The 46,173-nt window shown below is 42.7% G+C and carries 42 protein-coding genes (1 of these 42 only partly in view); 26 read left to right on the forward strand and 16 right to left on the reverse strand.

Going from position 1 to position 46,173, the window contains the following annotated elements; translation table 11 throughout:
* The 4 genes from AC2A4J_RS15310 to AC2A4J_RS15325 form a co-directional block, all read left to right on the forward strand.
* A protein-coding gene (locus AC2A4J_RS15310) for an O-methyltransferase (protein ID WP_255824805.1) crosses the window boundary here: on the forward strand, positions 1–187 show its end. It extends 524 nt beyond the left edge of the window; the window shows 187 of its 711 coding nt (coding positions 525–711); its start codon lies beyond the left edge, outside the window; it ends in the stop codon at positions 185–187.
* A 206-nt stretch (positions 188–393) separates the two neighbouring features.
* Positions 394–2,322, forward strand: coding sequence for a molecular chaperone HtpG (htpG, locus tag AC2A4J_RS15315; protein ID WP_255824803.1), 1,929 nt, complete (start codon positions 394–396; stop codon positions 2,320–2,322).
* A 174-nt stretch (positions 2,323–2,496) separates the two neighbouring features.
* On the forward strand, positions 2,497–3,336 hold the full coding sequence (locus AC2A4J_RS15320; protein WP_255824801.1) for a DNA ligase: 840 nt from the start codon (positions 2,497–2,499) through the stop codon (positions 3,334–3,336).
* Between the two features lie 23 nt (positions 3,337–3,359).
* On the forward strand, positions 3,360–4,052 hold the full coding sequence (locus tag AC2A4J_RS15325) for an alpha/beta fold hydrolase (protein ID WP_484176643.1): 693 nt from the start codon (positions 3,360–3,362) through the stop codon (positions 4,050–4,052).
* Between the two features lie 13 nt (positions 4,053–4,065).
* On the opposite strand, the gene AC2A4J_RS15330 is transcribed toward AC2A4J_RS15325, so the two are convergent.
* The 3 genes from AC2A4J_RS15330 to AC2A4J_RS15340 all read right to left on the reverse strand — a co-directional run bounded on the left by AC2A4J_RS15330 (position 4,066) and on the right by AC2A4J_RS15340 (position 6,164).
* Positions 4,066–4,380 carry an ArsR/SmtB family transcription factor gene (locus AC2A4J_RS15330; protein ID WP_484176668.1) on the reverse strand — a complete coding sequence of 105 codons (315 nt, stop codon included), beginning with the start codon at positions 4,378–4,380 and terminating at the stop codon, positions 4,066–4,068.
* Positions 4,381–4,558: 178 nt separating this feature from the next.
* Entirely contained in the window at positions 4,559–5,374 is an 816-nt protein-coding gene (xthA, locus tag AC2A4J_RS15335; RefSeq protein ID WP_484176669.1) for an exodeoxyribonuclease III, read from the reverse strand.
* A 139-nt stretch (positions 5,375–5,513) separates the two neighbouring features.
* Positions 5,514–6,164 (reverse strand): hypothetical protein, encoded by a 651-nt coding sequence (locus AC2A4J_RS15340; protein ID WP_484176644.1) that lies wholly within the window; start codon positions 6,162–6,164, stop codon positions 5,514–5,516.
* 226 nt (positions 6,165–6,390) lie between these two features.
* On the opposite strand from AC2A4J_RS15340, the gene gorA reads away from it, so the two are divergent.
* The 3 genes from gorA (at position 6,391) to AC2A4J_RS15355 (ending at position 10,158) form a co-directional block, all read left to right on the forward strand.
* Positions 6,391–7,764: a glutathione-disulfide reductase gene (gene gorA / locus AC2A4J_RS15345; protein ID WP_484176645.1), complete on the forward strand. Its 1,374-nt coding sequence runs from the start codon at positions 6,391–6,393 to the stop codon at positions 7,762–7,764.
* 193 nt (positions 7,765–7,957) lie between these two features.
* Positions 7,958–9,430 carry an aminoacyl-histidine dipeptidase gene (locus tag AC2A4J_RS15350; protein ID WP_484176646.1) on the forward strand — a complete coding sequence of 491 codons (1,473 nt, stop codon included), beginning with the start codon at positions 7,958–7,960 and terminating at the stop codon, positions 9,428–9,430.
* Positions 9,431–9,837: 407 nt separating this feature from the next.
* Positions 9,838–10,158 carry a cupin domain-containing protein gene (locus AC2A4J_RS15355; protein WP_205114861.1) on the forward strand — a complete coding sequence of 107 codons (321 nt, stop codon included), beginning with the start codon at positions 9,838–9,840 and terminating at the stop codon, positions 10,156–10,158.
* A 773-nt stretch (positions 10,159–10,931) separates the two neighbouring features.
* Here AC2A4J_RS15355 and AC2A4J_RS15360 read toward each other — a convergent pair.
* Positions 10,932–11,564, reverse strand: a complete 633-nt coding sequence (locus tag AC2A4J_RS15360) for a hypothetical protein (protein WP_484176647.1) — start codon at positions 11,562–11,564, stop codon at positions 10,932–10,934.
* Between the two features lie 334 nt (positions 11,565–11,898).
* Here AC2A4J_RS15360 and AC2A4J_RS15365 point away from each other — a divergent pair, with 334 nt between their 5' ends.
* The 5 genes from AC2A4J_RS15365 to AC2A4J_RS15385 all read left to right on the forward strand — a co-directional run bounded on the left by AC2A4J_RS15365 (position 11,899) and on the right by AC2A4J_RS15385 (position 14,606).
* On the forward strand, positions 11,899–12,417 hold the full coding sequence (locus AC2A4J_RS15365; RefSeq protein ID WP_484176648.1) for a hypothetical protein: 519 nt from the start codon (positions 11,899–11,901) through the stop codon (positions 12,415–12,417).
* A gap of 87 nt (positions 12,418–12,504) precedes the next feature.
* Positions 12,505–12,960, forward strand: a complete 456-nt coding sequence (locus AC2A4J_RS15370; protein WP_484176649.1) for a hypothetical protein — start codon at positions 12,505–12,507, stop codon at positions 12,958–12,960.
* 89 nt (positions 12,961–13,049) lie between these two features.
* Positions 13,050–13,436, forward strand: coding sequence for a tautomerase family protein (locus AC2A4J_RS15375; RefSeq protein WP_255824783.1), 387 nt, complete (start codon positions 13,050–13,052; stop codon positions 13,434–13,436).
* An 86-nt stretch (positions 13,437–13,522) separates the two neighbouring features.
* The gene (locus AC2A4J_RS15380) at positions 13,523–13,891 is read left to right on the forward strand and encodes a hypothetical protein (RefSeq protein WP_484176650.1); all 369 of its coding nucleotides are present in this window, start codon (positions 13,523–13,525) and stop codon (positions 13,889–13,891) included.
* 139 nt (positions 13,892–14,030) lie between these two features.
* Positions 14,031–14,606, forward strand: coding sequence for a YdeI/OmpD-associated family protein (locus AC2A4J_RS15385; protein WP_484176651.1), 576 nt, complete (start codon positions 14,031–14,033; stop codon positions 14,604–14,606).
* A gap of 134 nt (positions 14,607–14,740) precedes the next feature.
* Here AC2A4J_RS15385 and AC2A4J_RS15390 read toward each other — a convergent pair whose 3' ends face one another.
* Positions 14,741–14,917 carry a DUF1328 domain-containing protein gene (locus tag AC2A4J_RS15390; RefSeq protein ID WP_113917703.1) on the reverse strand — a complete coding sequence of 59 codons (177 nt, stop codon included), beginning with the start codon at positions 14,915–14,917 and terminating at the stop codon, positions 14,741–14,743.
* A 402-nt stretch (positions 14,918–15,319) separates the two neighbouring features.
* Here AC2A4J_RS15390 and AC2A4J_RS15395 point away from each other — a divergent pair, with 402 nt between their 5' ends.
* The 9 genes from AC2A4J_RS15395 (at position 15,320) to AC2A4J_RS15435 (ending at position 27,609) form a co-directional block, all read left to right on the forward strand.
* Complete coding sequence (locus AC2A4J_RS15395) at positions 15,320–16,189, forward strand: 2Fe-2S iron-sulfur cluster-binding protein (RefSeq protein WP_484176652.1); 870 nt, start codon at positions 15,320–15,322, stop codon at positions 16,187–16,189.
* 50 nt (positions 16,190–16,239) lie between these two features.
* Complete coding sequence (sbcD, locus tag AC2A4J_RS15400) at positions 16,240–17,517, forward strand: exonuclease subunit SbcD (RefSeq protein ID WP_484176653.1); 1,278 nt, start codon at positions 16,240–16,242, stop codon at positions 17,515–17,517.
* Complete coding sequence (locus AC2A4J_RS15405; protein WP_484176654.1) at positions 17,514–21,242, forward strand: SbcC/MukB-like Walker B domain-containing protein; 3,729 nt, start codon at positions 17,514–17,516, stop codon at positions 21,240–21,242. Before sbcD ends, AC2A4J_RS15405 begins: the two co-directional genes overlap by 4 nt.
* 316 nt (positions 21,243–21,558) lie before the next feature.
* Positions 21,559–22,284 carry a septum site-determining protein MinC gene (gene minC, locus AC2A4J_RS15410; RefSeq protein WP_255824772.1) on the forward strand — a complete coding sequence of 242 codons (726 nt, stop codon included), beginning with the start codon at positions 21,559–21,561 and terminating at the stop codon, positions 22,282–22,284.
* Between the two features lie 61 nt (positions 22,285–22,345).
* Entirely contained in the window at positions 22,346–23,155 is an 810-nt protein-coding gene (minD, locus tag AC2A4J_RS15415; protein WP_255824770.1) for a septum site-determining protein MinD, read from the forward strand.
* Between the two features lies 1 nt (position 23,156).
* Positions 23,157–23,414: a cell division topological specificity factor MinE gene (minE, locus tag AC2A4J_RS15420; RefSeq protein WP_110572897.1), complete on the forward strand. Its 258-nt coding sequence runs from the start codon at positions 23,157–23,159 to the stop codon at positions 23,412–23,414.
* Between the two features lie 189 nt (positions 23,415–23,603).
* Complete coding sequence (locus AC2A4J_RS15425; protein WP_484176655.1) at positions 23,604–24,782, forward strand: cytochrome-c peroxidase; 1,179 nt, start codon at positions 23,604–23,606, stop codon at positions 24,780–24,782.
* 176 nt (positions 24,783–24,958) lie between these two features.
* Positions 24,959–26,431 (forward strand): transporter substrate-binding domain-containing diguanylate cyclase, encoded by a 1,473-nt coding sequence (locus tag AC2A4J_RS15430; RefSeq protein WP_484176656.1) that lies wholly within the window; start codon positions 24,959–24,961, stop codon positions 26,429–26,431.
* A gap of 125 nt (positions 26,432–26,556) precedes the next feature.
* Positions 26,557–27,609 (forward strand): aldo/keto reductase, encoded by a 1,053-nt coding sequence (locus tag AC2A4J_RS15435; protein ID WP_484176657.1) that lies wholly within the window; start codon positions 26,557–26,559, stop codon positions 27,607–27,609.
* A gap of 162 nt (positions 27,610–27,771) precedes the next feature.
* Here AC2A4J_RS15435 and fusA read toward each other — a convergent pair whose 3' ends face one another.
* The 5 genes from fusA to AC2A4J_RS15460 all read right to left on the reverse strand — a co-directional run bounded on the left by fusA (position 27,772) and on the right by AC2A4J_RS15460 (position 34,179).
* The gene (gene fusA, locus AC2A4J_RS15440; protein WP_484176658.1) at positions 27,772–29,862 is read right to left on the reverse strand and encodes an elongation factor G; all 2,091 of its coding nucleotides are present in this window, start codon (positions 29,860–29,862) and stop codon (positions 27,772–27,774) included.
* 184 nt (positions 29,863–30,046) lie between these two features.
* Complete coding sequence (locus AC2A4J_RS15445; protein WP_484176659.1) at positions 30,047–31,216, reverse strand: cation:proton antiporter domain-containing protein; 1,170 nt, start codon at positions 31,214–31,216, stop codon at positions 30,047–30,049.
* Positions 31,217–31,265: 49 nt separating this feature from the next.
* A complete protein-coding gene (locus AC2A4J_RS15450) occupies positions 31,266–31,934 on the reverse strand; it encodes a TIGR04211 family SH3 domain-containing protein (protein WP_484176660.1) in 669 nt (222 codons plus the stop codon).
* Positions 31,935–32,057: 123 nt separating this feature from the next.
* Positions 32,058–32,534 (reverse strand): DUF934 domain-containing protein, encoded by a 477-nt coding sequence (locus AC2A4J_RS15455; protein ID WP_484176661.1) that lies wholly within the window; start codon positions 32,532–32,534, stop codon positions 32,058–32,060.
* Positions 32,518–34,179: a nitrite/sulfite reductase gene (locus AC2A4J_RS15460; protein ID WP_484176662.1), complete on the reverse strand. Its 1,662-nt coding sequence runs from the start codon at positions 34,177–34,179 to the stop codon at positions 32,518–32,520. Before AC2A4J_RS15460 ends, AC2A4J_RS15455 begins: the two co-directional genes overlap by 17 nt.
* 250 nt (positions 34,180–34,429) lie before the next feature.
* Between AC2A4J_RS15460 and nfuA the strand changes: the two genes are divergently transcribed.
* Complete coding sequence (gene nfuA / locus AC2A4J_RS15465) at positions 34,430–35,011, forward strand: Fe-S biogenesis protein NfuA (RefSeq protein ID WP_255824750.1); 582 nt, start codon at positions 34,430–34,432, stop codon at positions 35,009–35,011.
* Positions 35,012–35,108: 97 nt separating this feature from the next.
* On the opposite strand, the gene AC2A4J_RS15470 is transcribed toward nfuA, so the two are convergent.
* Positions 35,109–36,185, reverse strand: coding sequence for a 3-deoxy-7-phosphoheptulonate synthase (locus tag AC2A4J_RS15470; protein WP_484176663.1), 1,077 nt, complete (start codon positions 36,183–36,185; stop codon positions 35,109–35,111).
* Between the two features lie 96 nt (positions 36,186–36,281).
* Positions 36,282–37,043, reverse strand: coding sequence for a sulfite exporter TauE/SafE family protein (locus AC2A4J_RS15475; protein ID WP_255824746.1), 762 nt, complete (start codon positions 37,041–37,043; stop codon positions 36,282–36,284).
* 108 nt (positions 37,044–37,151) lie between these two features.
* Here AC2A4J_RS15475 and cysB point away from each other — a divergent pair, with 108 nt between their 5' ends.
* Entirely contained in the window at positions 37,152–38,126 is a 975-nt protein-coding gene (gene cysB / locus AC2A4J_RS15480) for an HTH-type transcriptional regulator CysB (protein ID WP_255824744.1), read from the forward strand.
* Between the two features lie 137 nt (positions 38,127–38,263).
* Here cysB and wrbA read toward each other — a convergent pair whose 3' ends face one another.
* From wrbA to AC2A4J_RS15500, 4 genes are all read right to left on the reverse strand, one after another.
* Positions 38,264–38,866, reverse strand: coding sequence for an NAD(P)H:quinone oxidoreductase (wrbA, locus tag AC2A4J_RS15485; RefSeq protein WP_484176664.1), 603 nt, complete (start codon positions 38,864–38,866; stop codon positions 38,264–38,266).
* Positions 38,867–38,894: 28 nt separating this feature from the next.
* Positions 38,895–39,239, reverse strand: a complete 345-nt coding sequence (arsC, locus tag AC2A4J_RS15490; RefSeq protein ID WP_255824740.1) for an arsenate reductase (glutaredoxin) — start codon at positions 39,237–39,239, stop codon at positions 38,895–38,897.
* A gap of 72 nt (positions 39,240–39,311) precedes the next feature.
* Complete coding sequence (locus tag AC2A4J_RS15495) at positions 39,312–41,036, reverse strand: proline--tRNA ligase (RefSeq protein ID WP_484176665.1); 1,725 nt, start codon at positions 41,034–41,036, stop codon at positions 39,312–39,314.
* A gap of 70 nt (positions 41,037–41,106) precedes the next feature.
* Positions 41,107–41,976 (reverse strand): SMP-30/gluconolactonase/LRE family protein, encoded by an 870-nt coding sequence (locus AC2A4J_RS15500; RefSeq protein WP_255824737.1) that lies wholly within the window; start codon positions 41,974–41,976, stop codon positions 41,107–41,109.
* Between the two features lie 84 nt (positions 41,977–42,060).
* On the opposite strand from AC2A4J_RS15500, the gene AC2A4J_RS15505 reads away from it, so the two are divergent.
* From AC2A4J_RS15505 to AC2A4J_RS15515, 3 genes are all read left to right on the forward strand, one after another.
* Positions 42,061–42,507: an HIT domain-containing protein gene (locus AC2A4J_RS15505; RefSeq protein ID WP_484176666.1), complete on the forward strand. Its 447-nt coding sequence runs from the start codon at positions 42,061–42,063 to the stop codon at positions 42,505–42,507.
* Between the two features lie 63 nt (positions 42,508–42,570).
* Complete coding sequence (locus AC2A4J_RS15510; protein ID WP_484176667.1) at positions 42,571–44,271, forward strand: DUF2786 domain-containing protein; 1,701 nt, start codon at positions 42,571–42,573, stop codon at positions 44,269–44,271.
* Positions 44,272–44,436: 165 nt separating this feature from the next.
* Positions 44,437–45,954: a fumarate hydratase gene (locus AC2A4J_RS15515; RefSeq protein WP_255824732.1), complete on the forward strand. Its 1,518-nt coding sequence runs from the start codon at positions 44,437–44,439 to the stop codon at positions 45,952–45,954.
* Positions 45,955–46,173 lie beyond the last annotated feature (219 nt).

The raw sequence follows: 46,173 nt of genomic DNA on the forward strand, positions 1-46,173 counted from the left end.
AGGTGGCTGCTTGTTGATTGATAATACCTTGTGGTGGGGGAACGTCGCGGATGAAGCCTTTACCGATAAAGACACTAGAATAGTGCGTGAGTTAAATAAAACCATTCACGAAGATACGGAAGTTGAGCTATCGCTCATTCCCATAGGTGATGGTTTAACCCTAGTTCGAAAAGTAACTAAAGCCTGATCGTAAATTGATCAGGCGTCTTCGCTATTTCTTCCTGAATACCTTTAGCTTGTTTATATCCATAAACTTATTGTGACTTTTTTACTTCTTTTAGTGAGTTAGCCTCTTGAAATTGCTCCAAGAGCCTTTATCTATGAGGCACAAGTGAAACGAAATACGCCTTTGGCTTTGTCCGAAGGTTCATTCAAATAGGAGCAAGTTACAACATGGCAACTGATACTCAAAAAGAAACGTTAGGGTTTCAAACGGAAGTTAAACAACTACTTCATTTGATGATCCACTCTTTGTACTCCAACAAAGAGATCTTTCTACGAGAGCTTATTTCGAACGCATCCGATGCGGTAGATAAGCTTCGCTTTGAGTCTGTCGCTAACGCAGACCTTCTAGCAGAAGACCCAAACCTACGTGTTCGTATTGAATTTGATAAAGAGACGAATACGGTTGTTATCGATGATAACGGCGTAGGTATGTCTCGTGAAGAGGCGATTGCCAATCTTGGTACGATTGCAAAATCCGGTACGTCTTCTTTCCTAGAGCAATTGAGCGGCGACCAGAAAAAAGACAGCCAACTTATTGGTCAGTTTGGTGTGGGCTTTTATTCAGCCTTCATCGTTGCTGATAAAGTAACAGTTGAAACTCGCCGTGCCGGTGTTGCAGCGGATGATGCTGTACGTTGGGTATCTGATGGTTCTGGTGAATTTACTATCGAGAACATCGAAAAAGACACTCGCGGTACTCGCATCATTCTTCATCTTAAAGCAGATGAAAACGAGTTCGCAGATAACCATCGTCTTCGTCACTTGGTTACTAAATACTCTGACCATATTTCTATCCCTGTTGAAATGGAAAAGCCGGTTTATCCAGAAATGGACGAAGAGGGCAATCCTAAGCCAGTGGAAGAAAACAAAGCGCCAGAATATGAAGCAGTTAACTCTGCAAAAGCACTTTGGACTCGTCCTCGCAACGAAGTAACTGATGAAGAATACCAAGAATTCTACAAGCACATTTCTCACGATTACCAAGAGCCTTTGAAGTGGTCTCACAACAAAGTTGAAGGTAAGTTGGAATACTCAAGCTTGTTGTACATTCCATCCAAAGCACCTTACGATCTTTGGAATCGCGACATGCAACGCGGCCTGAAATTATACGTTCAGCGCGTATTTATCATGGATGAAGCAGAAGCATTTCTACCTCCTTACATGCGTTTTGTGAAAGGTGTAGTGGACTCAAATGATTTGTCATTGAACGTATCTCGTGAAATTTTGCAAAACGACCATGCGGTTGATTCTATGCGTTCAGCGTTGACTAAACGTGTATTGGACATGTTAGGCAAAATGGCGAAGAACGAGCCAGAAGATTACCAAAAATTCTGGGACGAGTTCGGTAGCGTTATCAAAGAAGGCCCTGCAGATGACATGGGCAATAAAGATAAAATTGCTGGTTTGTTGCGTTTCAGCTCTACAAACACGGATGCCCCAGCGCAAACTGTGTCTTTAGCTGAGTACATCGAACGCATGAGTGAAGGTCAGGATAAGATCTACTACATTTATGCTGAGAGCCACAATACTGCGAAAAACAGCCCGCACTTAGAAATTTTGCGTAAGAAAGGTTTCGAAGTCTTGTTGTTGAGTGATCGTATTGATGAATGGATGATGTCGTCTCTGCAAGAGTTTGAAGGTAAGCAATTCCAAGATGTCACTAAAGGCAAACTGGATCTAGCGGATTCTGAAAACGAAGAAGAGAAAAAAGAAAAAGAAGAAAAGGCTGAACAAATCAAGCCGCTTCTTGATCGCATGAAGTCTGTTCTTGAGTCTAAAGTCACAGCGGTTAACAGCACAGACCGTCTGACTAACTCACCAGCTTGCCTAGTTGTTGGTGAGTATGACATGGGTCTACAAATGCGCCGCTTGCTTGAGCAGGCAGGTCAGCAGCTGCCAGAGTCTAAGCCTAGCCTTGAGGTGAACCCAGATCACCCTATCGTGGCAAAAATGGACGCTGAAACGGACGAAGAACGTTTTGCAGATATGGCGTGGTTGTTGTTTGAACAAGCTACTTTGTCTGAAGGTGGTCAGTTGGAAGATCCAGCAACTTTCGTTAGCCGCATGAACAAACTAATCGTGCAGCTTAGCAAATAATTAAATGACGCTATATTGTAAGTAGGTCAGTAAAAGCCCATATTTGGTGACAAGTATGGGCTTTTTTGTAGCTTATCGTAGAGTAGAAGCGCTTACGGTTTGATTCCAGAAACAAAATCGTTTAGCGTAAACAGGTGCTATGGAAAGGCACTTTTAATATCAAAGGAGTGAATCATGTCTAAACTAAAATGTTTGGCCGTCTGGCTATTCTTATCCCCCTTATTTCTTTTTGCACAGCCTGATGTGCAGCTTGCCACCGTGTTTCCTGAAGGTGCTCATGTAGAAGAGTATCTTGTTAGTGAGAAATACGATGGAATTCGTGCTATTTGGACGGGAGAAAAGCTCATCACGCGGCAGGGGAATCCTATTTTTGCCCCTAAATGGTTTACCGATACGCTGCCAAATGTTTGGTTGGATGGGGAGCTATGGTCTAAGCATAATGATTTTCAGTTTATTATGTCGACGGTTAGAAAACAGACTCCGGTCAACAGTGAGTGGCGTAAGATATATTATATGGTGTTTGATGCACCCGACAGAGAAAGAAATATGACGTTTGAAGAAAGATACAAACGTTATATGCGCCTTCTTACTATCTTGGATTTGCCACATGTAAAGCCAGTTGAGCAGTTCTCTGTGAGCAGTAATGAGGCGCTGCATAGCATTTTGACTGCCTATGTGGAGAAAGGCGCAGAGGGTCTTATGCTGCACCGTAGGCTTGCACGTTTTTCGAATGGCCGATCAGATAACTTACTAAAGCTAAAACCCTACATGGAAGCAGATGCTAAGGTCATAGATATCTTAAATGGCACAGGAAAATATGATGGCATGATGGGGTCCGTTCTGGTGGAAATGCCATCTGGCTTACGTTTTAAAATTGGCAGTGGCTTTTCGGACAATGAACGCAGCACACCTCCCAATATTGGTGACTATGTTATTTATAAATATCACGGTTTCACTGAGCGTGGTATTCCACGGTTTGCTAGCTTCGTACGTTTACGCAATACTCAGTTTTAATTTTTAGATTCAGAGGCCATGTTTTGTTAACAAAAGTGTACTGCTTGCCCGGCACTATGTGTGATGAGCGTCTTTGGGAGCTTACCCAGCAAGAGTTGGGAGGATCGCTCAGCTTGCAGCATGTTGCCATTCCAATGAAAGATACCATTGAATCGATCGTTGATGCTTTGGCAGTCGTCTTGCCTGCTGAGCCAATGAATCTACTTGGTTTTTCAATGGGTGGGTATTTGGCTTGCGCCTTTGCCGTAAAATATCCTGAGCGCGTCAAGCGACTGATGGTCTTATCTAATACAGCAAGTGGTTTGCTAGACACAGAACGCCAACAGCGTGAGGTCGCACTTAACTGGGTGACAAAGCAGGGCTATAACGGCATACCAAAGAAAAAGGCCATCGCTATGCTAGGGCCGTCGAATAAAGACAGAGCTGACCTGCTTGATGTTATTGTTGCAATGGATAGAGCGTTGGGGGAAGTGGTCTTCATTCAACAATTGAAGAGTAGTTTAGTTCGTCCAGATCTTTTATTAATGCTTAAAAAAGCAGGCCTTTCCCTGTGTTTCGTGGTGGGAGAAGAGGATGCGTTATTGTCGAAAGCGGTGTTAGAAGATATGCAAAACGTCAAGCAATTGAAGGTTAAAACGCTCAATGATTGCGGACACATGTTGCCTTTGGAGCAACCAACTTTACTCGCTGACTTGGTGAAAGATTTTTACCTGTAAAGACCTTTCGGTTTTAACGTGATTGGCAAAATAAACCGTGTAGCGTTTTGATCAATTCTTTTACTCTTGTATCGCCAATACTATAAAAAATAGTTTGAGACTCACGACGAGTGCTAACGAGTCCGTCTTTTCTTAATACCGCTAGATGTTGAGAAAGAGCGGATTGACTTAAAGGTAGCTTTTCGTTCAAGGCTGTCACAGACAATTCTTGATCTAGGATATGGCATAAAATCATCAGGCGGTTTTCGTTGCTCAGCGCTTTTAAGAAAACAGCGGCTTGGGTTGATTGCTGAAGCATGTCTTCCATTGTTGGTGTTTCGTTGGTCATCATTTTTTCTCGTTTCTATGCGGCAAATTACACGCTAAGCTTTATGTTTTAAATAAAACCATCCACATTGTCTGTGGATAAGACTGGGACTATTGGTGTTTAGTAGTGGTTCTTATCAAGTAAGACGGTCATTATATGATTTTGTATGAAAATTGCACAATGACCGTCTTGATCCGTTCTATTTTTCTAGATTAAAGCTAGTCCAAATGGGAGCGTGGTCTGAAGGCTTTTCTAAGGCGCGCAAATCATAATCCACGTCGGAGTCTTCTAAGTAGGGTGTTAGGCCATTTGACGACATAATGACATCGATTCTTAAACCGCGCTTAGGTGTATCATCAAAGCCCTTTGAACGATAGTCAAACCAGCTGAAGCGATCATTCTTAGTTGGGTTAAGCTGGCGATAAGTATCAGTTAAGCCCCAGTTTGACAATGTTTTAAACCATTCTCTTTCTTCTGGTAAAAAGCTGCATTTGCCGGTTCTTAACCAGCGCTTTGCATTTGGCTCGCCAATACCGATGTCCAGATCCGTTGGGGAAATATTAATATCACCCATCACAATGATCTTTTCATCAGGCGAGTGCGCAGCAAGGTATTCCATTAAGTCCGCATAAAATTTCCGTTTTGCGGGAAACTTAGTTTCATGGTCGCGGCTTTCACCTTGAGGGAAATAACCGTTCAATACTTTCACTGGGCCTTGCGGCGTATCAAAAGTCGCAATGATCATGCGACGTTGTGCCTCTTCATCATCACCTGGAAAGCCGTACTCTACTTTAGTCGCTTCTTGTTTGCTGAAGATTGCCACACCGTAGTGTGATTTTTGACCGTAATAATAAGCGTGATAGCCAACAGACTGAGGGATTTCGTGTGGGAAAGCGTCGTCGTGAACCTTAATTTCTTGTAAGCCAATGACATCTGGCGCGTGTTTCTCAACTAAGGCTTCGATTTGATGTGGGCGAGCACGCAAACCATTGATATTAAAAGAGACAAATTTCATGTGAATGATTCCATAGCGAATTTTCTTAATGATACCCAGTTGCGTAGAAGTCATAAAGGGATTTACCTATCCATTGCTATAGATTGTCTTGTCTCTTATGACGCTGAGCCGATGATCCGTTGATGACGACACTGATAATTTAAAAAAATGCGACCATGATTCCCTTTATAAGAAAGCTTCCAGGAATGGCGCTTAGCGTGGTGTAGGCAAAAAGGAAACGTTGTTCTGGGTTTATTTTTCTGATTAGAGCGAGTAAAAACAATATGGCAAATAAGCCTAAACTTAATGCCATGCCATAGAGGAATGAACCGCAAAAGTGTGGCAGAGCGGCAAAGGCAAAGGCAGAAATATGGATGTGTGTTAACTCTAAACTTTCTTTGTTGCTTCGGAAAATAGTCAGGAGACAAAGAAGAGCTGTGAGCCCGTATAAAGCAATCACATAAGTTGGCCACTCATAACTCAGTGGATTATTTAAATGAAAACTCGAAAAGCTGAAGTCCGAAAGGAATGCCCATGCTGTTTTAATGGCGATACTAACGCCAAAGGCACCGACAGAGAAAAAGAAAAAAGCAACCACAGCACCGCCAGCAGTCGGACCTGCCTTGTACCCCTCAATAATTAAGAGCAGCACACTTAACGCCGCACTTAATGGTAGCCAAAGCCAATAATCGTCACTAAAGAGCGGGATAAATGGTAACGCCATTATAATGAAGAATGACTTACCATCGTCTTTTTGAAAAAAGTAAAACGCCATGATGGCGATGTAAACTAGGATAATGAAATCGGGCATGTAACTTCCTTGTAGTATGATCTTTTGCTGAGATTTGTTGGTAAGGTTATCGTTTGTTTAATGGTACCGTAGTAGCCTTTAACGATACATTTTTTATGTTCATTATGTGTATCTAAAGAGAAATGAATATCTACAGTATCGCTATTTTTGGTTCTGCCTTCTTCTCAGAGGGTAGGGCTGTTAAACTGCTCTCATATTACATCATGAATGATTTTGGAGACTAAGAATGTCTTATCAGTACGATTTATTTGTTATTGGCGCCGGTTCTGGTGGTGTGCGTGCTAGCCGTGTTGCGGCATCCAAAGGCTATAAAGTGGCGGTTGCCGAAGGCAGTGCTTTAGGTGGAACTTGTGTGAACATTGGCTGTGTACCGAAAAAATTATTTGTTTATGGTTCAGAATACGGTCATGGCTTTGATGAAGCGGCTGGCTTTGGTTGGTCTCATAAAGGTTTAGAGTTTAACTGGTCTGTTTTACGTGATAACAAAACCAAAGAAATTCAGCGTCTAAACGGCATTTATGGGAATTTGCTTGGTAATGCTGGTGTTGAACTTATTACGGGTTATGCGAGCTTTGTCGATGAACACACCGTCATGGTGGATGGTAAAACTTACACCGCAGAGCGAATTCTGATTGCCGTTGGTGCTAAGCCATTTATTCCTGAATTCCAAGGCAGTGATTTGGTGGTTAGCTCTAACGAAATGTTTTTCTTGGAAGAGCTACCTAAAAAAGCCCTTGTTGTGGGCGGTGGTTACATTGCGGTTGAATTTGCTGGCATCTTGAATGGTTTGGGTGTTGAAACCAGCCTTGCTTATCGCGGTGATCAACTACTTCGTGGTTTTGATGAAGACGTTCGTGGGTTTGCCAGCGAAGAGTACGCAAAGTCTGGTATCGATGTTCGCTTGAATACGGATGTTGAAAGTATTGAACTTACTGATGCTGCCAACCCAAATGGTGCTCGTACCGTGCATTTCAAAGACGGCCATACAGAAGAGTTCGGTTTGATTCTATATGCAACGGGTCGTGTGCCGAATGTTGAATCTTTAGCACTTGATAAAGCGGGTATTAAAACTGGCAAAAATGGTGCCGTGATCATTGATAATAACTTCACCACCTCAGCGAAAAGTGTATTTGCCCTTGGGGATGTGACAGACAATATTCAGCTAACTCCAGTAGCGATTAAAGAAGCCATGGCGTTGATCGCTTATTGGTTTGAAGGCAAAGAAGTCAATTTTGATTACGACAACATTCCAACGGCTGTCTTCAGCCAGCCAGCGATTGGCACTGTTGGTTTAACCGAGCAAGAAGCAGAAAAGCGGGGCCTAGACTTCCGTGTTTATCAAACCGACTTCCGTCCAATGAAACACACGTTAAGTGGTGGTACTTCACGTTCCCTCATGAAGTTATTAGTGAATAATGCCGACGACAAAGTGATTGGTGCCCACATGGTAGGCGATTACTCAGGCGAGATTATCCAAGGCTTGGGTATTGCTATTAAAGCAGGCGCTACCAAAGCGGACTTTGATGACACTGTGGGTGTTCACCCAACCAGTGCTGAAGAATTTGTTACTTTCTCGGCGGGTTCGCTTAAGAAAAAATAAACTCAGCATTGCTTGCAGAGTAAGTAAATGAAAAGAGACGCCTTGGTAAATTTTATCAGGCGTCTTTTTTATAAGCGTCTATTTCACATACGTTTTCTCTATCGGCATAGTCTTAATTTCGATTGCCACGATAGGTTGTCTTCTTTAGTGTTGCTAGCACTAGTAACACGCACTTTAAAGATAAGAGATTACGATGAACGAAGTACTCACGACGTTACAACCAACAGCCATTTGGCGACATTTCCAAACACTATGTAATACTCCTCGACCTTCTTTCCACGAAGCCGAACTAAGAGAACACCTAATCAAATGGGCGACTGAGTTAGGTCATGAAACCTATGTGGACCCAGTTGGGAACCTATTAATTCGCAAAGCCGCTACCAAAGGCATGGAAGACAGAGAAACCGTTGTCTTACAAGGTCACCTAGACATGGTGGCGCAGAAAAACGCCGACATTGATCACGACTTCACCAAAGACCCCATTGTCACGCAAGTGATCGATGGTTGGGTTCATGCAACAGGAACCACACTTGGTGCCGATAATGGCATAGGCGTCGCGGCCGCTATGGCTGTTTTAGAATCCACTGACTTAGCCCATGGGCCAATCGAAGCCTTGTTTACCATCGAAGAAGAAACCAGCTTACGTGGCGCATTACAGCTAGAAGAGGGGGTTTTAAAAGGAAAAATTCTGCTGAACTTAGATTCTGAAGACCGAGGCGATGTCTACATCGGCTGTGCTGGTGGCATGGATATTAACGTTGAAAAAGAATATTCCGCTATTGCAGTAGACAGTAACAAAAAAGCCTTCAAAATTACTGTCTCAGGTTTGCGCGGTGGGCATTCAGGCCTGGATATTCATAAAGGCCGTGCCAGCGCCAACGTACTGATTGTTCGTTTGTTGAATCTACTTAAAGAACGTTGTGACTTTGGATTAAGCGCCTTTACGGGCGGCACACTTCGCAATGCGATTTCTCGTGACGCTGAAGCAATTATCAACGTAAACGACAAAGAGCAAGCGACGTTATTTGCTTTTATCGAAGAATTCGAACAAGCCACCAAAACAGAATTTAGCGCTACGGAAACGAATCTTACTGTGACATTAGAAACCGCTGAACTAGATTCGGAACTGAAAGAAACGGACAAAGACGCCTTGTTAAACGCTATGTACTGTGCACCTCATGGCGTCCATCGCATGAGTGCGGACCTAGACGGTGTAACAGAAACCTCCTGCAACTTTGGCGTGATCAACCTGCGTGACACAGCAGATGGCACAAAAGCCTTTGATGCCTGTTTGTTAGTGCGCTCTCTTGTGGATTTCGCCGTAGAGCACCTTGCTTATGTGGCAAAATCTGCCTTCTCTTTGATCCAAGCAGACGTCAAACTAGAAAACGGCTACCCAGGCTGGCGTCCAGATCCAAACGCAGGTTTGCTCAAGCACTTCTTAACGGTTCACACCGAGGTGATGGGTCACGAAGCGAATGTGAAAGTCATCCACGCCGGACTAGAATGCGGCATTATCGGCGCGAAGTACCCAGGCATGGAAATGGTCTCATTCGGCCCCAACATCCGTGGCGCCCATTCACCGACGGAACGCATGGAGATAGACTCCGTTGGGGATTTTTGGCTACTACTTGTTGCTCTATTGGAATCTGTTCCAAAAGTCTAAGTTTTTGGGTTTTTGTACATAACTCGAACCGAGTGACATTCTCTTCGAAACTATCGCCTACCTCAGGTGAATGTCACTCTCATCCTCGTTAATCAGAATCCCTATGCGCTTCTGGGTCGACTCTTTTTATTACCAAATAGACTGCTGACATTAAAAGCGCTTTTACAAAGGGTTTTGGCCCTGAGGTATCCAAATCCTTCCATTTATCAGCTCAAAGTAGCAGCATCTGAAAAACTAGGTTATGTGAAGTAATGCTATTTAATATAACTAAAAAGCAGGAACGATTTCGTTATTTGCTTTTTTTACGACTATAAATATAAATGAAACAGCTTTTCAAAAAATATTGAATAATGTTTTATCGCTGCTATAGTAGAGAAGTCTAAAACAATAATGCAAAGAGTTATCCTATGTTTGTTTACAATAATGAAGTCCCTCTGGAAGATCTTGGTGCGGGCGTTTCACGCAAAATCATGGCCTATTCAGATAACATCATGGCAGTAGAAGTGCATTTTGAAAAAGATGCCATCGGACCACTGCATAATCACCCACATGAACAGTTAACCTACGTACTGTCTGGTAAGTTTGAGTTCACCATAGGGGATGAAACCAAAACTGTAGGCCCTGGGGACACGCTTTATAAAGAGCCAAATGTTATGCATGGCTGTCGCTGTTTAGAGCCGGGCGTCTTGCTGGACAACTTCACTCCAGTACGAAAAGACTTTCTATAAACTGCTTTCTTGTTCAATCATATTAATAATGGCAACGTCATTGCCATGGCGTTTGCCAAAGGTTTTGCTTGCGCCTGTTTGGAATATGACTCTGCACACACAACTCGAATCGAGTGACATTCCCTTCGAAACTACCGCCTACCTCAGGTGAATGTCACTCTTATTCTCGTTAATCAGAGTCGTCATGTCGTACTGACTTCTTCTTAGCTAACCCTAGTTGCTTACGCCAATGCTGCGTAATATAAATCACCTTGATATTACTTTTTCTTGCGCTTGTTTCGCAGGCTCAACGCGTCAACGCAAAACCAAACCAAGGTGATTGGTTTATATAGGTTTTTACAAGTTATGCCTTTAGCCCGACGCTGAATTTAGCTTTCATACTTAGGCTTTTAATCCGTAGCCACCTTATCATCTCCCAAACAAACCACGGCAAATTTATAGAGTCTGAGCGGATATAGAGTTTATTTTCAAAATAACTGATTGTTGGCACGGTTTGCCTAAAAAATAATCACTGTATTGCTCGTTTGTACTGGCGGGGAGTCGGAAAGTCTTTTAGTATCAATGAGTAATAATATCGACCGCCGAAATAACGCGCTGTGGATAAATGAAATAACACGCATGCTCGTTTTTCCAGATCTCCCTTCTGTAGGTATCTGTATTAATGTCATTTAGGTCAGAGACTTACGGGTAAATAAAGAGAGTTGTGAAATTGTCTAAACACGCATGCGCACTATTAAGCTGTTAAGTGTGGCGCGAGTAGACGCATTTCGAATTTATTCTTCGCTGAACCTCTTTAATAGAGTATCACCTTGTTCTGAATTCAGAGTGACCATTGTCATTCTAAAATTAAAATTCGACTTGGTTGTATCTTTACAGCCCTTGGCCGTTAGAGGTGTTTTCAAGCGCACAAAATCATTTAGCTTTCGTACATACCACTCATCTTTGTTGCCGTTATGATCACGGATTTGTAGGTCTTTATTTGCTTTACCGTAACCTACAATGCCAACGCCGCTTTGATATAAAAATACGATGTCGCCTCCATTTAAATAAGCTATATTTTCCTTCCAGCCTTTATAAAAGGCGGATGCTTCGCCATTTTCCAGCATCGTGTAGTGATCTTCATGTGAGTTGTTGTAGTTCGTATTTAGAAGAAAATAGCGCGTTTCATCAGACGCTGGTTTCTGGTCTTGAGCACCTAGCTCTTCACCTTTTTGTTCGTTAAGCTGTAACTCCAGCTCAACTAGGCCCCCTTCGATAAAGGTTGTTATAAGGTCAGTGCGAGTTTTGTCTAATATTTGAGCCAGCTCTTCAAGCTGGTTTACGGTTGTTGTAGGCAGTCGAATTGACAATAATTGAGAATCCGAAGGGGTACTTATCATATTCTTAATGTGTGTAGCTAAAGACATACTGAGGCCCTGTATTTCATTTTGTATTACGGAGTGTGTATTTCAAAATGTAGTGCATGGCGCTTTGTATGTCAATATGTAATTCAAAATGTAATACATGGCTATTGGTACACTTAACAAGGCGCTGCTGTCGGATTGCTTTTCCGCTGCGCTCCAAAGCAACCGCAGAGCATAGCGTTTAGCTCTCTAGGATAACTATGAGTTTTTTAGAATCATCAATGAGTATCTATTTTAGGATACTAAAAGGCGTCCTATTCTTACTCTGGTAGTAACTATTGTTTACGCAATAGTTTTGGCGACTTTCATATATATCACTGAGCAAGAGAAGAATAAGGTGCCAGATGATAAGTTTCGGGAAATGGTTGTGTCAGAAATAGTAAAATCAATTGAGCCTGAGCAAGCTATTGATCTAGCTTCAGAGAGAGTTAAAGTAATCTTTAATTCATATAACCGTAAATCCAATGGGATGTTGACTGAGTATGGCCTTGTTGCTCTTCTCGAAGATGCATACGCATTAAATGTAAACAATCCTGAGTCAAAAGATAAGCTCATCACGCTGCTAAAGCTGCTGGAAAAGCAAAAAGAAAAAGATCCCTACTATGGCCTTAAGTTTGATCAAGAAGTTATCATAAAGAGTCTTGAGAAAGAGCTTTACAATAAGGTTGAGACCAATACAGATCCAGCATTTATAGAGCAAATTAAAGAGGTCGTTAGGCGACAAAATAATGAAATAGAAGAGTTGAAGAAGAATAACTCACTTGGTATACCTGTTGGTATTGCTGGGCTTATAGCTACAATACTGTTTGGATTGTTCAGCCTTGTTTATCCACTCTTAAGTCGTAACAAGAGCTAACAAGCGCATGTTGACGGACTGGTTTTCCGCTGCGCTCCAAACCAGCCGCAAATGCGGGCGTTGTGCGCGGCGTTAGGTATCTTACGGATGAATCGAAAATTTGTAGCATTATTAATCATTGCAAGTATCGGCGGAGGCTTCATGGGAGTTTCTATTGTACTTGCAGAGTTGTTAAAAGTTTCCTATTTCACGCTTGGACATTTTTTGGTTTTTGGATCTGCGTTAACCCTGTTTGGCTACTTTATTTATGCAGGTTTGGTTTTCGCCTCAGACAATGAAAATAATAAACACCTTAGAATTACCTTTTTACTCCAAATACCTTGGGTGTCCTCACCAATATTGGTTTATAAAATTGCTGCTGGTTTCTCTTTATCAGGTCTATTTCATGAGGGTGGTTTTGATTTTCTATACAACATGGGTAGTGACTTTAATATTGGTATCTTTAATGGTCAATCGTGGGGGCTGGGTTTAAATGTTGCTGCGGTTGGATTATATTATTTAGCGTCTCACCAAGTAGCAACGGTACCTAACAATAACGCGTAACAGTTGGCTACGTTTCGCTTCGTTACACAATTTTAGCTAACAATTACTTTACCTGTTATTTGGGTGTTACACCTCTTAAAGGAATTATCATGATCGTTGTATATGGAATAAAAGAAAAACTAAACCCAATAAAGTCAAAGTTGTCGGATGTCATTCACGGTTGCATGCAATCAGTCCTTGGTATGCCGGAGGATAAACGTGCCCATCGGTTCGTACCTTTAGAGCGCGATGACTTCTATTATCCGGGAGGTAGAAGTGATGCTTACACTGTGATCGAAATAAATATGATGGCAGGGCGTAAGCCGGAAACTCAGAAGGATCTTATAAAGGCTCTATTTATAGAAATTGAAAGTCAGCTCGGAGTCGCGCCGGTTGATGTCGAAATCACAATCAAGGAACAGCAACCCTATCAGTGGGGGTTCAGAGGTATTACGGGTGATGAGGCCAATGATCTTAAATACAAAGTCAATGTGTAACAAGACCATTAAATTCGTTCCCTGCGGCCGCCAAACACAGGAAAGTTGTTGACGTTCGGCACAAAAATCACAGGAATGAGTAATCAATGACCCACATGCTGACAATTATCCTTCAACTTGCCTCATGGGCTTGTACTGGATTAGCTTGGACTAATGGCGCTATTCTTTTGTGGGATGGCTTTGCTAATGCAGAGTCTCGGGTCATAACTTTCGCGGTCGCACTGCTTTTTTGTGTAATCGGTGGTATTGCTTTTGGGGTGGAAAGAAGTTTGAGTCAAATTTACCTGTGTTCCGACAAAATTTCCGGAGGACTTGTGAAATCAAAACCTTCCCGTGCTTGGACAATACTCTACGTGTGTCTTATTTTCGGAGTACTTCTTACGGGTGTAGTAATGGGAGCTGGTTTAGTCGCGATCATCGGAAGGTTGCAAAATGGATTGCATATCTTCGGATGAGCACTAATGCAGATGTACTCGTTGCCCGAAATAGTCCAACAAGGAAAATGCCGAGCGAATCGCTACTGTCGGACAAATTTTCCGTTATACTTAAAATTTACCGCAGTGCGCGGCGTTATTCCTAACTGAGTCTATTGTGATGCCTGAACCAAATCCCTTAAAAATCATTTCATTTGAAACACCGGGCGATCTCGATGAGTGGCTTAGAGTGAATCACGCTATTGAAAGTGAGTTGTGGGTAAAGATATTTAAGAAAAACTCTGGGATTCAAAGTGTTTCTTGGAATAATGTTGTGGTAGAGGTTTTATGTTGGGGCTGGATTGATGGTGTGAAAAAATCACTTGATGATCAATCCTATCTTCAACGAATAACACCACGATCAGCACGAAGTATTTGGTCTAAAAGAAACACGGAGCATGTTGAGCGTTTGATAAGCGAAGGCCGAATGAAGGAGTCTGGATTTGTGCATGTGCGAGCAGCGAAAGCTGACGGTCGTTGGGAAAACGCCTATGTAGTGAGTCAAATGGAAGTGCCTGCAGACTTTTTAGCGGCACTGGAAGGTCAGCCGAGGGTAAAACTCTTTTTTGATACGCTTAATAAATCGAGTCGTGATGTGATCGCTTACGGCTTAACGAGTGCGAAGAAACCTGAAACTAGGCAGCGGCGATTTGAAAAGTTCTTAGACATGCTTATCAGAGAAGAAAAACCGACTTAGTCTCTATGACATTAAAAAGATCTTAGTGAGGCGCTCAAACTCTTCTAATTGGTAACGGGTGAGGTAAGTAATAGAAAAAGGGCGCATGCCCCTTTTCTATAAATTGAATAAAAATAAGTGTCTGCGAGCCAATGTTAAAGCTTAGGCCCTTTGCCTCTGATTGCTCTGGATACAAGTGAAATCACCAATAATACTACGAAAATAAAGAAGATGATTTTTGCAATTCCCGCCGCGGCACCAGCAATACCTGTAAAGCCTAGCACCCCTGCAATAAGGGCGATGATTAACAATAATACAGTCCAGCCTAACATTTCGTTCTCCTTGTCTTAGTAAATGATACTTATCGAAAGTTGACGATATTTTCAAAGCTCATAACTCATAATCAACGGTTAAAAACATAGCAAGCTTGGAGTTATAAAGCCAACCAACTGGTCAGGATTGGATCAATAAGTCACAAAGTTGATACTTTGCTAACATAATCGAGTTAAGTGATTGGCTTTAAGGGGGCAGAGAGTTGCATAAAATACTTAAGCCTTTTTGGCATGATGCGGGAAGTCCCGTTTTGCGCAGTTAAGAATGACCTATTATAGAATCGAAAGGCTAATGAGCTTGTTCTTATCGTAACTAAATGGGATTTTTCTACGATTGAGTGTCACACAAGAGAGGTAGTTAGGCAGAATATGTCATAATAGCCAGATCAAAGATGAGGTTGGATGATGGATTCACAGGCGCTGACGATAGAATTGGATGATGAGCAGTTTGAGGCAGTTTTGGGTGACAACTTATTGTCGTCGTTACTATCTCAGGGGGCGGATGTTCGTTACGGTTGTCGCGCTGGCGCTTGTGGTGCGTGTCGTCTTTATGATGCGAGCAATTGCGAGTCGATTCTTTCCTGCCAAACTACTGTTGCTTCGTCTATGTCATTAACCCAGCAAACACCGGCTGAGTCTTCTACTTTTTCTGTTCTAAGTAATGTTTCCCTTAATGATGATTCTATTGAGCTTGTGTTGTTAGGGCCAAGTGATGATTCTTTTGGCGACCGTGTTTTTGTGTCCTTACCATTTAAAGAAACAGGTGAAGAAGCGAATTTTGAGCACGCTCATTTTTATGAGTGTATGGCTTTAAATCCTGCGGGTGCGCCTTTGAAACTGGTGTTGCAAAAAGCGGAGTTAAACGAAAAGGATTGGTTGCGAGCCTTGGCGCTTTCAGCTGAGGATAAGGTAGCGGTTCAATTATCCACAGGGGTTAGGAAAGGACGTTTGTTGTTTGAAATGGACATTGCAGACGCGCCTGTTGTGGTGATTTCTTCTCCTGGAAATGCCATGTTCGAATCTTATTGGCGTGAGGCTTTGTTGGACTTTACGCCAAACTTTGTTGGGCATTTTACTCTGTTTGATAATACTGACCTGACACTTAGCTTAGCCGACGATGCGCTGATTGTTTTTCTGCAAGAGGCACTGAGGAGCTCTGGCGGTACTTCTTTACAACTTATTTATCATGGACAAAGCGTGTCGGCGAAAGATTGGGCGATGTTATTACGTCCGTTAAGGATCCATCCGAATCAGTTGCATTTTGTTCGGTAACTTGGCCTTTTTATTTTTATGCTTATTTTTATATTCAACGGATTCAATAAATGAAAATTCTACACACTTCTGACTGGCATCTTGGTCAGCATTTTATGGGGAAATCCCGCCGTGATGAGCACAAAGCCTTTATCGATTGGTTATTGGCGCTGGTGGATAAAGAATCTATCGATGCGGTGATTATTGCTGGTGATGTATTCGATACGGGTTCACCACCAAGCTACGCGCGCGAAATGTATCATCAGTTGGTATTAGACATGAAGGCGCGCCAATGTCAGTTGGTGATCGTCGCGGGGAATCACGATTCGGTCAGTATGCTAAATGAATCCAAGAGCTTGTTGACCTATCTCGATACTCAAGTGTCGAGCCAAGCTAACCTAGAAGATATCGATTCTCATGTTATTCCGCTAAAAGACAAAACGGGTGATATTGCCGCCTGGGTATGTGCTGTGCCGTATTTACGCCCGAAAGACGTAATGCAAAGCGTCGCTGGACAATCTGAACAAGACAAGAAGCTCGGCTTGTTGCAAATGATAGGTGATTTTTACCAGCGAGTGTTTGACGCTGCGTGCGAGAAAAACAAAGCATTGAAAACGGCGGTGCCGATTATTGGCACTGGGCATTTAACGGCAGTAGGTGGCCAAGTAAGCGAGTCGGTTCGTGATCTTTATGTGGGCACTTTGGAGGCCTTACCGACGTCGGTGTTCCCAGCGTTTGATTATTTAGCCCTTGGGCATATTCATCGTGCTCAACCGATCAGTAAAAGTGGTCGGTTCCGTTACAGCGGTTCACCGATTCCGTTGAGCTTTGATGAGTTAGGGCGTGACAAAACTGTGGTGATAGTCGATACCAATTTATTAGGTGAAGATACCTTTGTTGAAGATTTGTTTGCCGAGCCTGTGGACCCTGTTCAGTTGGTAACGATTCCGAATTTTCAGCCTATGGCGAGTTTGAAGGGCAACTTGAAAGAAGTGATTAAACAGATCACGGCTTTGGAATTAGCAGAAGACAAAACCCTTTGGTTGGAAGTCACTGTGATTGCTGATGAGTATTTAAGTGATGTGCATAAGCGCTTGCTGGAAGTTATTGAAGGCAAACCGATTGAGTTACTGCGAGTGATGCGTCGCAGTGCGATAGAGAAAAAGAACGAAGGTTTTGAGGCGCGCAAAACCTTGTCGGAATTAACGGTTGGTGATGTATTCGAGCAGAGTCTTAAATCCAATTTAGAACTGGATGAAGATGAGTCTAAAACTCTGACCAAGCTTTTTAATACTTGCTTGGTAGAGCTGGAAGAGCATCAGCAAGATGGCGAGGAGAAGCAATCATGAAAATTTGCAAACTGCGCCTGAAGAATTTGAATTCCCTAAAGGGCGAATGGGAAATTGATTTTACTAAAGCGCCATTTGACGACGCTGGTGTGTTTGCCATTGTTGGGCCGACGGGCGCGGGTAAGTCGACATTGTTGGATGCGATTTGTTTGGCTTTGTATCACGAAACGCCGCGCCTGAAAGTGTCACCAAGTCAGAACGATGTGATGACGCGTCATACGTCGGAATGTTTGGCTGAAGTTGAGTTTGAAATAAAAGGCAAAGGCTATCGCGCTTTCTGGGGGCAGCGACGAGCTCGAGGTCAGAGCGATGGTAAGTTGCAGCCGATGACCTGTGAGCTGTGCGAACGTGACGGCACCATCATTACCACTAAGATAAATGAAAAAATCGATAAGATAGCCGACATCACTGGTTTGGATTTTTCGCGTTTTACCAAGTCTATGTTGCTGGCTCAAGGTGGCTTTTCGGCGTTTTTGAATGCGTCAGCCAATGACAGGGCTGAGTTATTAGAAGAGCTAACCGGCACAGAAATTTATGGTGACGTGTCGAAGTGGGTGTTTGATAAACACAAGCTTGAGAAGCAAGCCATAGCGTCGCTTGAGAAGTTTAATGAGCAGACTCAGTTATTATCAGATGACGCTTTTGCTGAGCTAAAGCTGACCGAGTCGAGTTTTGAGTCTAATGAAAAAGCCAATGCCGACGCGTTAAAGCAACATCAAGCGGTATTGGAGTGGCGACGTACTGAGAAGAAACTGCAAGAGCAAGTGGCTCAATATCAGCAACAATTCGATGATGCGACGCAAGCGCTAGCGGATTTTGCACCTCAGCAACGACAGCTTGAACAAGCTCTCACAGCGCAGGTTTTACAGCCAGATTATGACAAACAGCAAGGTTTACAATCACGTTTGGATCAGAATCAGGCGGATGTTAGTCAATACTCTGAAATGCATCAAGCACAGCTTAAGCAAAGCCAGATATTGACTGATTCCGTTGAGCAAGCGAAAGAAAAGTTAGCCCGTGCGCGAGCTGATTTGGAAACCTTGAATAACAAAATCAATGATGAAATTCAGCCTATCTTGTCCCGCCAAGAAAGTGTGAAGGCTCAGCATCAGGATAGCCTTGCTCGACTTAAGCAAGCGACAGAAAAAGTCGATAATCAGCAGGCGCAACTAAAAGACGTGTCTGAAAAACAGGCGGGTATTGATAAAGCCTGTGACGAAAGCAAAGCCATTTTAAGCCGCTGGACATCGCCAGAAAAAATTGAAAACCAGTTGGCCAGTTGGCAGCATCAGGCACAAAGCATAGAGGCAAATACTCACGCTATTGCTGAACTTGAGATCAGTATCGATCAGGGGACAAAAAGTTATGATGCTGCTCGCTCTGCTCATGGAAACAATCAAGCTAAGTTAGAGCATGAACAAGCCAGCATAGAAGAGCGTCAGCAAGCATTGCAGAGCACGGTTCATGATTACATGGCGTTATCATCGCAACGTGAATATGCCGATTGGCAGAAAGGTTATCATCAAACTGAACGTGCTCAGTATAATGCGCAATCACTCTGGAAACAGTTTCATCAATATCAAGATCAACAGTTGCAATTGTCCGAGCTGGACGAGAATCTGAATACAATGGCAAGCCGTATTCAGCAACAGCAAAGCCAGCTAGAGCAACAAAGGCAAACCTACAAAAACAAGCTTCGTCATCAAAAATCGATTGAAAAACTTGCCGAGGCGGAGCGTCATATTGTGGCGTTAACCCATTTGCGTAATGAGTTAGGTGAACATGATGATTGTCCGTTGTGTGGTTCAGCAGAGCACAATCTTGCTAATGCTTTGTACCAAGCAGATTCTGGTAGCCAAGAAGAGTTTCTTCTATTAGGCAAAGAATTAGACGGTCTGAAAGGCCAGGGTATGCAGTTGGCGGCAGACTTGGAAGCCATGCAGCGTGAATTAACATCTGCTCAAACGCGACGTCAGCAATTGATCGATGGCTTACTGGCAACCGAAAATGATCTGAAAGAATGGCTGACGTCGTTGAATCAGGATCAAGGTTTTAACCTGTCTGATAAAGAACAAGTCTCTGCTCTGGTTCAACATGTAGAGCAAGATTGGCTGGCGCTGCAAAACATAGCACCTAAACTTGAAGCCTTGCACCAGTCTCGTTTGGCTTTAGAGACTGAGTTGCAGAACCTAGTTGTTCAGCACCAAACAACACAGCAGCAGGTTTCGCAAGATCAGAATCAATGTCAATTATTGTGGCAAACCTTAGAGACTCATCAAAAAAATCTTGTTAGTAAGAAGGATGAGCAAGAAAAAATCACTGCGAATTTACGCCATGATATGCAGCAATCGGGTGTGCCAGACAGCTATTTTGATTTGTCTTTGGTTGATGCGTTGACCCAGTTACAAGAGGCCATGAAGCAATGGCGCGACAGCAAAGCCGGTTACGATGCTTTGTTGCAGCAGCGTGAGCAGTTTAGTTATGAAAGTAAAAATTTAGAAAATACGCTAAAAGAGAGTCAGCAACTACGCGATGATGCGCAGGCCAAAGTGTATGAGTTAGATGCGGGCTTAGCTGACATTACTAAACAGCTGTATAACTTGCTAGGTGATAAGAGTGTTGGTGAGCTTCGTCAAGAAGCGCAATCTTTAGCTGATCGTGCTCATCAAGAGCTAGAAAAAGTTGAAGCGGAGCGGCAGCAGCTTGCTCAAGCTTTGGCGTCCAGCAAGGCGTCGCTAGATGCACTTAATAAGACGCGTCTAGTTTTGGCAGAAGAATATGATGCTGCGCTTGCTCATTGGCAACAATCACTGACAGAGAAAGGCTTTGAGGGTGAAGCTGCTTGGCTGCAAGCAAGCTTATCCGCAGAAGAAATGGCTCAGCACCAAGCAACACTTAAGCATCTTCAAGAGGCTGTTTCTAAGCTACAAACATTATTTAATCAATCTCAAGAATCTTTAGCTCAGCATATTGAAAGAAAGTCTGAACTTGTCGCTCTTGAAGGGAAGGAATCAAGTAATGCGGAGTTTGACGCTATTTCACTTGAGGCACTAGAAGAAAAATACACTCAGCTCGATACAGAGCGCCAAGCGTTGCATCGCCAGTGGGGCGTTATTAGTCAACAGATTCAAGAAGAAACACAGCGCAGGGAGCAAGTGGCGAAATCTAAGGAAGCACTAGAGGCGCGTCGAGAGGCTTTCATACATTTGGAGCGTTTGAATCATCTGATCGGTTCGGCAGATGGTGCCAAGTTCCGCCGCTTTGCGCAAAGTTTAACCTTGGATCATTTGGTCTATTTGGCTAATCAGCATTTGGACATTTTGCATCGTCGTTATCAATTAATGCGTAACGAAGATGCTTTGTCTTTGCTTGTGGTGGATACTTGGCAAGCAAATGCCTCGCGAGATACTAAGACGCTGTCTGGCGGTGAATCTTTCTTAGTGAGTTTGGCATTGGCATTGGCATTGTCTGATTTGGTTTCCCATAAAACCAGTATTGATTCTTTGTTCTTGGATGAAGGCTTTGGCACCTTGGATAGCGAGACATTGGAATCTGCTCTTGATGCTTTGGATAATTTGCATTCTTCCGGTAAGACCATTGGTATCATCAGTCATATTAGTGCGTTAAAAGAGCGTATTCCGGTTCAGATTAAGCTCACTAAACAAAGCGGTTTGGGTGTTAGTCGACTTTCTTCTGAATTTGCTGTGCATTCGCCGGAGGAGTGAGGTGAATGTCGGGTTATTTTCTGGGCTTTCATGGTGCAAAAGTTTTCCCCAGATTTATGGGAACAAGTATGTAAGTAAGTTGTAAAATATTAATTAAATCAAATGCTTAATCTTACGTTCATTATTGTTCATTTTGCGTTATTCTTAGCACTACAAGAGACCAGCGGGAACCATTGAGCGAATGTAAAGACATTGTAGAGGTGTCTTTCTTTAATCATCCAGCTTGATAGAATAGATTTTTAACGCTGATGGTGAAATTTCAGTGCGGCTTTTTAGTGTTTTGAGCCATTTAAGTTTTTAAAAAAGGAAAGTTTGCATGACAGACTCAGGCTTCCGGCTAAAAGGAAGCGTTGTTACGACGGTTTTATTAGAAATTCAAACTTTTTCACTAGATGACATTGTGTTTCATTTAAAAGAGAAGATTGATCAGGTTCCGCATTTTTTTAATCAGGCGCCGATCATTATCGATATTTCGAAGATGAAGCGTGGTATCAGGTTAGAAGAATTTGAAGAGCTGATTCAGTCGGTCAGTGCCCTTGGGCTTGGTGTGATTGGTTGGCGATGTGATCCTGAAGAATTGCCTGTCTGGAATGCTTCGGTAACCATTCCTTTATTACCTGCCAGCAAAGCAAGACCAATCAATGCATCTCCAGTCATTAAGGATGATACTAGCCCAGATGTAGTAGTGAAGACTGTTGTTGAAGAGCGCTTAGTGCCTCAGTCGACCAAAGTTATTAGCAAGCCAATTCGTTCTGGTCAGCAAGTGTACTCTGAAGGTGACTTGATTATTCTCAATCAGGTTAGTGCTGGTGCTGAGGTATTAGCAGATGGCAATATTCATGTCTATGGTGCTTTGCGGGGGCGTGCGTTGGCTGGCGTGAAAGGTGATGTAGACGCTAGAATTTTTTGTAAAAGCATGGAGGCGGAATTGGTTTCCATTGCTGGTAATTTTATGTTGAGTGATGCGCTGCAAAATATCGTTTGGAAAGACAGCGCGCAAGTGTTATTAGTTGACGATAGCTTAGAAATCGTACCGCTTTAAAATTTATTATTCATTTGATTTGTTAGATAAGCTTAATTTGAGTTTATCGGGGGATATAGCATTGGCAAAAATTATAGTAGTCACCTCAGGCAAGGGTGGTGTCGGTAAGACAACATCCAGTGCTGCTATTGGGACTGGTATTGCGTTAAAAGGTCATAAAACGGTTATTATTGATTTCGATGTTGGCTTACGTAATCTAGACTTGATTATGGGTTGTGAGCGTCGCGTGGTTTATGATTTTGTAAATGTCATTAATAAAGAGGCTTCTTTGTCTCAGGCTTTGATTAAAGACAAGCGCACAAAAGAGTTATTCATTTTGCCAGCATCTCAAACTCGTGACAAAGATGCGCTGACGATTGAAGGTGTTCAAGAAGTTCTTGAAGAGCTGGCGAAAGAGTTTGAATATATTATTTGCGATTCACCAGCCGGTATTGAAAAGGGCGCTCAGATGGCCCTTTATTTTGCTGATGCGGCTATTGTAGTAACTAACCCTGAAGTATCTTCGGTACGAGATTCTGATCGTATTTTAGGGATCTTGCAAAGTAAGTCTAAGCGAGCTGAGGAAGGTAAAGCGCCGATTGAGGAGCATCTTCTTTTAACTCGTTATCACCCTGGACGTGTTGCGTCTGGTGAGATGTTAAGTGTCTCTGATGTTGAGGATATCTTGGCGATTCCTCTGCTTGGGGTAATTCCTGAGTCTGAGGCGGTGTTGAAAGCATCGAACCAAGGTACTCCCGTGATTCTGGATACGGAATCTGAGGCTGGTTTGGCTTACATGGATGCCGTTGATCGTTTGATGGGTGAGGAGCGTCCATTGCGCTTCTTAGAGATTCAGAAGAAAGGCTTTATCAAGCGTTTGTTAGGGGGTTAGAGTGGGAATTTTCGATTATTTTAAAAGTAAAAGTGCTCCTAGCTCAGCTTCTGTAGCAAAGGATCGTTTGCAGATTATTGTTGCTCATGAGCGTAGTAAACGCCATCAACCTGATTATTTGCCGCAGATGCAGCAAGAAATTATTGATGTGATTCGTAAGTATGTGAATATTGGCAGCGAAGATGTGCAGATACAGTTGGATAATACGGATGACTGTTCTGTGTTGGAGTTGAATGTTACTTTACCAGAGCAAAATTAGTGTAAAGATAACTGCTGCTAATTTTGGTTATTGATTAAACGCCAAACAAGATCGTAAATTTTTCTTGTTTGGCGTTTTTTTATGCTTAATTCAATCAGTTTGCTCAGTGTTGTTTTACTCAAGTTTTCGTGGGTGTATTATTTATGTCACTTCTTTTTTGATTAAACATTTTCCATAAGAGTAAAGTTGATGCTGCGTTTTTCCCTTGGTCTGGTGGCTATTTCAGTTCTGCTTTGTGCCTGTAGCGAACCTAAACAGGTCGTTTCTCAAGCTAAGCCTACACATTCCACTGCTGAGCTTCCGATTGCGATGACAGACCCTAAGGCAATGTTAGGTGCACAGCTTTTTTTTGATACTAACCTGTCTAAAGAGCGTAATCAGTCTTGTGGTACTTGCCATGATATAGCGAACGGCTTTGTTGATAAAAGGCGAGATGCGCTATTTGGCGCCGTGTCATTGGGCAGTGACCGTTTATCTATGGGAAGTCGCAATACGCCGACAGCCGCCTACGCGGCATTCTCACCCGCATTTCATCGTATGTCTAATGGCGAGTATCGCGGTGGTCAGTTTTTGGATGGCCGTGCATCGGGGTTAGCCCAACAGGCAGAAGGGCCATTCTTAAATCCTTTGGAAATGGCTTTGCCTAGCGGTGCGGCAGTTGTGAATCGAGTTAGAGAAAACGAGCGTTATGAAAGCTTGTTTAATTCAATATATGGACAAGATGTTTTAAATGATCCTATGAAGGGTTATGCGGCTATTACTGACTCTATTGCCTCGTTCGAGAAAACGGCTATGTTTATGCCATTTGATTCCAAATATGATCGAGCTCTGCGTGGCGAGATAGCGTTAACGCCACAAGAGGAGTTGGGCAAAACTTTGTTCTTTTCACAACAATTTACTAATTGTAATGCTTGCCATCAGTTAAGTTCGTCTCCGCTAAACGACCAAGAAACCTTTACGAATTACGAATACCGTAATATTGGTGTTCCTGCTAATCCTGATGTTTTGCATCAAAATGGAAGAAGGGATCTGGGCTTGTTGGACAACCCAACTATTGATGATGAGAAACAAGCTGGCAAGTTTAAAGTGCCTTCTTTACGTAATGTTGCTGTGACAGGACCGTATATGCACAACGGCGTGTTTACTGATCTTCGTACCGTGGTGCTTTTTTACGATAAATACAATAACCCTAGTCGTACGGAGAATCCTGAAACAGGTAAGCCTTGGGCGGAACCTGAGGTGTCAGAAAATATAGATTTGGAGAATCTGCAAAAAGGTCCTGCTTTACCAGATCGAAGAGTGGATGCCATTGTTGCTTTTTTGAAAACTCTAACGGATCAGCGCTATGAATACTTGTTGGAGGAATAAGTTAGATTGTTGATATATTTGTTATAAGTCGGTCGTTGTATTTTGTTTGGTCTTTCTGGGATGGTCAATGTCAGGTCATTGAATTACTATAGAATATGGTTTTTTTAAATGCTCCTATCTTAATCTTGGGCTGCAAATGTTTTGTGCATAGGGATGTTATGAAGAGAAATGCATTTTTGACTAGAAGCTTTTTTGGTGGTTTGTATCTGCTTCTATTCGGCGCGGCTGACATCTTGTATGGCAAAGATATATTTACGGCTGAGGAACGGCTCTGGTTGGATCAACATCCTGTTATTCGCTTTGCGCCCGCGCCAAATTACCCTCCAGTTGAGTTTTTTGATGAGAATAATGAATACCAAGGTATTACCGCTGATTTTATTAAAATAATCGATCAGCAATCTGACTTGGGGTTGAAGCTTGAAATTGTACAGCTTGCCAGTTGGGATAAAGTGGTATCTGAAGGGCGCTCCCGAGGAGTGGATATGTGGGGAGCCGCTGAAAAAACCGTAGAACGTAGTAAGTTTATGCTGTTTACTCGACCTTATATTCGCTTGCCGGAGATAATTATTGTTCGTAATGAGTTTGCCGGAGAGGGAATGGAGGCACTCAAAGGCAAGAAAGTAATTGGTATAAAAAATTACGCATCCTATGAGTATTTGTTAGAAAATTTCCCAGAATTAAATACGTTAGCAGTCTCGGATATAGAAGTCGGGCTGCGGATGGTATCTTATGGGTCGGCGGATGCTATTGTCGCAACCAACGCGGCTGCTATTTACTACATTGAAAAAAATGGTCTTACTAACCTTAAGGTAGTGGGTGAGTCAGGCTTTGAATGGAATTTACGTTTCGCAGTAAGGGATGATTGGGCTCCGTTGTTGTCTATTATGCAAAAAAGCTTAGACAGTATTACAGCGCAGCAGAAACGGGATATATATCGTTATTGGATAAATTTAGATTCATCAGAAGGCTGGAGTTTCGCTAAGGACTACATGTTTATCGCCACTGGTGGCGGTGTGCTAGTCGTTGTGTTGATCCTATTTGGTTGGGGTTTTCGAAAAAGAGCTGAAATCAAAATGCAGCGATTAACACAACGAATTGAAGAGCAAAAAAAATTAGAAGAAGAACTAAGAAATCTGGCTACTACCGATGAGTTGACTGGTACCTATAATCGTCGTGCTATTTTGGATATGGCGCAAAATGCGTATCAAAAGTGTATTGATGAAGGGCAGCCTTTTAGTGTGTTGTTGATTGATATTGATCATTTTAAGCAAGTAAATGATCAATATGGTCATGAAGTAGGCGACAGGGTGATCAAGGCGATTGTAAATGTCTGTAGCGATATATTGAGGGTTAAGAATGTCGGGCATATCGGTCGTATAGGAGGTGAAGAGTTTGTGGTTATCCTTCCTATGATCGATAAAATAGAAGCGCACGCTGTGGCTGAGAAGTTACGGAAGTACGTCGAGAAAGAGCCTATCCAATGTGTAGAAAATACTTTGTACTGTGCAACTGTTAGTGTCGGTTTGGCTTCTCTAGACCGCACTGAAAAATTTGATGAGTTGTTAAATAGGGCCGATATGGCTATGTATCAGGCTAAGAACACGGGTCGTAATCGTGTTTCCATTTGTCGAGAAATTATTGCTGGCTAATCATTGTTTGGCTAGTTAGGTTTGGTGAATTGTATTTATCTAATATCGCTCGATATTGGTTCTTTGGTTGCCGCTTTAATGTATCGTCTAGTGATTATCTTGTTAGTAAATATGGAGAGTTTTGAATGAAATATAGTAAGTTGGGGCGAACTGGTTTGTCTGTTTCGCGAGTATGTTTAGGTACTATGACTTGGGGCACTCAAAACAATCAAGCCGATGCTGATGTACAAATTGAGTACGCTTTAGCAAATGGCGTGAATTTCATTGATACGGCAGAAATGTATTCTGTACCACCGACACCAGAGTCTTACGGTAAAACAGAGACTATCATTGGTGATTGGCTTTCTCGTAACCCAGAACGACGTAAAGAATTTGTTCTTGCGACTAAAATTGCAGGTCCAGGTCTAAAATATGTGCGTGATGGTAGTAATATTTCAGGTAAAACCGTGATTGAGGCGGTTGATGCTTCTCTGAAGCGTTTGCAAACCGATTATATTGACCTTTACCAGCTTCATTGGCCTAACCGTTCAACACCTCACTTTGCGAAGCATTTCCCAGGTGTTATTAGTTTTACGAATGTTGACCGTGATGATCAGTCTGCTCAGATTTTAGATATTCTTAAGGGCTTAGATGCTTGCATTAAAGCGGGTAAGATTCGTCACTTTGGTTTGTCGGATGATACGACCTGGGGAATTAATGAGTTTATTCGCCTTAGTGAAAAGCATGGTTTACCGCGCGTTGCTTCTATTCAAAACGAATTTAGTTTGCTGCATACAAAAGATTGGCCATATTTGGTTGAGAATTGCGTGCATGAAGATGTTGCGTACTTACCATGGTCGCCTTTGGCAGCGGGTGCTTTAACGGGAAAATATCTCGGTGGTGCTCGCCCCGAAGGGAGTCGTTGGACTTATTCTCAGCGTAACGGTATTTTCCGCGATACGCCTTTGGTTGAAAAAGCTGTTGCTGCTTATATGGAAGTTGCCAAGAAGTATGGCTTTACACCGGCTCAGCTTGCGTTAGCGTGGTGTGATCAAGTGGACGGTGTTAGCTCAACTATTATTGGTGCAACGTCTCTTGAACAGCTTAAAGAAGATATGGCGGCATTTTATATGACGCTGTCTGAAGAGGCGTTGAAAGATACCATGGCAGTATTCAAAGAGTATCCAGTGCCGTTCTAATTGCACTAATAAACGTGGTTTGGTACTAAAAAAGCGCTTAGGCGCTTTTTTTATTTCTTTAGGTCTAGGTTTTAGGAAAAGTTGTGGGCTTTATTTTGGCCAATAAAAAACCCGATACACATTGTGTATCGGGTTTTTTTAGAGATTAGAAAAAACTATGAATTAGTTCTTTTCTCTTTCACGCTTGTCTTTAACGGCAGCGATAACAGTTTCAGCTACGTTAGAAGGACATGGTAGGTAGTGAGAGAACTCCATAGAGAACTGACCACGACCAGAAGTCATTGTACGTAGAGTACTGATGTAACCAAACATTTCAGATAGAGGAACGTCTGCTTTGATGCGAACACCAGTCAAACCTTTCTCTTGGTCTTTGATCATGCCGCGACGACGGTTCAAGTCACCGATAACATCACCAACGTGGTCATCTGGAGTGAACACGTCAACTTTCATGATTGGTTCGATCAATTGTGGACCAGCTTTTGGAATTGACTGACGGAAAGCGCCTTTAGCAGCGATTTCGAAGGCAATTGCAGAAGAGTCAACTGCGTGGAACCCACCGTCGAACAATTCAATTTCAACGTCTAGTACTGGGAAGCCAGCTAGAACGCCTTGCTCCATCATAGACTTGAAGCCTTTTTCTACAGCTGGGAAGAACTCTTTTGGTACGTTACCACCCACAACAGAAGAGGAGAATTTGAAGCCAGAGCCCACTTCACCTGGTTTGATGCGGTAGTCGATTTTACCGAACTGACCAGAACCACCAGATTGTTTCTTGTGCGTGTAAGTGTCTTCAACAGGCTTAGTGATCGTTTCACGGTAAGCAACCTGTGGTTGACCAACAATCAGATCTACACCGTAAGTACGCTTCAAGATATCAACTTTGATGTCTAGGTGAAGCTCACCCATACCTTTAAGGATAGTTTCACCAGAGTCTACGTCAGTTTCAACGCGGAAAGTTGGATCTTCTGCAACCATTTTACCAATAGCGATACCCATTTTCTCGTTACCACCTTTATCTTTTGGTGTAACAGAGATAGAGATAACTGGCTCAGGGAAAACCATTGCTTCAAGAGTACAAGGGTGCTTAGGATCACAAAGAGTGTGACCAGTTTGTACGTTTTTCATACCAACGATTGCTAGGATATCACCTGCTTGCGCTGTGCTGATTTCTTTACGGTCGTCAGCTTGCATTTCTACCATGCGGCCTACACGTTCAGTTTTGCCCGTGAAGCTGTTAAGGATAGTGTCGCCTTTGTTTAGTACGCCAGAGTAGATACGTACGAAAGTAAGAGCGCCGAAACGGTCATCCATGATTTTAAATGCAAGTGCTTTTAATGGCTCTTTAGCATCAACGATTGCTTTCTCGCCATTTGGATTACCTTCTTCATCTGTAAGATCCTGAGGGATTACGTCAGTTGGGCTTGGTAGGTAATCAACAACAGCATCAAGAAGAAGCTGCATGCCTTTGTTTTTAAAAGCAGAACCACAGTATGTTGGGAAGAACGCAAGATCACGAGTACCTTTACGGATACAAGTTTTTAGGTCGTCAATAGATGGCTCTTCGCCGTCCATGTACGCCATCATTAGGTCGTCATCTTGTTCAACTGCTGTTTCGATTAGTTTTTCACGGTATTCTTCAACTTGATCAACCATGTCAGCAGGAACATCTTCAATGCTGTAGTTTTCAGGTAAACCAGTATCATCCCAAACGTAAGCTTTACGAGTAAGAAGATCTACAACACCAGAGAACTCGTCTTCAGTACCGATAGGTAGAACCATGATTAATGGAGTCGCGCCTAGTACTTTTTTAACTTGTTCAGTTACACGGTAGAAGCTTGCACCTAGACGGTCTAGCTTGTTTACGAAGATCAAACGTGCAACTTCAGATTCGTTCGCATAACGCCAGTTAGTTTCTGATTGTGGTTCAACACCACCAGAACCACAGAATACACCAATGCCACCGTCAAGAACTTTAAGAGAACGATATACTTCTACTGTGAAGTCAACGTGTCCAGGTGTGTCGATAACGTTAAAACGGTGATCTTTCCAGAAACAAGTTACAGCCGCAGACTGGATAGTAATACCGCGCTCAGCTTCCTGTTCCATGAAGTCTGTTGTAGATTCACCTTCGTGAACTTCACCAAGCTTGTGGATCATACCGGTAAGTTTAAGAATACGTTCTGTAGTAGTAGTTTTGCCCGCGTCAACGTGAGCAAAAATACCGATGTTTCTGTATTTTGATAAGTCAGCCATTACATTACTCTAAATAAGTGAGGACGAAATTTGCGCGTTAGTATACAAGACTTTTTGCATTTGTAGTCAGGTATTTCGCGCTATTCTATTATATTTTATACACTTAAAGAAAGAGGCAAGATAAAAGCATTTTATAAATGTAGTAGAAGTTCTTTTGTTAGCCTGTAAAAACAGTCAAATTCTTCTAGTCTCGACGCAATTTATCTGAAATAGCAATAGGGTTTGGGAAGTTCAAAATGACAATATAAGTGGATAACGCAAAGCTCAAGATAGCCGTTGCCTGTATTACATGGGAAGCTTCTTCGCCAATTAGGCCTATGTTGGCAGCTAGATAAGCAATCAAGAGCGAAAATTCACTTACTTGGCCCAAGCGAAAGCCAACTTCCCAAGATGTGCTCGCGTCTTCTTTTATGCCTTTCAGTAAGTAGCGAAAAACAACGGGTTTGATGAGCATTGAGCTGATGGCCAGAAGTAAAGCGGGAATAATTACGATGCCAAGTAGGTCAAGATTAAAGCTGGCGCCAATAGTAAAGAAAAATAGAATTAAGAAAAAATCTCGCAGAGGTTTTAGGTGGGTTGCTATGTATTGGGAGATGGGGCTAGTTGCTAATGCAACGCCGGCTATAAAAGCACCCATTTCAGCAGATAGACCTGCAGTCTCAGCAAGCACCGCCATCGATAGGCACCAACCTATCGATACTAGGAAAATGTATTCATGGAAGCGATCAAATCGAGTGATGAGTTTTAATAGAATATATTTTACGAATAAAAAGGCCCCAGCGACCAAAAGAGGCAGGCCGACTAGCGGTTTTAGGTATTGCATGGCGCCATTATCTTCAGTCCCAGACATGCTATACAAAACCAGTAACACGCCGATTGCAATCATATCTTGTAATAGAAGCAAGCCAACCACAAGTTCACCTGTGTGCTTGTGATGCAATACCGTAGTTGGAAGTAATTTAATACAAACGATCGTGCTTGAAAACATCATAGCAATACCGATGATTAAACTTTCAATGCTGCTATAGCCGCATAATATGGCAACGCCATAACCTAGTGCTGCAAATACAGCAGAGCTGAGTAGGGCAATCCAAGAGGCTTTTTTGAGCATGTTTATTAAATGGCTTGGCTGCATGTCCAAGCCAAGCAAGAAAAGTAAGAAGATGATGCCTATGTGACTCATCTCATCCATCAGTTTGGGTTCATTGATTAGAGATAGAGCGGAAGGGCCAAATAATACACCAAGGGCAATATAGGCGATAATCATTGGTTGCTTAGTGTATAACGCAATGGAAGCAACGACTGCGGCTCCTGCAAATATTAGAAAGAAGGAGTGTACTATCGATGCTTCCATTAATTATCCCTTATACATTTACAAACTCATGTAAATCGAAGCCCTCTGCTTAAGACCAAGAACCTGTGCCGCTTTTTTTGCGTCGTAACATGGGTAGTAGTATGCCAAGTAGTAAGCCACCTAAAAGGGTTGCTCCTCCGATCATAAACCATTTTTGCTCTGTGGTGTCTTGAAGTTTTTCTGCTTGCGCGATAGCTGTGCTTGCTTGTTTTTTAAGGGTTGCTATCTGATAGCTGACATCTTCATTTTGAGACACGATTGCTTGTGCTTTTTCTGATAACTCAGCCGCATCTTGAAGTTGCTGCTTTAGTGAATCATTTTCATCTTGAAGATTGGAGTTTGTTCCGTTTAATTCTTGGATTTTTTGTTGGCTAATTTTTAAGGTGTTTGCAAGTTCTGTTCTGCTCTCTGTATTTCTACTAAGGCGAGTTTGCAATACCTCTAACTGATCTCTTGTTACCATGTCTTCACTGAGAAAATAATCTGCAACCCAGCCTTCGTTACCGCTAGGAGTACGAACCTTGGTATAGCCATCATTTTGATCAATCACTTCAAGTGGAGTTCCGCTTTTTAAGCCTCTTTCTACTGCTCTAGTGCTGTTATCGAGTCCTTCTCGAATGGCGACAAATTGGATGTCAGAAATGTACACTGTCGCAGAATGCGCAGTGGCAGAAAGTAGTGCGCCAACAATTAGGCCTGTAATGCGTTTTTTAGACACGTTTAGTTCCTTTAACAATCAATCACTTTATCTGTTTAGTACGATAATCATGAGACGTCCAATACGCAATAGAAAAGGCCATCGTAATGGCCTTTTCTTGTTAGTTTATTGAAAATGTTTTGTTTAGCGACGCAAGAATAGAGGTCTAGGGTCTGCTACGTCACCTTGGTAAGCGATTGAGAAAGGCTTGTGTAAGTCTAGCGCTTTTTCTAGATCGACTTCCTCACCGAATTGGAAACTGTTGAATCCAACGCGCAAAAGATAGCCTAATTGGTCTGGAATAAAGTGACCAAGTGCTCGTATTTCGCCTTGGTAATTTAATCTTTCTCTTAATAGGCGAGCGTAGGAAAAACCTCTGCCATCAGTGAATGCTGGAAAATGCACACCAATAACATCAAACTGACTTAAGTCCACATCTTGCAGGAACTCAACGCCATCACCAGCTTCAAGCCAAATACCAGCAACATTGCCAATGGTCTCTTTTTCGGATAACCATTTTTGGGCTGCCACAATACTGTCTTGCGTAACGGTTTGTTCAGCATCTTGTAGCCAGTTATAAGTATTGTCGACTATTTCGCCGTTTTTAATTAGCTTTGGCATAAGCGGCCTCTTTAAATGGTGTGATGCCAACGCGGCGGTAAGTGTCTATAAAACGTTCTTCTTCTGTACGATTCGCAACATAAACATCCATCAGCTTTTGAATAACGCTGCTGATTTCTTCTTGAGCAAATGATGGGCCGAGAATCTTACCAATGCTCGCATCGTGGCCTGAGGCGCCACCGATAGAGATTTGATAGAACTCTTCTCCTTTTTTGTCTACACCTAGAATACCGATATTACCAACATGGTGATGACCGCACGCGTTCATGCAGCCTGAAATATTTAAATCAATATTTCCAAGGTCATAGAGGTAGTCAAGATCATTAAATGTTTCTTGAATTTGTGCGGCAATCGGAATGGATTTTGCGTTAGCTAACGCACAGAAATCTCCACCAGGGCAGCAAATCATGTCAGTCAATAAGCCAAGAGTTGGTGTGGCAAAGCCCGCTTCTTTTGCAGCTTCCCATAAATTAACTAGTTCCTCTTGACGAACATCAGCAAGTACTAGATTTTGTTCGTGGCTTACACGTAATTCGCCAAAACTAAATTGGTCGGCTAGGTCAGCGGCTTTATGCATTTGTTCAGCAGTAGCGTCGCCAGGTGCTTGACCGGCTTTTTTAAGTGTTAGCGTTACAATGCGGTAGCCCGCTTTTTTGTGCTCGAACGTGTTACGTTCAAACCAGCGAGCAAATCCTGCACTTTCAGCTAGCTTGCTAGTTAAGTTCGCTGGGTTGTTTTCTAACGCGTCATAATTAGGTTCGCTAAAGAAGCCTTGTAAACGTTCGAATTCACTCATTGGAACTGTGCTTTCTTTGCCTTTCAAGTGAGCCCATTCCGCGTCAACTCGGCTACGAAACTCTTCTATACCCAGTGCTTTAACCAGTATTTTAATTCGAGCTTTGTATTTATTGTCGCGACGACCTTGCTGGTTGTACACGCGAATAATCGCATCTAAGTAGGTAAGTAGGTCTACTCGTGGAATGAATTCGCTAATGGTTACGCCCACCATTGGGGTACGGCCTAGACCACCACCAACAATGACTTTAAAACCAATTTCGCCAGCTTCGTTCTTTTTGATGTGCAAGCCAATATCGTGTACTTGGGTCGCAGCACGGTCAGAAGACTCGGTGGCATTAACCGCAATCTTAAATTTGCGTGGCAAGAATGCAAACTCAGGATGGAAAGTGGACCATTGGCGAATCAGTTCACAGTATGGGCGCGGATCGACTGTCTCGTCTGATATAACGCCAGCGTACTGGTCGGTTGTCGTATTGCGAATACAATTGCCGCTTGTTTGAACCGCGTGCATTTGAACTTCCGCGAGTTCTGCCAAAATATCTGGCACATCTTCTATTTTAGGCCAATTCAATTGTAGATTCTGGCGAGTGCTGAAGTGTCCGTATGATCTGTCATAACGGCAGCTGATGTCGGCCAGTTTGCGCAATTGAGCGCTAGAAAGCATTCCGTATGGGATCGCAATTCGCAACATTGGTGCGTAGCGTTGTACGTAAAGGCCGTTTTGGAGGCGCAATGGTAGAAATTCTTGTTCGCTCAATTCTTGATTTAAATAGCGGCGTGTTTGATCGCGAAATTGTGCTACACGCTCTTCAACAAGCTGTTGGTCAATGGCGTCATATTGATACATAGTGAAATGAACCGTGGTTAAGAAATTTTAGTTGAGCCATGTTAGCAAATATCCTTTATTCTAAAAATGAATATTTACCTATATCTTTAGTGGTTTTCATAATAAGGCTTATTCGGAATTTATTTAATCTTAAAAGCAGCAAAAAGAAAGAGGAAAAATACCCTACTTTTTTACTTGGTCTTTGGCTTTGTTCGTCATCTGCTGTAATATAAACACCATTAATCGTTGTGTAGATTTTGAAAGGGTTATTATGAATATTACAATTACTGATGGTGCCCAAGAATATCTTTCTTCTTTGCTAGAAAAACAAGGTGTAGAAGGTATTGCTGTGCGAATTTTTATCCAGCAGCCAGGTACGCCCTATGCTGAAACTTGTCTTGCTTATTGTCGTCCAGACGAGGTAAATGAGACAGATGAGATTTTGAATCTCCCAAAATTAAAAGTTTACATTGAAAAAATGTCAGTAAACTTTTTAGATGAGGCTTTTGTTGATTACGCTACCGAAAAAATGGGCGGCCAGCTGACCATTAAAGCGCCTAATGCAAAAATGCCGAAAGTCACGGCTGATAGTTCAATTGAAGATCAAATCAATTATGTTTTGTATTCTGACATCAACCCTGGCTTAGCCGCTCATGGTGGTGAAGTTAGCTTGCTTGAAGTAATTGATGGGCAAATTGCTGTGCTGAAGTTTGGCGGTGGTTGCCAAGGCTGTAGCGCTGTTGATTTGACTCTTAAAGAAGGTGTGGAAAAAACGTTGATTGAAAAAGTTCCTGCGCTTACTGGTGTGAAAGATTCAACAGATCATACTGTGACAGACAACGCTTTTATGTAGGTTTGTCTTGTAAGAAGTTTTTGTATGAAAAAAGGGGGAGTCGCTAAATTGCGACTCCCCCTTTTTTTATATAGTTTCTTGTTTAATAAAGAACTATTTATACACGCTGGCGTTTTGGAAGTACGGCACGCAAGCTGTTGGCCATTTCTGTCAACGCTTTTTCTGTCGTTTCCCAGTCAATACAAGCATCCGTAATAGATACGCCGTATTCTAGATCACTTAAGTTGGCGGGTACTTTTTGGTTGCCCCAGCCAATATTGCTTTCAATCATCAGACCCATAATAGATTGGTTGCCATCAAGGATTTGTTGAGTCGCATTTTCAGAAACGGTAATTTGGCGTTCAGGTTTCTTGCTGGAGTTTTCATGGGAGGTATCTACCATGATGTTCATTTTAAGCTTGGCTTTTGTTAGCTCTTGTTCAGCTTCGGCAACAAATTCCGCTTCGTAGTTTGGTTTTCCACCACCGCCACGTAGAACGACATGACCATAATCGTTGCCTTTGGTGTTTACAACGGTAACCTGACCTTCTTCATTAATTCCTAAGAAAGAATGTGGATGAGAGACAGATTGCATGGCGTTGATAGCAACCGTTAACCCGCCGTCTGTACCATTTTTAAAGCCAACTGGTCCAGATAGGCCTGATGCCATTTCACGGTGTGTTTGTGACTCGGTTGTGCGTGCACCAATAGCTGACCAGCTAATCAAGTCTTGGATATACTGCGGTGAAATCGGGTCCAGTGCTTCGGTTGCTAGTGGTAGGCCTAGCTCAGCAAGATCAATCAGAAGTTTTCTGCCTATACGCAGGCCTTTATTTATATCAAAAGAGCCATCTAGATTTGGGTCGTTAATAAGGCCTTTCCAGCCCACGGTTGTGCGTGGTTTTTCAAAGTATGCGCGCATAATGATATATAAGGTGTCATCTAATTTTTCAGCAAGCGCTTTTAGGCGTGTTGCATAATCTAATGCGGCTTTTGGATCATGTATTGAGCATGGCCCAATTACGATAGCTAGGCGGTGATCTTTGCCATCCATGATGTTTTTTATAATATCGCGGGACTCCGCTATATGGCTGCTAACATTTTCGCTAACTGGCAGCTCTTTCTTTAATTGACTCGGCGTTACCAGAGGGGTAAAGGAGGCAATATTTAAGTCTTCAAGACGTTTGTTACTCATTGCGGGGTTTCCTGCTTTTTTGCTTTTAGTTATAGCTGTTTACAATATCGTGTTTTTCTCTTTGAATGAACCGCTTAACTGTGATTTTTCGATTTTTTAGAAGAAAAGATACTTCACGCCGAATGAGAGTAAAGCGGTTGCTAGTATCGGTTGTAAAACATGATTGGGTACATGGGTTGCGATGCGAGTACCAACATAGATTGTTGGGATCGAGCCAATCAATAGGGCGGCGAGTAATGAATAGTCAACGTTGCCTAAGAAGATGTGCCCTGTGCCTGCAACGAGCGTAAGGGGGACGGCATGAGCCAGATCCGTACCTACAATGTTTTTTGCTCTCATGGCTGGAAATAATATCATCATGATGGCCGTTCCTAATGCGCCAGCGCCGACGGAAGTAAGGGTAACTAATGTTCCTAAAATAAATCCACATAAAAAAATAATTCTAGTGCTTTGATTTTCGGATATATCGAAGCTTATTGCCTTGGTCAATTTCGCTCTGAATAGTATAACTATAGCGGTGAGAACAAGCATTATGCCTAATGTGCTGGTTAAGATTTCTTGATAATGATCGGGCTTTTCAAATTGTGACAATGCCCAAACGGTTATAAGAGACGCGGGAATGCTACCTGCAGCCATGGCGAAAACTATTTTCCAATTTACATTGCCACGTTTAGCATGCATAACAACGCCGGTACTTTTTGCAATGCCAGCGTACATAAGGTCAGTGCCGATAGCGATGTGAGGAGGGAAGCCAAACATTAATAAAAGTGGAGTCATTAATGAGCCACCACCAACGCCTGTGATGCCCACGGCCAAACCAACCGCTGCACCAGCACAAATGTACCAAAGAAAATCCATCAGAAAGCCATATTGAAGTTATTTAAGCTGGCAACACTAGAGGTTTTTTACTATTCTATAAAGTAATATTTTATTATGTTTTTAACTCTTTTTCGAATAAGGCCGACGATGAAATTACAGCAGCTTAGGTATATATGGGAAGTGGCACGTCATGACTTAAACGTGTCGGCCACTGCACAAAGTTTGTATACGTCACAACCAGGCGTTAGTAAGCAGATTCGTCTTTTGGAAGATGAGCTTGGTGTTGAGGTTTTCGCGAGAAGTGGGAAGCATTTAACACATGTGACGCCTGCGGGTGAGAAAATCATTGCTTTAGCAGGTGAAGTGCTGAGCCAGACGCAAAATATTAAGCGTGTGGCGAAGGAGTTTAGTGATGAGCGTAAGGGGTCGCTGGATATAGCAACGACGCATACACAAGCTCGATATGCTTTGCCTAAAGTGATTAATCAATTTATTGAGGGTTATCCTGAAGTGAGTTTGCATATGCATCAAGGAACACCCATGCAAATTGCGGAAATGGCAAACGACGGTGTGGTGGATTTTGCTATTGCCACAGAAGCGTTGGAGTTGTTTGGTAATTTGGTGATGTTGCCTTGTTATACGTGGAACCGCTCAGTGGTTGTGCCAAAAGACCATCCATTGGCACAAGTGAAAAAACTCACTCTGCAAGCATTGGCTGAATACCCTATAGTCACTTATGTGTTTGGCTTTACAGGTCGATCTCAATTGGATCAGGCATTTCAAGATGCTGAATTGCAGCCAAATGTTGTTTTCACTGCGGCTGATTCTGATGTCATTAAGACTTACGTTCGATTGGGGCTCGGTGTTGGTATTGTTGCTTCAATGGCGCATGATGAAATGCAGGATGCCGATTTGGTTGCCCTTGATGCATCGCACTTGTTTGCGGATAGCTGTACAAAAATCGGTATTCGCAGTAATACATTTATTCGTGGCTATATGTATAAATTTATTGAATCTTTTGCGCCTCATTTAACCAAAGATGTTGTTATGGCTGCAATGGAGGCGGGTAATCGACAAGATGTTGAGGCGCTGTTTAAAGACGTTGAGTTGCCGAGGCATTAATCTCAGATTGAGGTTGGCAGCGCTTTGATAATTACAGGGCAGCGGTCAATAGAAAGTTGATAAAAAGCCGCAGCATAATGTTTATGTTGCGGCTTTTTGGTTTTGTCTGGTTTGTTTTGAGTGATGCTTGGTAAAGCTTATTTTTTTAGCTTTAGGGCCATTTCGGCAAGGCGTTTACCCTGTGCTTCGCATAGGGCTCTTTCGTCATCTGTTAGTGCGGTCTCATGCGTGTTGTCCGCTAGGTGGCTTGCACCATAAGGTGTTCCGCCAGCCTGTGTGCTGATGAGTTCTTTATTTTTATACGGCAATCCAAGCCAGACCATGCCGTGATGAATTAATGGTGTCATCATGCTATAGATGCACTGTTCTTGGCCACCATGCATGGTGCTAGCGCTGGTGAAACCACAAGCGGGTTTGTCGATCAGTTGACCAGTCAACCAGAGTGTGGATGTTTGATCGATGAAGTGCTTTAGAGGCGCAGCCATGCTACCAAAATAGGATGGTGAGCCTATAGCAAGCCCTGAGCAGTCTGCCAACTCTTCTAGGGTGCAATAAGGGGCGCCATCATCCGGTAATGCAGGTGCGGCGACTTTTGTTGTGTCGGACACTTCTGGCACTTGGCGAATTTTTGCCTCCATGCCGCTCACTTTGTTGATGCCACGGGCTATATGCTTCGCCATCGTTGAAACTGAGCCGTGGCGACTATAAAACAAAACTAATACGTAAGCTGATTGAGTCATTCAGTGCTTCCTGTTTTGTGGCTCTCATTCATTTGAATAAGGCTAAGACATCTTCCGGCGGGCGACCAATCTTTGCTTTATTGTTGTGTATGACGATAGGGCGCTCAATTAGGCTTGGGTTTGCATGCATGGCTTGCAAGCGCTCTTCATCTGTAGAATCTTTGTTTAAACCAAGTTCTTTGTAGGTGGCTTCTTTTGTGCGCATGAGTTCCAGTGGTGTTACGGATAGCTGTGCAAGCAATGTTTTTATTTCTTCGATGCTAGGATTGTCTTGCAAATATAAGCGAATATCAGGCTGGATGTTGTGCTCTTCTAAAAGCTGTAAGGTTTGGCGAGATTTTGAGCAGCGAGGGTTGTGGTAAATAGTTGTCATGTCTACTTTCCTGGTCGTTGTTCGCATGAAAAAGCCTAACGGAAGTGGTAGCTTCCGTTAGGCTTGACGATTTTACTTTTTGCTTAGAATAAACTCGACTGCATCAGCGATAGCGATGTCTTCGTTTTCACCTGCTTTGCGATATTTATATTCTAGTGTGCCCTTTTCTAGGCCTTTATCACCCACAACTAAACGATGCGGAATACCTAGAAGTTCGCAATCTGCAAATTTAACCCCTGGGCGTTCTTTGCGGTCGTCTAGCAATACGTCCAAGCCTTTAGCTTTTAGTTCTGTATATAGGCGATCGCATTCTGTACGTACCGCTTCGGATTTGTCGTAGTTCATCGCAACAATAGCAATATCGAATGGCGCGATGCTTTCCGGCCATAAAATGCCTTGTTCATCGAAGTTTTGTTCGATTGCAGCAGCGACAATACGAGAAACACCAATACCATAACAGCCCATGTGCATGACTTGCGCTTTACCATTTTCATCTAGAACGGTTGCTTTAAGCGCTTCGGCATATTGTTGACCAAGCTGGAAAATGTGGCCCACTTCGATACCACGCTTAATAACGATAGTGCCTTGTCCGTCAGGAGATGGATCGCCTTCAACAACATTGCGGATGTCGGCAACTTCGAATGCCGCGCAGTCGCGCTCCCAATTTAGACCGGTAACGTGGTAGTCATCTTTGTTGGCGCCAGCGCAGAAGTCAGACATAACAGCCGCTGAGCGATCAGCGATAACACGAATGCCTTTTTCGACTAAACCTTGTGGACCAATGGAGCCTGGAGCGCAGCCTGTTTTAGCTACGATATCGGCTTCGTCGGCGAATTCAAATGGCGTAACGATACCTGCTAGTTTTTCTACTTTGATTTCATTGATGTTGTGGTCACCACGTAGGACGAGAGCAACAATGCTTGGCTGCTCATTTTCATCTATGGCTTTCACAAGCATGGTTTTTACCGTGCTTGTCACATCTAGTTTCAAGAACTCCGCTACTTTCGCGATAGTTTTGCAATCAGGCGTAAATACTTCAACGAGTTCTTGGGTTGGTGCATCGGCTTTTTCTTTTAAACAAATAGCTTCTGCAAGCTCAATATTTGCCGCAAAATCTGACGAATCACTGAACGCAATGTCATCTTCACCTGAATCTGCTAAAACGTGGAATTCATGTGAGAAAGCGCCGCCAATACTGCCAGTATCTGCACGAACCGGGCGATAATCAAGGCCGATACGGTCGAATACATTGCAGTATGCTTTATGCATTACGTCATAAGTTTCTTGTAATGACTCTGCGCCAACATGAAATGAGTAAGCGTCTTTCATGCAAAATTCGCGAGAACGCATCACACCAAAGCGAGGGCGTACTTCGTCACGAAACTTGGTTTGAATTTGAAAGAAATTCATCGGTAGCTGTTTGTAACTAGTTAATTCGTTGCGCGCAAGTTCGGTAATAACTTCTTCATGGGTCGGACCAAGACAATAATCGCGACCGTGGCGATCTTGCATGCGAAGTAATTCTGGCCCATATTTCTGCCAACGTCCGGTTTCTTGCCATAATTCTGCGGGTTGTACGCCCGGCATCATTACTTCAAGAGATCCTGCCTTTTCCATTTCATCACGAACAATGCTCTCGACTTTGCGAAAAACTTTTAATCCTGTTGGTAGCCAAGTGTATAGACCTTTAGAGATTTGGCGGATCATACCGGCACGAACCATTAGTTGGTGGCTGGTGACAACGGCATCTGTTGGTGCATCACGTAGGGTAGAAAATAAATAGTTGCTTGCGCGCATAATAGTATCGGTACTTTAAAGTTAGGTGATTAAAGTTTAATTGTAAGATTTATAAATTACAAAAAAGCGTTTAGCCTGCAAAACGAGGCTCTATTTGGCCTTTTGTGTTTGTTTCAAGAGCGAAGATTCCGCCTGCTTGGGGGAATTGCTTTAGCTCTTCTTCTGTTTGTGCGCCACGGCAAGTGGTCACAAATAATGTTTTCATTTCCGGCCCGCCAAACGCAACCATAGTTGGGTAAGTTGCAGGAACGGGATATTCTTCTAGAATTTCACCTTGAGGGCTAATTTTGACTACGCGTTGTCCCTGGTAAAGGGCAGACCAGTAATTGCCTTCACAATCAACTGCTGCGCCGTCTGGGCGGCCGTTTCCGTGTGGAAATTGAACAAAAACGCGTTTATTGGTTGCTGAGCCTGTCTCTAAGTCATAGTCGAACTGATAAACCACATGGTTGGGTGTATCTGAGTAATACATAATGGTGTTATCTGGAGAAAAGGCCAAACCGTTTGACGTCCAAGCTGCTTGATCTATCAGGTTTTCTTTACCTTGTGAGAACTGGTGTAAAGCACCATTAAAGGCATCTTTCGGTGAATACATAGTACCAGCGAGGAAACGACCTTTGGCGTCACAGCGTCCATCATTAAAACGTGTTGTTTTTTGATCGTAAGTGGCAAGCCAGTAGGGTGTTAAGTCGGCAGTGAAGTGTTCGAATGTATAAACGCCTGTGCGGAAAGCGGCAATGAATCCGCCATTTTCTGCTAGGGAAAAACAGCCGATTTCTTCATCAAATTCACGTTTTTCTAGTTCTTTTGATTTTGTGTCGTAAGCGTATAGTATGAAAGAATCAATATCGACAAAATAGAGCGTCTGAGTGCGCTCGTCCCAACGAGGACATTCGGCTAATTTTGCTTGTGCATTTATGGCACATTGCATATCAGTCATGCGGGCTCCAAGTCTCTGAGAGTTTTAAAAATAGGGTGCTATAGTGCTTTCGAAAGCCATTTTTGTAAATAGGAAGATGTAAAGATGTTTGAGTTAAATCCAGTGTTAGGTCGTGATTCTATTCTTGTTGGGCACTTCTCATTGTGTCAGTTGCGTCTTATGAATGATGCACAATTTCCTTGGTTTATACTTGTACCTCAAAGAAATGATATCGGTGAAATATATCAATTGGTAGAAGAAGACCGTCAGCAATTAATGGTGGAGAGCTGTTTGTTAGCGGAGACCTTGCATGATGCCTTTTCTGCGGACAAGCTAAATGTTGCCGCTTTGGGCAATCAGGTGCCGCAATTGCACGTACATCATATTGTTCGTTATAAGACTGATTCATGCTGGCCTAGCCCAGTTTGGGGTAAGTTTGATGCTGTTGCGTATTCAAAGGAAGAGTTGGCTGGAATTTTGCAAAAGGTTCATTCATTGCTTAGTGATGATTTGACATTGCCTAGTGATGATGGGGCTGAACTTTACTATTGAGAAAATGCCCTGATTTTGTATTCTATACTGAGTAAAAAATAGCCAACTTGGAAAGTATGTTTTATGAGCATCAGCAAAAGGAAGAAGGCCATACAGAAAGTTGTTAAATTACTGAATTTAGCAACTTCCTCTAATTCAAGTGAGTCCGTTATGGCGTTGCGTCATGCTGAATCTTTGATTAGGCAATATCAGGTGGCTCAAAGAGAGCTTCCTATTTTGCAGTTGTGTGATCGCTCTATGCTTTACCGTGTTAGTTGGGGAGGAACGGCTCCGCGTTATCAAAAAGAGCCCGCTGTAAAATCATCCTCCGAAGGGTCCGTCTATCAGCGTCGTTTCAGTGAAAAGGATAACGACCCAAGTCGAGCTTATGAGTCAGCTCGCACTATTCTTGATGATATGGATCTTTCTGGTTTTTATAATGTTGATGCGTCTTTTGGTGATCAGACTTTGTCTGAGTCCGAAGGCGCTGTTAGTAAAAATAAGATGGCTGATCATAGTGATCATGTTGCTGATGATATGGAGGCTCAATGTGAAGATGTTGAGCCATTCTTTGGGGTTGATGATGGTTTCGGTGAAGATAGCATGACGGCTGAAAGTGTATTGGATGATATGGATGTTGCAGCGGACTCTCTTGTTGATGGGGGTGAGCATGATCGCTCTGCGAGCTTTGCGTCAAGCGATAATGTTATTGATGCAGCTAAAGCTTTCCGTCCAGACAATCATGAATTCACTGAAACATTAAAAACACAATACGCTACCAGTGATCCTAATGTGCCATTTGTTGAAGATGATTATTGGTCAAAAATATATGAAAAGCTTGCGGATTTCGATGAAGCTAAAATTCAAACTGATATCGAAGCATTAGATAAACAGCTTTTATTGGCTCAAGAGAATTTGCAGCTTAAAAAACAGAAGCGTTACGAGCATGAGCAAGGTGAGGTGCAGGAGCGCGCCGAGAGGGCTCGAATTGAGCAGAGTTTTGAAGAGGCCATTGAACGAGCGTTTCAAGCGAGAGCGAAATCTTATGAGGCTTGGGAAGATAGCTGTACTAAGATACGAATGGCTCGATTGAGAGATGAGCAAGAGGCGGTTCAAGGTTATGATGTAATTAGTCATGCTCTGGCGAAAAACAAAGAAACGTTTAAACAGCATTTGCAGCGAAAAGAAGACTATCGAGCAGCTAAAATTATGCATGAGCTTCGTAGACATCTGGTTCTTGCGGTGTCTATTGGTGAGGATGCTACAGCTTCGTATGAAAAAGTTATTGATATAATGTCTGAAAATGGTTTGTCTCTTAAGGATTTGGAGTTCTCTGATATTAAGAATAAAAGTTTATTTATTCGTTTGTTGGAGCGTGAATCTGCGTTGATTTCAGATGTGCATGCGAGAGAAGCACACACTGAAGAAATGTTGGATAAGTTTTTAACTTCTAGTTTAGCAAAAAAAGAGTCGCGTACTTCTGAAAACCCAATTCAGCATATTCAGCGTTTGCTTGTCGCGGCGAGTGAGGGTGGTCAATTTGAAACGCAGAAGAATCTAGAGCAAGTGATTTACCTAATGGAGGCGAATGATGTCGGTGTTAGGGATATCGGTTATGGGTTCATTAAAAAATACTCCGTCTTTATTCGCCTGATCAATTGGGAGGCAGAGCGCATTTCCTCCCTACCTGAGCGAGAAAAATTCACCGCTCAAATTTTAGAAGAATATATTCAGCATTCTGTTCAAAAACCAAAGACTGATAGAGAGCAGAAAGCTAACCGCTAAATTTCTTAGCCAGCAAATTTACTAACCGCCCAAGCTTATACCCCTCATTCATTTGATTGATGAGGGGTATATTTCTTTAAAACACACCTTAGTGCTTTCTTTGCAGGGCTGCATCTTTTACCATTTCGTTTTCGATTTAATCGTAATACTCAGCAGGAGAGAAGCATGAGCATTATTAAAGAAGATGATCTGATTGATAGCGTTGCAGACGCATTGCAGTTTATCTCTTATTACCACCCTCTGGATTTCGTAAAAGCGGTACATGAAGCATACGAGCGAGAAGAAAGTAAGGCTGCGAAAGATTCGATGGCGCAAATCCTTATTAATTCGCGCATGTGTGCTGAGGGTAAACGTCCAATTTGTCAGGATACTGGTATCGTTACCGTGTTTGTTAAAATTGGTATGAATGTTCAGTGGGAAAGTACTAGAAGCGTTACTGATATGATTAATGAAGGTGTGCGTCGTGCTTATCTTCACCCTGACAATGTTTTACGTGCTTCTATTCTTGCTGATCCTGCTGGTGCTCGTAAAAACACCAAAGACAATACTCCTGCTGTTATTCATATGGAAGTAGTGCCTGGTGATACTGTTGAGGTTCATGTTGCTGCTAAAGGCGGTGGCTCCGAAAACAAATCTAAATTGGCTATGCTTAATCCGTCGGATGATATTGTTGAATGGGTTAAGAAGACGGTTCCTACAATGGGAGCAGGCTGGTGTCCTCCAGGTATGTTGGGTATAGGTATTGGTGGTACGGCAGAGAAAGCCATGGTTATGGCGAAGGAATCTCTGATGGAGCCAATCGATATTCATGAATTGAAAGAGCGTGGTCCGCAAACTCGTGTCGAAGAGCTTCGTCTTGCTATCTTTGATGCTGTTAATAATTTAGGTATTGGTGCGCAGGGACTTGGTGGTTTAACGACAGTTCTTGATGTGAAAATTATGGATTATCCAACTCACGCCGCTTCGCTACCTGTTGCTATGATTCCTAATTGTGCTGCAACGCGTCATGCACACTTTGTATTGGATGGTTCTGGTCCTGCAGATTTGGTTCCGCCATCACTGGATGACTGGCCAGAAATAACTTGGGAAGTAGGTGAAAGTGTTCGTCGAGTCGATCTGAATACTATTACGCCTGAACAGGTTAAGGAATGGCAACCTGGTGAAACAGTATTGTTGAACGGCAAGATGTTAACGGGTCGTGATGCAGCTCATAAGAAAATGGTTGAGATGATCGCTAACGGCGAGGAGCTCCCTGTTGATCTTAAAGGGCGCTTTATTTATTACGTCGGACCTGTTGATCCAGTAAGAGATGAGGCGGTTGGGCCAGCTGGGCCAACTACGGCCACTAGAATGGATAAATTTACTCGCACGATTCTAGATAAGACAGGTCTGCTTGGAATGATAGGTAAATCTGAGCGCGGTCCAGTTGCTATTGAAGCAATCAAGGAATTTGGCGCTGTCTATTTAATGGCAGTGGGTGGTGCGGCTTATTTGGTATCTAAAGCAATCAAAAAAGCAGATGTTGTTGCCTTTCCTGAATTAGGCATGGAAGCAATCTATGAATTTGATGTTGTCGATATGCCTGTAACTGTCGCGGTTGACACCTTGGGGACATCTGTTCATTTAACAGGGCCTGCTGAGTGGAAAGCTAAAATTGAAGCGCAAACGCTTGAAATTAAATAGCTGAGCGTTGGTTGTATGAAAAAAGCCACTGTATTTTTTTGGATGCAGTGGCTTTTTTATTTAAAAATGGTTGCATAGGTAAAAATAGTCTGTATTATACACGACCTCAGCCACACAGCATGTGTGGCGACGCTCTTTAAAATAGATAATCAGATAATTTGTGTGGGCGCTCGCTGGAGGCTTCAGAAGATTGTCCGGATTGGTTTTTAACCGATTCGA

Source organism: Marinomonas sp. ATLA20, assembly GCF_057180105.1.

Coding starts and splice junctions, on each gene's coding strand:
- arsC (WP_255824740.1), bottom strand. CDS start 39,239: ATGACAACTATTTACCACAACCCTCGCTGCTCAAAATCTCGCCAAACC.
- fusA (WP_484176658.1), bottom strand. CDS start 29,862: ATGGCTGACTTATCAAAATACAGAAACATCGGTATTTTTGCTCACGTT.
- AC2A4J_RS15515 (WP_255824732.1), top strand. CDS start 44,437: ATGAGCATTATTAAAGAAGATGATCTGATTGATAGCGTTGCAGACGCA.
- AC2A4J_RS15445 (WP_484176659.1), bottom strand. CDS start 31,216: ATGGAAGCATCGATAGTACACTCCTTCTTTCTAATATTTGCAGGAGCC.
- AC2A4J_RS15460 (WP_484176662.1), bottom strand. CDS start 34,179: ATGTATCAATATGACGCCATTGACCAACAGCTTGTTGAAGAGCGTGTA.
- htpG (WP_255824803.1), top strand. CDS start 394: ATGGCAACTGATACTCAAAAAGAAACGTTAGGGTTTCAAACGGAAGTT.
- AC2A4J_RS15355 (WP_205114861.1), top strand. CDS start 9,838: ATGTTTGTTTACAATAATGAAGTCCCTCTGGAAGATCTTGGTGCGGGC.
- AC2A4J_RS15505 (WP_484176666.1), top strand. CDS start 42,061: ATGTTTGAGTTAAATCCAGTGTTAGGTCGTGATTCTATTCTTGTTGGG.
- AC2A4J_RS15385 (WP_484176651.1), top strand. CDS start 14,031: ATGCCTGAACCAAATCCCTTAAAAATCATTTCATTTGAAACACCGGGC.
- minC (WP_255824772.1), top strand. CDS start 21,559: ATGACAGACTCAGGCTTCCGGCTAAAAGGAAGCGTTGTTACGACGGTT.
- AC2A4J_RS15500 (WP_255824737.1), bottom strand. CDS start 41,976: ATGACTGATATGCAATGTGCCATAAATGCACAAGCAAAATTAGCCGAA.
- gorA (WP_484176645.1), top strand. CDS start 6,391: ATGTCTTATCAGTACGATTTATTTGTTATTGGCGCCGGTTCTGGTGGT.
- AC2A4J_RS15510 (WP_484176667.1), top strand. CDS start 42,571: ATGAGCATCAGCAAAAGGAAGAAGGCCATACAGAAAGTTGTTAAATTA.
- AC2A4J_RS15455 (WP_484176661.1), bottom strand. CDS start 32,534: ATGCCAAAGCTAATTAAAAACGGCGAAATAGTCGACAATACTTATAAC.
- AC2A4J_RS15340 (WP_484176644.1), bottom strand. CDS start 6,164: ATGCCCGATTTCATTATCCTAGTTTACATCGCCATCATGGCGTTTTAC.
- AC2A4J_RS15350 (WP_484176646.1), top strand. CDS start 7,958: ATGAACGAAGTACTCACGACGTTACAACCAACAGCCATTTGGCGACAT.
- AC2A4J_RS15425 (WP_484176655.1), top strand. CDS start 23,604: ATGCTGCGTTTTTCCCTTGGTCTGGTGGCTATTTCAGTTCTGCTTTGT.
- cysB (WP_255824744.1), top strand. CDS start 37,152: ATGAAATTACAGCAGCTTAGGTATATATGGGAAGTGGCACGTCATGAC.
- sbcD (WP_484176653.1), top strand. CDS start 16,240: ATGAAAATTCTACACACTTCTGACTGGCATCTTGGTCAGCATTTTATG.
- AC2A4J_RS15395 (WP_484176652.1), top strand. CDS start 15,320: ATGATGGATTCACAGGCGCTGACGATAGAATTGGATGATGAGCAGTTT.
- AC2A4J_RS15405 (WP_484176654.1), top strand. CDS start 17,514: ATGAAAATTTGCAAACTGCGCCTGAAGAATTTGAATTCCCTAAAGGGC.
- AC2A4J_RS15370 (WP_484176649.1), top strand. CDS start 12,505: ATGAATCGAAAATTTGTAGCATTATTAATCATTGCAAGTATCGGCGGA.
- AC2A4J_RS15330 (WP_484176668.1), bottom strand. CDS start 4,380: ATGACCAACGAAACACCAACAATGGAAGACATGCTTCAGCAATCAACC.
- AC2A4J_RS15435 (WP_484176657.1), top strand. CDS start 26,557: ATGAAATATAGTAAGTTGGGGCGAACTGGTTTGTCTGTTTCGCGAGTA.
- AC2A4J_RS15380 (WP_484176650.1), top strand. CDS start 13,523: ATGACCCACATGCTGACAATTATCCTTCAACTTGCCTCATGGGCTTGT.
- AC2A4J_RS15470 (WP_484176663.1), bottom strand. CDS start 36,185: ATGAGTAACAAACGTCTTGAAGACTTAAATATTGCCTCCTTTACCCCT.
- xthA (WP_484176669.1), bottom strand. CDS start 5,374: ATGAAATTTGTCTCTTTTAATATCAATGGTTTGCGTGCTCGCCCACAT.
- AC2A4J_RS15495 (WP_484176665.1), bottom strand. CDS start 41,036: ATGCGCGCAAGCAACTATTTATTTTCTACCCTACGTGATGCACCAACA.
- nfuA (WP_255824750.1), top strand. CDS start 34,430: ATGAATATTACAATTACTGATGGTGCCCAAGAATATCTTTCTTCTTTG.
- wrbA (WP_484176664.1), bottom strand. CDS start 38,866: ATGACTCAATCAGCTTACGTATTAGTTTTGTTTTATAGTCGCCACGGC.
- AC2A4J_RS15375 (WP_255824783.1), top strand. CDS start 13,050: ATGATCGTTGTATATGGAATAAAAGAAAAACTAAACCCAATAAAGTCA.
- AC2A4J_RS15475 (WP_255824746.1), bottom strand. CDS start 37,043: ATGGATTTTCTTTGGTACATTTGTGCTGGTGCAGCGGTTGGTTTGGCC.
- AC2A4J_RS15390 (WP_113917703.1), bottom strand. CDS start 14,917: ATGTTAGGCTGGACTGTATTATTGTTAATCATCGCCCTTATTGCAGGG.
- AC2A4J_RS15360 (WP_484176647.1), bottom strand. CDS start 11,564: ATGTCTTTAGCTACACACATTAAGAATATGATAAGTACCCCTTCGGAT.
- AC2A4J_RS15320 (WP_255824801.1), top strand. CDS start 2,497: ATGTCTAAACTAAAATGTTTGGCCGTCTGGCTATTCTTATCCCCCTTA.